The organism is Sorangium aterium (assembly GCF_028368935.1).
Taxonomy (GTDB): Bacteria; Myxococcota_A; Polyangia; order Polyangiales; family Polyangiaceae; genus Sorangium; species Sorangium atrum.
In genome coordinates this window covers 979,583-1,037,253 of sequence record NZ_JAQNDK010000005.1, presented here as the reverse complement: position 1 = coordinate 1,037,253, position 57,671 = coordinate 979,583, and the positions used below count along the sequence as shown (strand labels likewise).

Annotated in this window: 34 protein-coding genes (2 of these 34 running past the window's edge); 17 read left to right on the top strand and 17 right to left on the bottom strand. The window is 70.8% G+C overall.

Annotation, left to right across the window (positions count from 1 at the left end):
• Both POL72_RS42195 and POL72_RS42190 read left to right on the top strand, forming a co-directional pair.
• On the top strand, positions 1-39 hold the 3' portion of the coding sequence (locus tag POL72_RS42195; RefSeq protein ID WP_272102535.1) for an RlpA-like double-psi beta-barrel domain-containing protein. It extends 429 nt beyond the left edge of the window; 39 of the gene's 468 nt are visible here — the last part of the coding sequence; the start codon falls outside the window, past its left edge; it ends in the stop codon at positions 37-39.
• A gap of 64 nt (positions 40-103) precedes the next feature.
• Positions 104-517 (top strand): expansin EXLX1 family cellulose-binding protein, encoded by a 414-nt coding sequence (locus tag POL72_RS42190; RefSeq protein WP_272102534.1) that lies wholly within the window; start codon positions 104-106, stop codon positions 515-517.
• Positions 518-713: 196 nt separating this feature from the next.
• Here the strand turns inward: POL72_RS42190 and POL72_RS42185 are convergent, their stop codons facing one another.
• Positions 714-1,049, bottom strand: a complete 336-nt coding sequence (locus POL72_RS42185) for a cupin domain-containing protein (RefSeq protein ID WP_272102533.1) — start codon at positions 1,047-1,049, stop codon at positions 714-716.
• Positions 1,050-1,383: 334 nt separating this feature from the next.
• Between POL72_RS42185 and POL72_RS42180 the strand changes: the two genes are divergently transcribed.
• From POL72_RS42180 to POL72_RS42165, 4 genes are all read left to right on the top strand, one after another.
• Complete coding sequence (locus tag POL72_RS42180) at positions 1,384-1,920, top strand: hypothetical protein (protein ID WP_272102532.1); 537 nt, start codon at positions 1,384-1,386, stop codon at positions 1,918-1,920.
• Positions 1,921-1,993: 73 nt separating this feature from the next.
• The gene (locus POL72_RS42175) at positions 1,994-2,605 is read left to right on the top strand and encodes a GyrI-like domain-containing protein (RefSeq protein WP_272102531.1); all 612 of its coding nucleotides are present in this window, start codon (positions 1,994-1,996) and stop codon (positions 2,603-2,605) included.
• A 102-nt stretch (positions 2,606-2,707) separates the two neighbouring features.
• Complete coding sequence (locus tag POL72_RS42170) at positions 2,708-3,094, top strand: VOC family protein (protein WP_272102530.1); 387 nt, start codon at positions 2,708-2,710, stop codon at positions 3,092-3,094.
• A 222-nt stretch (positions 3,095-3,316) separates the two neighbouring features.
• Positions 3,317-3,712, top strand: a complete 396-nt coding sequence (locus POL72_RS42165; protein WP_272102529.1) for a hypothetical protein — start codon at positions 3,317-3,319, stop codon at positions 3,710-3,712.
• 270 nt (positions 3,713-3,982) lie between these two features.
• Here POL72_RS42165 and POL72_RS42160 read toward each other — a convergent pair whose 3' ends face one another.
• Positions 3,983-4,690 (bottom strand): TetR/AcrR family transcriptional regulator, encoded by a 708-nt coding sequence (locus tag POL72_RS42160; RefSeq protein ID WP_272102528.1) that lies wholly within the window; start codon positions 4,688-4,690, stop codon positions 3,983-3,985.
• A 63-nt stretch (positions 4,691-4,753) separates the two neighbouring features.
• Between POL72_RS42160 and POL72_RS42155 the strand changes: the two genes are divergently transcribed.
• From POL72_RS42155 to POL72_RS42145, 3 genes are all read left to right on the top strand, one after another.
• On the top strand, positions 4,754-6,460 hold the full coding sequence (locus tag POL72_RS42155; RefSeq protein WP_272102527.1) for an FAD-dependent monooxygenase: 1,707 nt from the start codon (positions 4,754-4,756) through the stop codon (positions 6,458-6,460).
• 513 nt (positions 6,461-6,973) lie between these two features.
• A complete protein-coding gene (locus POL72_RS51450; protein WP_272102526.1) occupies positions 6,974-8,884 on the top strand; it encodes an aldo/keto reductase in 1,911 nt (636 codons plus the stop codon).
• 177 nt (positions 8,885-9,061) lie between these two features.
• A complete protein-coding gene (locus tag POL72_RS42145; protein WP_307730683.1) occupies positions 9,062-10,648 on the top strand; it encodes an FAD-dependent monooxygenase in 1,587 nt (528 codons plus the stop codon).
• A gap of 457 nt (positions 10,649-11,105) precedes the next feature.
• Here POL72_RS42145 and POL72_RS42140 read toward each other — a convergent pair whose 3' ends face one another.
• On the bottom strand, positions 11,106-11,630 hold the full coding sequence (locus POL72_RS42140; RefSeq protein ID WP_272102524.1) for an SRPBCC family protein: 525 nt from the start codon (positions 11,628-11,630) through the stop codon (positions 11,106-11,108).
• A complete protein-coding gene (locus POL72_RS42135) occupies positions 11,617-11,973 on the bottom strand; it encodes an ArsR/SmtB family transcription factor (RefSeq protein ID WP_272102523.1) in 357 nt (118 codons plus the stop codon). The genes POL72_RS42140 and POL72_RS42135 overlap by 14 nt, the downstream gene beginning before the upstream one ends.
• Before the next feature lie 113 nt (positions 11,974-12,086).
• Here POL72_RS42135 and POL72_RS42130 point away from each other — a divergent pair, with 113 nt between their 5' ends.
• Positions 12,087-12,359, top strand: a complete 273-nt coding sequence (locus POL72_RS42130; RefSeq protein WP_272102521.1) for a hypothetical protein — start codon at positions 12,087-12,089, stop codon at positions 12,357-12,359.
• Between the two features lie 524 nt (positions 12,360-12,883).
• Here the strand turns inward: POL72_RS42130 and POL72_RS42125 are convergent.
• Complete coding sequence (locus POL72_RS42125; protein WP_373372298.1) at positions 12,884-18,466, bottom strand: AAA family ATPase; 5,583 nt, start codon at positions 18,464-18,466, stop codon at positions 12,884-12,886.
• A gap of 373 nt (positions 18,467-18,839) precedes the next feature.
• Here POL72_RS42125 and POL72_RS51055 point away from each other — a divergent pair, with 373 nt between their 5' ends.
• Entirely contained in the window at positions 18,840-19,043 is a 204-nt protein-coding gene (locus POL72_RS51055) for a hypothetical protein (protein ID WP_307730682.1), read from the top strand.
• A 582-nt stretch (positions 19,044-19,625) separates the two neighbouring features.
• Here POL72_RS51055 and POL72_RS42115 read toward each other — a convergent pair.
• Positions 19,626-25,112: a hypothetical protein gene (locus POL72_RS42115; protein ID WP_272102519.1), complete on the bottom strand. Its 5,487-nt coding sequence runs from the start codon at positions 25,110-25,112 to the stop codon at positions 19,626-19,628.
• Between the two features lie 458 nt (positions 25,113-25,570).
• On the opposite strand from POL72_RS42115, the gene POL72_RS42110 reads away from it, so the two are divergent.
• The 3 genes from POL72_RS42110 to POL72_RS42100 all read left to right on the top strand — a co-directional run bounded on the left by POL72_RS42110 (position 25,571) and on the right by POL72_RS42100 (position 29,114).
• A complete protein-coding gene (locus tag POL72_RS42110) occupies positions 25,571-27,160 on the top strand; it encodes an IS1182 family transposase (RefSeq protein WP_272102518.1) in 1,590 nt (529 codons plus the stop codon).
• Positions 27,161-27,220: 60 nt separating this feature from the next.
• Entirely contained in the window at positions 27,221-28,462 is a 1,242-nt protein-coding gene (locus POL72_RS42105) for an AAA family ATPase (RefSeq protein ID WP_272102517.1), read from the top strand.
• Positions 28,463-28,613: 151 nt separating this feature from the next.
• Positions 28,614-29,114, top strand: a complete 501-nt coding sequence (locus POL72_RS42100) for an HNH endonuclease (RefSeq protein WP_272102516.1) — start codon at positions 28,614-28,616, stop codon at positions 29,112-29,114.
• Positions 29,115-29,222: 108 nt separating this feature from the next.
• Here POL72_RS42100 and POL72_RS42095 read toward each other — a convergent pair whose 3' ends face one another.
• The 7 genes from POL72_RS42095 to POL72_RS42065 all read right to left on the bottom strand — a co-directional run bounded on the left by POL72_RS42095 (position 29,223) and on the right by POL72_RS42065 (position 40,585).
• Positions 29,223-30,047 carry a formylglycine-generating enzyme family protein gene (locus POL72_RS42095; RefSeq protein ID WP_272102515.1) on the bottom strand — a complete coding sequence of 275 codons (825 nt, stop codon included), beginning with the start codon at positions 30,045-30,047 and terminating at the stop codon, positions 29,223-29,225.
• Positions 30,048-30,097: 50 nt separating this feature from the next.
• Positions 30,098-31,186, bottom strand: a complete 1,089-nt coding sequence (locus tag POL72_RS42090) for a PEGA domain-containing protein (protein WP_272102514.1) — start codon at positions 31,184-31,186, stop codon at positions 30,098-30,100.
• Positions 31,187-31,779: 593 nt separating this feature from the next.
• Positions 31,780-32,070 (bottom strand): PIN domain-containing protein, encoded by a 291-nt coding sequence (locus POL72_RS42085; RefSeq protein WP_272102513.1) that lies wholly within the window; start codon positions 32,068-32,070, stop codon positions 31,780-31,782.
• 102 nt (positions 32,071-32,172) lie between these two features.
• On the bottom strand, positions 32,173-32,484 hold the full coding sequence (locus POL72_RS42080) for a hypothetical protein (RefSeq protein WP_272102512.1): 312 nt from the start codon (positions 32,482-32,484) through the stop codon (positions 32,173-32,175).
• A 103-nt stretch (positions 32,485-32,587) separates the two neighbouring features.
• Positions 32,588-35,335, bottom strand: coding sequence for a hypothetical protein (locus POL72_RS42075; protein WP_272102511.1), 2,748 nt, complete (start codon positions 35,333-35,335; stop codon positions 32,588-32,590).
• Complete coding sequence (locus tag POL72_RS42070; protein WP_272102510.1) at positions 35,332-38,787, bottom strand: poly-gamma-glutamate biosynthesis protein PgsC/CapC; 3,456 nt, start codon at positions 38,785-38,787, stop codon at positions 35,332-35,334. The genes POL72_RS42075 and POL72_RS42070 overlap by 4 nt, the downstream gene beginning before the upstream one ends.
• A 70-nt stretch (positions 38,788-38,857) precedes the next feature.
• Complete coding sequence (locus POL72_RS42065; RefSeq protein WP_272102509.1) at positions 38,858-40,585, bottom strand: S53 family peptidase; 1,728 nt, start codon at positions 40,583-40,585, stop codon at positions 38,858-38,860.
• A gap of 479 nt (positions 40,586-41,064) precedes the next feature.
• On the opposite strand from POL72_RS42065, the gene POL72_RS42060 reads away from it, so the two are divergent.
• Entirely contained in the window at positions 41,065-43,587 is a 2,523-nt protein-coding gene (locus POL72_RS42060; protein WP_272102508.1) for an MATE family efflux transporter, read from the top strand.
• 156 nt (positions 43,588-43,743) lie between these two features.
• On the opposite strand, the gene POL72_RS42055 is transcribed toward POL72_RS42060, so the two are convergent.
• Positions 43,744-45,285, bottom strand: a complete 1,542-nt coding sequence (locus POL72_RS42055; RefSeq protein WP_272102507.1) for a hypothetical protein — start codon at positions 45,283-45,285, stop codon at positions 43,744-43,746.
• 979 nt (positions 45,286-46,264) lie between these two features.
• On the opposite strand from POL72_RS42055, the gene POL72_RS42050 reads away from it, so the two are divergent.
• Both POL72_RS42050 and POL72_RS42045 read left to right on the top strand, forming a co-directional pair.
• Entirely contained in the window at positions 46,265-52,543 is a 6,279-nt protein-coding gene (locus POL72_RS42050) for an AAA family ATPase (protein WP_272102506.1), read from the top strand.
• The gene (locus POL72_RS42045) at positions 52,540-54,561 is read left to right on the top strand and encodes an ATP-binding protein (protein WP_272102505.1); all 2,022 of its coding nucleotides are present in this window, start codon (positions 52,540-52,542) and stop codon (positions 54,559-54,561) included. Before POL72_RS42050 ends, POL72_RS42045 begins: the two co-directional genes overlap by 4 nt.
• A gap of 64 nt (positions 54,562-54,625) precedes the next feature.
• Here POL72_RS42045 and POL72_RS42040 read toward each other — a convergent pair whose 3' ends face one another.
• The 3 genes from POL72_RS42040 to POL72_RS42030 form a co-directional block, all read right to left on the bottom strand.
• Positions 54,626-55,339, bottom strand: coding sequence for a hypothetical protein (locus tag POL72_RS42040; protein WP_272102504.1), 714 nt, complete (start codon positions 55,337-55,339; stop codon positions 54,626-54,628).
• Between the two features lie 294 nt (positions 55,340-55,633).
• Positions 55,634-56,365 carry a PspA/IM30 family protein gene (locus POL72_RS42035; RefSeq protein WP_272102502.1) on the bottom strand — a complete coding sequence of 244 codons (732 nt, stop codon included), beginning with the start codon at positions 56,363-56,365 and terminating at the stop codon, positions 55,634-55,636.
• Between the two features lie 87 nt (positions 56,366-56,452).
• Positions 56,453-57,671: the 3' portion of a hypothetical protein gene (locus POL72_RS42030; RefSeq protein ID WP_272102501.1), read on the bottom strand. The gene runs 326 nt beyond the window's last position; the window shows 1,219 of its 1,545 coding nt (coding positions 327-1,545); its start codon lies beyond the right edge, outside the window; its stop codon occupies positions 56,453-56,455.

Genomic DNA, 57,671 nt, shown 5'->3' with positions numbered 1-57,671 from the left:
CCGTTCTTCGACAAGAACAGCGGCCGCTGCAACAGGTAGGCCCGTACGATCGGGGCGCGGCCGTCAGATTGACCCAGGGCGACCCGAGCTTCAGGTAGCCCTCATGTCAAAGCGAACATCGCTCACCTCGCGTCGTCCATCCAGGCGGCTGCGCTTCCTCCCGGCGATCCTGGCTTCGTCCGCGATCGCCGCTCCGGCGCTGGCACAGTCCTTCTCGGGCGACGGTACGTTCTACGATCCGAGCGTCGGAGTCGGCGCCTGCGGCTTCGAGGTGCCGGGCGCCGACGCCTATGTCGCCGCCCTGAATCCAGACCAGTTCGCGGAGGGGGCGGCCTGCGGTAGGTGCATCGAGGTCCACGGGCCGGATGGGTCGGTGGTGGTCCGCGTCATCGATCTCTGCCCCTCGTGCGCGAGCGGCAGCGTCGATCTAGGGCAGGGCCCGTTCCGGGAGATCGCCGATCCAGACCAGGGTCGCGTCCCCATCACCTGGGATTTCGTCGACTGCGCCGGGCGCTGAAGCCCGTGGACGGCGGCCGCTCGCTGCGAGGCCAGCCCCCGGGGAGCCTCGCGGTCGGGCCGTAGCGCATCGGCAATGCATACCCGCTGCAGCATGCGGGGGTCAGCGCGTTCATCGCGACCTTGGGCAGCGCCTCCGAACCAAAGGGGACGAACGTGAGCGACATGCCGTCACGCCCGCGACAGCGCGCGGTCCACTACTTATTGACGGAGAGCGGAATTCCCGGTGAGCCGGCGTAAACGACCACGAACACCGCCGGCTCGTCACCGTCGTTCCGCCCGGTATGCCAGGCGTCGACGAGCTCGATAATCGCGTCCCCCGCGCGCAGCTGGCGCTCTCGGCCCGACTCCGCCACGATCGTGACGGCGCCGGAGACCAGATAGGCCGCGTTGATGATCGGGTGCTTGTGGACTGGGAGCGCGCCGCGCGGAGGGATCGTGATACGTGCGACGGTGATTTCCGGTGTCGTCGTCGGGTAGGCCGGCAGCGCCGCGCCGTCCCACGACGCCTCGCCTTTCGCGATGATCTCCACGGCGGGTCCGCGCGCGTCGTGCCCCGCGCTCCGCGGCGTCCTTTGCGTGCAGGCGCTCGCGAGCAGACAGTGTGTAACGAGGAAAAAAGAGGCCGTTCGCATCGTCCGTCGTTATTACCGATCCCGTGGGCGCAGCAAGCCCTTCCAATCTCGTCTTTTTACGTCCGGCGCGTCCCGATAGGTGGATGTTGGCGACCAGTCGGCGCGACACGTGGGGCGGCAGTCAATCCGACAGGCGAGCCTCCTCGCGTTGGTCCTCGCCGAGCGCGCTTGCAGGAACTGTACGGCGGCGGTAGTGCACAGGAGGGCATGGCTGTGTTGTCCTCGGGGCCCCATGGCGCTTGCCGCGGACGAGCTTGCGCTCGCCGCCGAAGCGCCGGTATCTTCGGCGAGCGGAGGCGGTAGGGGCGCGATGCGGTCGGTCGTCGTTTTCCTGAGGGACACTACAGAGTCTGCGGTCACGGCGCACCTCGACGCCGCCTACCCGGAGCAGCGGGAGCCGTGGGTCGTGTTCGTGGCGGGTGACGCCTGCCTGTACATCAACCTGTACCGGCACGGCCCTCTTGAGCACGAGCCGGAGGACTGGGCCGACATCGTGCAGCGGCTCGGCGGCGAGCCGGCGGCCTGCGTGATCGCCGACGTGTCCGGGCGGCACCCCGGCGACGAGCAGGTGGCCGGGTTCGTGGCCGGGCTGCTGTCCCGGTTCAGCGGGGCGGCGATGGACGACTACACCCGCACCTGTGGTCGCTGGACGAGCTACGGGGCGGGCACCGGGTTCGTGGGCACCCGTTCTTCGACTACAAGGGCTGGTTCGCGGAGAAGAGCTGACAGGGCCGAACCATGCGCTGCACCTCACCTGGCGGGCCTGTAGGCTCTTCCAGATTCGTGGCTCCCCCGCCCGCCGGGCAGGTGGGCTTGTGCGTTCGCAATCCTCAGGTGCATTCGTGTCGAAAGTTGATCTCAAGAGGGAGCTCAAACATCTCTACCAGGCATCCGCGAAGGAGGTGGTTCACGTCGAAGTGCCGACATTTCAGTTCCTCATGATCGACGGAGAGGGCGACCCCAACACTTCACAGCAGTATGCCGAGGCAGTGGCGGCGCTGTTCTCCGTTGCCTACACGACGAAGTTCATGATGAAGAAGGGGGCGCAAGGAATCGACTATGCGGTCATGCCTCTCGAAGGCCTCTGGTGGTCGGACGACATGTCCGTCTTCACCTCCAACGACAGGTCGAGGTGGAAATGGACGATGATGATCATGCAGCCTCATTTCGTGGAGGAGGCGATGATCCACGCGGCCGTGGCGGAAGTGAGGCGAAAGAAGGCGCTCCCCGCGGTGGACGCGCTCAGGCTGGAGAGCTTCACCGAAGGATCATGCGCTCAGATACTTCACATTGGCCCCTTCACTGAAGAAGGGCCGACCATTCAGCGAGTCCATGATTTCATTGGTGCGCGATCGGCGCTTGCAGGAAAGCACCACGAGGTGTATCTGAGCGACATACGTCGCGCCGATCCGGCCAAGTGGAAGACCATCATCCGCCAACCCATGGTGCGATAGCCAACAGATCGTTCGAGCCGACACCGCTTCGCGGCGCGGCTCGACTCAGGCGTCAGGTCGCAGAAACACAGTCTCCCTCCACCACCCGTCCTCGGAGGTTCTATGAAGCGAGTCACTGGAATTGGCGGCATCTTCTTCAAGGCCAAAGACGCTCCGGCGCTGCAGGCTTGGTACAAGCGGCACCTCGGGATCGATGTCCAAGAATGGGGTGGCACGGCCTTTACCTGGACCGACGGTGAAGGCAAGCCGGTCGCTGGAACGACCGTCTGGTCCATTGCTCCGGCGCAAAGCGACCAGTTTGCGCCCGGCGCTGCGACGTTCATGGTCAATTACCGGGTCGAGGATCTCCACGCCCTCGTCAAGGTCTTGCGCGAAGAAGGCTGCAACGTCCTCGAGAAGATTGACGATTCCGAGTACGGGAAGTTTGCCTGGGTCATCGATCCAGAAGGAAACAAGGTGGAGCTCTGGCAGCCGCCTGCCGGCCAATGACCCGGGGCAATCGGCCTCAGCAGCCGTCTCGCGCCGCAGCGCTCGCCTTCTGAAGGAGGTCTCAGCACGTGCCGCGCAAAGTGACGGCCCTGCGCGACTACCTCGTGAACGTCATCGCCCAGCGGCCCCTCGCGCTCGCAGAGGGATGAGCGCCATCGATGCCGCTCAGCGGACCACGCGCGGCTCCTGGACGCGGCATGGACACCTGTATACGCTCGTCGAATGAACGACTTGTTCGGCACCGACTCGAACGATCTGTTCCCGCCCGCCGACCGGGCGAAGATCGAGGCGCTGACAGAGGATCCGGACGCGAGGGTGGGCTACGAGCTGACCAAGGGGATGCTGGTCTGGTCGGATGAGAAGCCGCGCGACGTCGAGCTGTCCACGTTTGACAAGATGATGATGCTCCTGTCCTATCGATCCATGATGTACCGGCCGGAAGGGTTCCGAGATAGCCAGGACGAGTTCGTTCGTGACTGGTTCGCGGCATGCCGCGCGACATGGGAGAGGGCGAGGGCCAGCGGCCTCCGGTGGATCGGCTTCGCGCCGTCCCGCACCGATCCCGCGAACCTCGCGCTGCTCCTCGAGCTCGAAAAGATCGAATTCTCGGACATGTAGCCCAGCGGGTGATCCCGCGGGCCTTCTGCTCGACGGCCTTCAAGACCTTTCCCACGTCCCCTCGTGGGGCCCACCTTGCATCTTCGATGGCCGACATGGCCATTCGCTCACGCTGCCGTGAGACAGAAGGGGGTCCAGTGCGCCGGGTATCGTGGGCCGCTGGCGTGGCGGGTAGAGCGTCAGGAAGAACTACTGTCGCTTGACAGGGCCTGGGGGGCTCACGGCTCTTCACCGGCGTGCGGCGGGCCTGCGCGCGCCGGCTCACGCTTGCTACGCGCCAAAGGAGCCCACGCCGTCGCGGAGCAGGGCGAAGCCGCGCTTGGCCATGCGGCCGAGCGCGGCGCGGATCTTCTTGTCGGGCTCGCCGCGGAGCAGCCGCGCGCGGTGCTCTCGGATGATCGTCCACTCGAGCGCCGTGATGAGCGCCGCGATGATCCGGGGAGCGGGGTCGTCGCCGGGCGCGCCCACCGCCTCGCGCAGCGCGTCCGCGAGGAGCTCCTCGCTGCGGTCGAAGAGCGCGCGCTCGCGCGCCTTGAGCGCAGGGCTCGCCTCGATGGTGGCGAGGAACGGCAGGACCCTCGCGCCCTCGTAGGCCGACGTCGCCCCCTTCTCGCGCAGGCCCCGCTCGAGCGCCGCGAGCACGGGCTCGCCCGGGCGGCGCGCTCGGACCATGCGCGCGGGCTCTCCTCCGACCTCCTCGCCGCGATCGAAGAAGAGATCCTCCTTCGTCGCGAAGTAGTTGAAGATCGTGTTCACCGAGACGCCCGCGGCCTCCGCCACCTCGGCGACGGTCACGCGATCGAAGCCGCGCTCGATGAAGAGGCGCGTGGCGACGTCCGAGATCGCGAGCCGCGTCGCCTGCTTCTTCCGCTCGCGCAGGCCGGCCGGCGGCGGGGGCGCCTCCGGCTCGGCGCGCGTCTGCGCCGGGGCGCGCTTGGTCGCCGGGATCTTGCGGTCTCTTGAAGATTGCTGTGACATAAAATTTGCACTCACTACAAATTTGGATCTACTCTCAGTATGTACCAGCCGGAGGCGAGGCTCATGACGCAAATGACGCAAATCGACGGTGACGAGGTGGAGCGGGTGAAGGTGCTCATCGTGGGCGGCGGCGTCGTGGGCCTGTCCGCGTCGCTCTTCCTCGCGCAGCACGGCGTGCCTTCCCTGCTCGTCGAGCGCCACGCCGGGACGAGCATCCACCCCCGCGCGCGCGGCGTGAGCGGGCGGACGATGGAGCTCCTCCGCGGGCTCGGGCTCGAGGCCGCGGCGCGAGAGGCCGGAGAGGCGATCGCGCCGAGCATGGGCGTCTACAAGGGGCGGTCGCTCTCCGAGGTGATGGCGTCGCGCCGCTCGAACGGGCTCGTCATCCGCTGGCTCCGCGAGCGGATGATGCGCGGCGAAGGATCGCCCAAGAGCCCGACCTCGCCCTGCCGGGTCACGCAGGACCACCTGGAGCCCGTGCTCCTCGATGCGGCCAGGGCGCGCGGCGTCGACGCGCGCTTCTCGACCGAGCTCGTCGAGCTCGCGCAGGACGCCGAGGGCGTGACGGCGACCCTCCTGGATCGAGGGAGCGGGGCGCGGCGGCGAGCTCGCGCCGACTACGTGATCGCGGCCGACGGCGCGCGGAGCCCGGTGCGGACCTCCCTCGGCGTCGGCCAGAGCGGCCGCGGCGTCCTCACCCACCAGCTCAACCTCTATTTTCGCGCTGATCTCACCGAGCTCGTACGCGGGCGAGAGTTCAGCATGTGCCTCGTCGAGGACGGCGATCTCCGTGGGCTCTTCGCGTCGGTCAACAACACCGATCTCTGGGTCCTCCACGTCCCGTTCGATCCCGAGAAGGGCGAGCGCGCCGAAGACTTCGGGCGCGAGCGCTGCGAGGAGATCATCCGCCGCGCCACGGGCATCCCGGATCTCGCGGTGGAGCTCAAGGGCGTGATGCCCTGGCAGTCCGCCGTGCGCGTCGCCGACGGGTTCCGCCACGGGCGCGTCTTCCTCGCGGGCGACGCGGCCCACGTGATGCCGCCGTGGGGCGGCTTCGGCGCGAACACGGGCATCCAGGACGCGCACAACCTCGCGTGGAAGCTCGCGGCCGTGCTCGCGGGGCGCGCGGGCGAAGGGCTGCTCGACACGTACGACGTCGAGCGGCGGCCCGTCGCGCGCGCCGTCGCCGACATCGCGGGGGACATGAACGACGAGCGCGGGCTCATGACCGGCAGGTCCGGGCTCGCGATGCTCTGGACCATGCGGCGCGCCTTCCCGTACTTCGTGGTCGGGTACGGCTACGCCTCGGAGGCTGTGATCCTCGAGCCGGGCGCGCCTCCCGGCCCGGGCGCGACAGATCTCCGGGGGCGCCCGGGCACGCGCGCGCCGCACGTGTGGCTCTCGCGGCAGGGCGCGCGCATCTCGACGCTCGATCTCTTCGGGCGCGGCTTCGTGCTGCTGGCGGCCGAGGGCGGCGACGCGTGGTGCGAGGCGGCGCGCACGCTCGCGCGCCGGACGGGGATCCCGCTCTCCTCGCACCGCGTCGGCGGCGACGTGGAGGATCCGAGCGGCGCGCTCGGCGGCGCATACGGGATAGGGCGCGACGGCGCCGTCCTCGTTCGGCCTGACGGCTTCATCGCCTTCCGCGCGCGGACGGCGAGGGCGGCGCCGGAGGACGTCCTCGCCGACGCGCTCGCGCGGATCCTCGTCGCACCTGCTCTACGGGCCGCAGGCCGTGGCGTGAGCGCGGGCCCCTGGATGCATGGATGAGCTGCTACGATTCCGCGGGGGCGAACCGTCGCGATCCGCCGCTTACCCCGGAGTTTCAGGGCGACATGACGATCCGGAGGCGAGAAGCTCCGGAATGCCGAGCGCGCGATCCCAAAGGCGGGATGACCTGGCGACGTCCTCGTCCGAGGGGCAGCCACCGTCGTCCGACGCAGGAAAACAGGCCCTATCGAACATCGACGAGAGATCCCCGCCCTGGCCATCTCTGAGGAGGAGCGATTCCACGAGATCATCGGCGCAGATGATTACGACCCTTCACCCCGCGCGCCTCGGTCCGCGCGTAAAAGCGCCGCTCACACGCGCCAGCGGAGACGTCTGCCACGCAGGCGCTGCGAGCTTACAGGCGAGCACGAGCGCCACGATATCGGCCATCGCGGCGCGCAGCGCGGGCCCGTCGAGGGCTGCTCGCTGCGCACGCCGCCGAGCCCCTGCAACCTCACAACATCAGCGCTAGCGCTTGCATCGAGCCGCTGACCTGGCTACGTCATCATCTCCGTGACTCCCGCCCCCTCGCCCTACGGTGTCCTAGGCCCCCTCGACGTTCCTCTCGGCCTCGGCCTGCTCCGGCTGGCCACGGAGGGGCGCCCCTCCGAAGAGGACGCGACCGCCGTCATCCACGTTGCCCTCGATCAAGGCATACGCCTCCTCGACACCGCCGATTCTTACTGCCTCACCGACCGCGAGGCCCACTATGGAGAGCGCCTCGTCCGCAAGGCGCTCGACGCGTGGTCCGGCCCGCGCGACGACGTGCGCGTCATCACCAAGGCCGGCCTCACCCGACCCAAAGGGCGATGGGTCCCGAACGGCAGCCGGGACCACCTGCGCCGCACGGTCGAGGGCAGCCTGAAGGCGCTCGGCGTCTCGCGGATTTTCATGCTCCTCCTCCACGTGACCGACCCCAAGACGCCCCTCGAAGACAGCCTCGCCGCTCTGGCCGAGCTCCAGAAAGAGGGCCTCATCGAGCACCTCGGCCTCAGCAACACATCCATCGCAGAGGTCCACCAGGCCCTGCGGCACTTTCCGGTGCGGGCCATCCAGGAGGAGCTGAGCGTTCTCGATCGTGGCAGCGCAGCCCGAGGCCTCCTCGAGCTCGCCAAGCAAATGGGCATCCCGTTCCTCGCCCACCGGCCGCTCGGCGGTCACGCCAAGGTCGATAGCCTCCTCAAGAACCGCGCGATCAAGCCCATCGCCGCGCGGCACACCATCACGTCCCAGGAGGCGGCCCTCGCGGCCCTGCTCGATCTCGGCCCCCCAGTCCTTCCCCTGTTCGGGGCGACCAAGCGGGAGAGCGTCCAGTCCTGCTTGCGCGCGCTCCGGGTCCCCTTTGGCGCGCGCGATCGAGCCGACCTCTCGAAGACCAGCTTTGCGCCCACGGCCGATGTGCTGGCCTCGGTCGCGCCCCCCGTGATCCCCGCCGGCCTGCGCAAGCTCGAGCCCGGAGAAGGCCCCGGCGATGCGCCCGAGGTGGTCGTGGTCATGGGAATTCAAGGGGCAGGCAAATCGTCGGAGGTCGCCCGCTACACGGCCAGAGGGTACGCGCGCCTGAACCGCGATGAGCTCGGCGGCACGCTCGACGGCGTGGTCAAGAAGCTCGGAGAGCTGCTCTCCTCGGGGCAAACGCGGGTGGTCCTCGACAATACGTACGGCACGCGCGCGTCGCGCTATGCGGTGATCCGGATGGCGCACGCGCACCGCGTGCCGGTCCGGTGCCGGTACCTGGCCACGCCCATCAACGAGGCCTACGCGAACGTCGTCCTCCGCGTCCTCGATCGCTACGGCAAGCTGCTCGGGCCGGAGGACATGAAAGCGCTCGGCAAAGAGGATCCCAACCTGCCGCCACCGCAGGCGCTCTCGCGGTGGGCTGCGAATTTCGAGGCGCCGCACGTGGATGAGGGCTTCTCGGTGGTCGAGGAGATCCCGTTTGCCCGACGCGTTGATCCGCTCTTCACGGGCAAGGGCCTGCTCCTCGACGTAGACGGTACGCTGCGAACGACAAAGAGCGGCGAAATCTACCCGCGCGACCCCGACGACGTCGAGCTCCTGCCCGGTCGGCGCGCGGCCCTGGAGCGCTGGGTCAACGACGGATACACGCTCTTCTTCGTGTCAAACCAGAGCGGCATCTCGAAAGGATCGGTGACCGAAGAGGCTGTCCTGGCCGCGTTCTCACGGACGATCGAGCTCCTCGGCCTGCCCGTGGCCGAGGTCGTGTACTGTCCGCACCCGGCGTTTCCGGTCGGCTGCTTCTGTCGCAAGCCCCTGCCGGGGCTCGGGATATCGCTGATCCAGCGCCACAAGCTCGCGCGCGAGCACCTGGTTATGGTCGGTGATATGGAAAGCGACCGGGAGTTCGCGCAAGCGCTCGGGGCGAAGTACATGACCGCCGAGGAGCTCTTCCCTGGCGAGTGAGCGCCGGCGATGAAGAGCGTGGGCCCCCGCGTGGACGCGCCGCGCGCCGTCCTGGCCCGGACAACGAGCCGCCCTCGGCGGCTTCGGCTGACCAATCGACGGATAGCTGGGCAGACTCACATATTCTCAGTGCCTTCTGTGTCCCGATAGCTGATCGATGTTTGTACGTAGTACTCGATGGATTCATGGCCGATGGACGAGCAAGTCGATGTCGTGGTTGTAGGCGCCGGGCCGGTCGGGCTCCTGCTCGCGATCGAGCTCAAGCTGGGCGGCGCCGGTGTGATGGTGCTCGAGCGGCTCACTGCGCCGAGCGTCGCCCTGAAGGGGACTGCAGTCGGACCGCTCGGCGTGGAGGCGCTCCAGCGCCGGAGCATGGGCCCAGCGCTCGCCGGGGCGGAGGATCGCCACTTCGCGGCCATGGGACCGGTGGGCGTAGAGAGGCGGGCGCAGGCACACAGGTCCAGGGGGCATTTCGCCCTTCTCCCTCTCCGATCAGAAGCAGTGGGCGAGCCCGAACGGCGCATGCTCTGGGTGAACCAGCAGGGCGTGGAGGCGATCCTGGGCGCGCGGGCGGCCGCGCTCGACATCGAGGTACGGCGCGGGTGCGAGGTCACGGGCTTGGACCAGCATGACGATGGCGTCGCGCTCCACTGGGCTTCCCCGGACGGGCCGGAGCATGCGCGCTGCGCCTGGCTTGTCGGATGTGACGGAGGGCGCAGTTCGATCCGCAAGTTGGCCGGTTTTGCCTTCCCCGGTACGCCGCCGAGCCAATTCATGTACCAGGCCGTGCTCGACCTCGACCACCCCGAGCGCCTGCCGCGCGGGTCGACCCGCACGCCGGAGGGCGTCGTCATGAACGGACCTCGGCCTCGCTGGCTTGCGATGCACGACTTCAGCGGTCCGCTGGCTGATCGCAATGCGCCCGTCACGCGCGAGGAGATCGAAGGCGTGCTGCGCCGAATCAGCGGCGCGGATGTCCGCGTGACGGCGATGGAGCAGGCGAATCGCTTCACGGACAGCGCACGTCTGGTCGACACGTACCGCCGGGATCGCGTCCTGCTCGCGGGTGATGCGGCGCACATCCATTCGCCTTTGGGCGGCCAGGGGCTGAGCCTTGGGCTGGTCGACGCGGCCAACCTCGGCTGGAAGCTCGCCGCCGTCGTTCGCGGCGACAAGCCGGACAGCCTGCTCGACAGCTACACGTCCGAGCGGCGGCCCGTGGCCGAGGCCGTGCTGGCCAACACGCTCGCCCAGGTCGCGCTCACGCGGTCCGACCCGCAGTCGAGCGCAATGCGGCAGATCTTCGCGAAGCTGATGGAGATCGACGCCGTGAATGGCCATCTCGACGGACTGACGAGCGGTCTGGCCACGCGCTACGACCTCGGCGCGGAGCGAGACCTGGTCGGACGCCTCACCGGCGATCGGCCGGTCGGCCGCGCCGACGCTCGAACATCGCTGTTCGCGGAGATGGCGGAAGGCGAAGGCATAGTGCTCGACGCGTCTCCTGACGGGCAAGCGGCCGGTCTCGCCGCCGGGTTCACGCGGGTGCGCTGCTTACCGGCCGACGCAGGTCCGTCGATGCTGATCCGGCCCGACGGGTGCATTGCTTGGGCCGGCGACGTGGGAGACGTCGAGGGGTTGGTGGACGCGCTCGAGCGCTGGTTCGCGTCCGCCGCTCCCCGGCCAGGCGGCTTCCAGGAACAATCATGCTCGGCGAGCAGGTCGTCGAGGTACTCCACGTTGGCGACCTCGGCGAAGGCGTAGGTGAGGCCGGGCTGGAGCGGGTCGATGGCTTGCCGGTAAGTCAGGTATCGGCTGGCGTAGCTCGCGAGCGCGGCGGCCCGCTTCTCGTCGTCGGTGCCCGTCGCCGCGCCGAGGTAGGGCCAGTTGCCGTTGCGCGACTTGTTGTCCGGCTCGTTCCCCGCCGAGACGTACCGCAGGTCGTAGCCGAGATCGTCGACGATCTGCGCGACGTACGCCTTCTCCCGGTCGACGTCGTCCACGGTGATGTCCACCTCGGGTCGAGATGGAGGGAGAGTCGTTCGGTTCCGAGCAGGTTTGCTGAGGGACTGAAGGACCAAAGACCAAGCCCCCTCTCAGAACTTGCCATCAAATCCGAGAGGGCTCGCTCCGGGTGTGGAAGACCGGAGAAGACGCACTGCGCAGCGCCGAGGAGGACCGCGCTCGTCGCGCTCCCCGGCGCCCCTCCCGCGCGATGGCTTCAGGACGATCGCGCCGTCGTACCAAGCGTGACGAGAAGCTCATCGAGCTGCTCGAACGTCTCGCCCATCCCGCTGTACGCGCCCGAGGCCAGGGCGGCGTCGCGCGCTTGCTTCGATCGATAGAGCTCGTGCAGCACCTGCAGCGTCTTGCCGCCTTTTTCCTCGAGGGTCACGGTCGTGACGGCGCCATCGTCGCCCGCTTCGTCGTTCGTCCACACGATGCGCGAATGCGGTGTCACTTCGAGGTACGTGCCGAAGAACGCCATCGGCTGCGCGGCATCGTGACCAAAGACCAGGCGGTAGCTGCCGCCGGCGCGAATATCCGCTTCGTAGGAAAGTAGAGGCACGGGCATCGACTTCGGTATCCACCACCGCCTGAACAGCTCCGGCGTGGTCCACGCCTGGAACACGATGCGCGCCGGGGCATCGAAGGTCCGTGTGACGACGATCTCGCGATCGGACTTCGGTTCCACCGTCGTGCGATTGCTCGTCAATTGGGGCTCACTCTCTTTACTTGCGTCCATCGACGTTCTCCTTTCGTTTCAGCTCCTCGATGACCTTGTCCAGCTCGTCGAAGCGTGCGGCCCAGAGCTGGCGGTACCTCTCGATCCACGCCGTCTCTTCGTCGAGCTGGCGCGGGCCGAGCTTGCAGGTACGCACGCGGCCGACCTTCTCGGTGGTGACGAGCCCGGCCCGCTCGAGGACGCCGACGTGCTTCTTCATGCCCGTGAGGGTCATGTGAAACTTCTCGGCGAGGTCCGTGATCGAAGCGTCGGCTCGTCCGAGCTGCTCCAGAACGCCGCGCCGGGTCGCGTCGGAAAGCGCGGCGAAGGAAGCATCGAGGCGGACACTCGAATACTGAACCATGTGGTTCAGTATCTAACGCGCGAGTCGGCGTCGTGCAAGAGGAGATCGAGCGCGTGCTCCGTCGCGAGCCGACTTTGATTCAGAAATTTGCGACCATATGCAGTGACAGCGGAATGTGGCTCGGCGCCGCCACCCCGCCTTGCCGGGCCAACGCGCCCCCCGCTGCGGGGTACGGGGCGACCGGCAAGGCGGCGCCGTTCGTCGTGGCCGAGCTGACGACCGACGTCACGCTCGTCGGCGGCACGCTGCCCGACCCGGGCGCGGGCGGGGCGGGCGGCTCACCCCAAGGCGGGGGGCGGGGCGGCGCCGGCGGCCGGCGCGAGGGCGCGGGCCCCGCCAACCCGGCCGGCCCGGCCACGAGCCTCGAGGGCGGCGGCACGGCTTAGGGCGCCGGCGAGCGACGCAACCACGGTGGCTCGGTCTGCTGCCAGCACCGGGGAGGTGAGCAAGCGCATGCCGATGATCGAGCCGGCCGCTGGCCTGGATTCGCGGCCGAAGCTTTCAGCGCGCCGGCGCCCGCAGGCCTCTCCGGCGACGGGGTGTGAGCTCGGCATCCGCCCTCGGCAGTGGCGCAGGTGCGGTGGTCAAGGAGCACGGCTGCCGTGTCTAGGGGCCACGAGGAGCTGGGCGAGCGCGGCGGTTGCCGGGTGTCCTAAGGACATATGCAGGTCTGTACGCGGGGCCGGAGCGGGCTCCTCTGCGCCGGCCTCAGAGGAGGCGCGCGAGCTCGGTCGCGGCAGCGTCGAGGTCTCGAGCGCGAGCTCGATAGCATTTCCGGCCACGGCGGCCGTGCATCGTCGAGGCGCTGCGCAAGCTGCGTTTCCGCCAGACCGGCGCGAAGATGGCGAAGCTCAGCTTCCAGATCCCCTCAGGTAGAGCGCCCAGAGTGGTGCATCTTGGTGGACGGCCTTCACTGTCTGTCAAGCGTGATCGCGGGCGGTCCCGCGCAGGGCAGCTCGACTGTGAACCTCGATCCCGCGCCCAGCGTGCTGTCGACGCGAACCGCGCCGCCGAGCGCCTCCACGATCCTTCGAACGATGTAGAGGCCGAGCCCGAATCCTCCGTAGTTGCGCGTCGACACTGCGCGCTCGAAGCGCTCGAACACGCGGGCGAGCCGCGCGGGCGGGATCCCGATGCCACGGTCCTCCACCGTGAGCTGTGCCATGCCGTCCCTCCGTGCAACTGTGATGGAGATGGGCTCGCAGGCGCCGAACTTGAGGGCATTGTCGAGCAGATTCGTTATCACCTGCTCCAGCCTGAGTCGATCCCACGTCCCGACGACGGGCGCCTCGGCATGCACGTGGAGCGACGAGCCGGACTGCTCTATGCGCTCGCGGCACTGCTCGACGGCCTCGCGCACGACCGCGGCGAGGTCGACCTGCTCGAGGTGGAGAGGGATCCGGCCGGCATGGATCCGGGAGACGTCGAGCAGCTCGTCGATGAGGCGCAGGAGCCGCGCGATCTGCCTCTCGAGGGTCCGCAAGCCTCGCGTGATCTGCTCCTCGGGCGCGGGCTCGCGCTTCCGGCGCAGGAGCCCCTGAATGGCGAGCCTCATCGTGGTGATCGGGGTTCTCAGCTCGTGGGAGGCGATGGTGATGAACTCCTCGCGGACGCGCACCCCCTCCTGGGCGTCGCGATAGAGACGGGCGTTGTCGACTGCCATCGCGGCTCGACGCGCCAGCTCCTCGGCAACGGCCAGATCCGAAGGCCCGTACGAGCGTGTCGGGGCCGCGGTGCCCATGGTGATGGCCCCCAACGTCTTTCCCCGAGCGATCAGCGGCACGGCCATGGCGCTGTGCGCCCCGATCTCGCGGAAAAGCCGGGCGTGCTCGTCGTCTCGGGAATGGGATCGCACGTCGGCGTCCGTGAGCTCCGGCAGCACGACCGGCGCGCCGGATGCAAGCACGCCGGTCGATATCTGGGGTGAGGTCCAGTCGGGCGGATACCGCTCCTGCAGCGCGCGGAGCGCCATTTCCTTCGCGGGGTCGGCGTGCTTCGCGGCCACGCGTCGGATCTGTCCGTCCTCCTCGACCACGTCGATGATGCACCACGCGGCGAGCGTGGGAACGACGAGCGACGCGAGGCTCCGCAGGGTCGTCGGGTAGTCGAGCGACGCAGCGAGCACCTCGCTCGCGCTGGCCAGGAAGCGCAAGGCCTGCTCCGCGCGCGTCCGCTCGTCGACCTCCACCTTGAGCTTCTCGAAGAGGAGGCTGTTCTCGATCGCAATCGCGATCTGGGTCGACAAGACCTCCAGCACCCGTACGCGCTCGTTCGTGAAGGCGTGGGTCGTCAGGTCGTTTTCGAAGAGGAAGGTGCCGAGCAGCGACTCCTTCCGCTGGATGGGGAGCACGAGGAGCGACTTCATGCTTCCATCCGCCAGGTAGGGGTCCGACGCGAGCGTTCCGTCCATGGATGCGTCGTCCAGCACGACGACCTTCCGGGTCCTGCGCACGTGCTCGATGATCGCCCGCGGAACCTGCCGCGCGCCTTCGAGCGGCGTCCGCTCGATGGATACCGGCTCGGCCGCTCGGCCGCTCGCCCGGACGAAGGGCGCGCCCTCTTCCTCGAAGACGAGCACGCCCCGCTCGGCGCCCGCGGTCTGGATGCATGTCTCCATCAGCTTTCCGAGCAGACGCTCGAGCGCGATCTCGCTCGTGATGGCCTCTGCCGCCTTGAGCAGGCTGAGCGCGTCGAGCATCTCCCCGCGGGAGGGCTCGACGGCAACGCTGGATACCGCGATCCCCCCGTCGAGGACGCACTCGTGCTCGAGCGCGCGCGCCTTTTTCAGAGCTCCCCACCGCGCCCAGCCCTGCACAGCCGGGCGCAGATACATGGCGTCCGCGACGCGGCCCCGGCCAAACGCGCGAAGCAGGCGCCCACCGAGCTCGCTCGCCAGCGCCGCATATTGCAGAAATCCCGCCCTTGCCGCCTCCTCGATGGCCCGATCGTAGAGCTGGGCGGAATCGAGGAAACGCCCCTCCACGCGGGCGATCTCCGCGTCCACGATGAGGCGTTTGTGGCGGAAGTTCTCGACGCAGCCCTCTTCCCACCGCCGCATCTGATCCTGCAAGCCGGCCGCGCGGGTCAAGAGCTCGATCCGCTCCGGAGCCGTGGCCCTGTCATGGAGCGAGAGCAGGGTAAGCGCGGTGAACAGCACATACTCGGCCACGGGGCCAAAACCGCCCAGAAGGTCGAGGTGGATGAGCGCCGCATCGGACCACCGCCGAGCCTCCCCGAGCGCGCCGAACAGGTACGAGGTCTCGAGGCGGAGGATGCTGTACAGGCACGACACCGTCGGCTCGTTCGAGGCAGACGCGAGGAACGTCGCCTCGTTGAACTCGTCGTCGTCGAAGAGGTTGCATCCGTGCGTCATGCCCCTCAGGCAGCGAATCGCCTGCCGATACGCGAGATGGCAGAGCGCGATCCCCTGATTGCCGGCCCTCCGGCAGAACGACAGACCGTCGTCCAGCTCGGCCAGCACTCGGTCGAGCTCCACCCCCGCTGCAAACGAATAGACGGCCATCGCCCTGCCGGCATAGGCGGCCATGCGGAACTGGCCCGATTGCCGCCCCAGCGTGAAGTCGTGGTAGCACGCGGTCACGCAGGAGGCGAAAGGCTGCAGCCAAGGACGGACGAACGCGTTGTGGCAGTGGGAGGCCTCGACCTGCCGCGCGGCGTCCCCTGATCTCTCGGCCAACTCCAGGGCGACGCGGCTGAACGCCTCGGCCTCCGCAAATTCCCCGACGGCGGCCAGGAACATGGCATAGCAGGCGTACGCCGTGGAATAGGCGGCCTGGCCGCGCTCGAGCGCGTAGCGGACCCCCCTGGCCGCGACCAGCACGAAGAGATCGCGATCAGCGAACCAGGCGGCCTGCAGCATGGCCGACATGAGCCGCACGGGGGCGTCTTCCTCGGCGCTCTTCACGTGCGGAGCGCCGAGGAGCACCGCCGGGGAGCGATCCCCGAGCAGGGCCCGGATGGCCTCCCGCTCCGATTCCACGGCGCGGCCGAGATCCTCCCGCGGCAGCTCGAGGCCCAGCGCTTGCAGAGCCGCCCGCCCCCACTCGAGCGCTGTCTTGTATTCGCCCGTGGTCGTCGCGCTCGCGATGCGGATCTCCTGGAGGCCCACCTCGTCGAGCAGGGAGGCGGCATGGCCCAGCCCCTCCTCGACGAGCGCCCTGCACAGCGCATGGTCGCCCGTCAGCGAGGCGCATTCGGCCGCGGCGCGGTGGAGGGAGAAGCAAAGCTCGTAGTGCGAGTGCCACGCGCCGTCCGACAGCAATCCGAGCCCGGTCCGAAAGTACGCGAGCGCGGGCCCAAAGGCCGCAGCGCGCCGCGCCTTGATCCCGGCGCGGTGGTTCAAGCTCGCGAGCTCGATCCGCTCGACGCCCGCGAGCAGGTCTCGGCCCAGGTCGAGCTGGTCGGCGACGTCGAACAGCCTCTCTTCGAGCTCGTCGCCCCGAAAGAGCTCCAAGAAGCTGCGTCCGATCCGCAAGTGGAGCTTCTTCTGCCGCCCCTCGGACAGAAGCGCGTAGGCGGCTTGCTGGACGCGATCGTGGACGAACCGGGCGCGGAGCCCCGCAGCTTTCGACCCGTGCTCGTCCTCGGGGACGAGCAGCCCCTCGCGCAGCGCCTCGTCCAGCGAGGCGCTCGTCTCGTCGATTGACTTGCCCCAGAGGGTCGCGAGGGTTCGCAGGTCCACCTGCTTGCCGACACACGCCGCGAGCTGGAGGAGCTGTTGCGCCTCTTCGGACAACCTGCGGATGGCCGTCGTCGTCAGCTCGATCACGTTCTCGGTAATTCCGACCCGCTCGATCCGGCGCACGTTCCAGGTCCACGTCCCTCGCGCGCTGTCGACGGCAAGCAGGCCGTCGCGGTGCAGCGAGCGAAGCAGCGCTCTGACGAAGAACGGATTGCCCCCGGTCTTCGCGAGGACCAGCGCTGCGAGCGGCCTCGCGCGATCGGGCTCGCAGCGGAGGAGGTCGGCGAGGAGCGCGACGAGCGCGTCGATGCCGAGCGGGCCGAGGTCCAGACGCGTGATGACAGCGCCTACCCTCCGGATCTCGTCCAGCGCGCGCGCGAGGGGGTGATCGGGGCCGACGTCCCGCGGGCGGAACGCGCCGAGCAGGAGCACGCGTCTGCTCTCGGCGTCCATGACGAGGGCGCGCAGGACCCGGAGCGAGGCCGCGTCCGTCCATTGCAGGTCGTCGAGGAAGAGCACGAGGGGCCGGCGCGCGGCTACGGCGCGCACGAAGGCCTGTAGTGAGAGGTGGAAGCGGTTCTCCGTCTCCATGGGATCGAGCCCGGGCACCTCAGGCAGATCACCGATGGCGTCCCGGAGCTCCGGGACGAGATCTGCGAGCACGCGTCCGTTTGCTCCGACGACCTCCCGGAGGCGCCGGAGCTCCTGCGCCCGAGACGCATCGGGCTCGGACTCGGAGAGGACCGCGCGCGTGAGGGCGCGGAGCGCCTCCGATACCGATGCATAGGGCACGTTCGCCGCGCGCAGGTCGAATTTCCCCGAGGCGAACCAGCCGCCTCGCGCGAGCACCGCGTCGCGCACCGCCTCGACGAGGGCGGTCTTGCCGATGCCAGCATCTCCCGCTACCAGCATGAGCTCGGTCCCGTCGGTCGAGACGCGGGCGACGGCGTCTCGCAGCACGGCGAGCTCGCGCTCGCGGCCATACAGGCGCTTCGGCAGCGGCAGTTCCTTGCCCAGGTCGAGCCGGCCCAGCTCGAACGGCTCGATCGTGCGGGACGCGAGCCATTGCCGCCGCGCCTGCTGGAGGTCGGCGGAGAGAGCTTCGGCGCTCTGGTATCGCTGCTCCGGCATCTTGGCGAGGAGCTTCTGCACGAGATCGGCGAGCAGCGGCGGGACGTGCGGATTCACGATCGACGCGGGCACCGGCATTCGCGCGATGTGCGCATGCGCGAGCTCCAGCGGATCCGAGGAGCGGAAGGGGGGGGCGCCGGTGAGCGCCGCATAGAACGTCGCTCCAAGAGAGTAGAGGTCCGAGCGCCAGTCGACAAATCGGTTCATTCGTCCCGTCTGCTCCGGCGAGATCCACGAGAGCTTGCGGGTCTGATCGAGATCGAACGCCCCGGCGAGGCTCGTGCGCGCCGACGTCTCGACGAAGTGGATCAGCGTGACCCTCCCGCCCGGGCCGAGCACCACGCGAGACGGCGCGATCGCTCGGTGGACGACGTTCCTGGCGTGAAGACGGGCACAGATGTCCGCGAGCTCGGAAGCGATATCGAGAAAGGCGTCGACGCGCAGGGGGCCCGCGTCGAGCCGCTGCTTGAGGTCCTCAGGGCCCGCATCCTCCAACACGAGCGCCGGCGTCTCCTCCTGGTCCTCCCATCGGAGCGGACGCACGACCCCGGGAACGTCGAGGGCCAGAAGGACGCCGTATTCGCCGCGCAGCAGCTCGGTTGCGCGCAGCGAAAACGGGCCTGGAAGGACGCTCTTCCGCACGACCGTCCTGCCGTTCATCGCGTGCCTGGAGATCACAAATTGCCGGCAGCGGTGAATCTCGGAAGATGTCCCGGAACTCCAGTCCATCACGCTGGCCCCATGGTAGCTTAGGGCGCCATGCGAGCGATGGCGAGCGCCGGTTCGGCGAGCGAGCTCCCTGAGGCGCGGCCACGACATCGAACGGCGCGCGCTCCTGCGCGGCGGTCTTTGACACAGCGGACACTCGGGCTCCTCGTTCCATCACCCTCAAGAAATCAGGAGTCATTCAGCAGCGCCATCAGGAGACTGACTGATTCCCTCGGACGTGGGCCTGCTCTCTTCCGCCTATTGATCGCCTGCCCGCTACCTTTTCGACAATCTCTCGCCAGCACTCATCCGAAACCTGCGGATCGTGGTGGCCGCCTACACCCGCATCGCCCGCGCCGCAGGCGCCGGACATGACGCTCGACGAGACCTCGCAGAGCTCCGGCCGGAGCACCACGAGATCCTGCTCGCGATCGACAGCCCGGAGTCGCTCGTGCAGTACGCGAAGCGGCGCGGGACGAACCCGCACAGCGCGGCGTCGCGGCTCAGGCTCGCCCGGGAGGCGCCCTGAAGCTCCGGAGGTGGCGCCGATGAAGGCCCGCGCCATGAAGCTAGATGTGGGAGCAGCCGAGGTGACGGGACAAGCGCGCCGCGCCGATCCACATCCGGCCCCGCATGGTGCCAGGACTGCGGCTGAGCTCCCCTTCGACTACCGGACCACGAAGGTCGTGCAGAAGAACGGTCCGAGGTCGTCTCCGCGAAGAACCTATCCCAGTAGGGAACCACTGGGATCTCGGGAGACTATGATCGGAAACATGCGGATGTGCTGGCGGGATTCCTGACAGGCGGAACCAGCGCTGGGAGCCCGTTGACCTTGCGAGCTGGGTCGATGCGGAGTCGTGTTCCGATCAAGAGTCCGAGTCCGATGGGAACACCGGCGCGGCGCACGCGTCGTCCGGCGAGAGGGCGCGCGCCCCGGGCGACGGAAACGGCATCGGCGGTATCCTCCAGACAGACATCGGCTTGTGGTGAGGGCGGCGTCCCAGGCGCGCCTTGCGCTGGTGCCCGTGCGGACACGCCCAGGCTCTCGCGCTCGGCGCTTGCTGGCTCGGCTCCTCCGCGGCGCGCGCCGGAGCCAACCGGGCAGCCAACTTCACGGCTCTTCCCAGGAGGGCTCGACGGCCGGCCGCGCCCGCTCGATGCGCCCGCTCCCCTCCTCCTGCCGCTCGCGGAACGGCGTCGACGCCGTCGGGAAGTCGCGGAGACCGCGGCGGGCTGTGTAGTCGTAGCGGAGGAAGGCCAACCCCGAGACGCGCGGCGAGGTCTCGGCTGGGCTCGGGACGTCGAACAGGAACGTCCCTTCCGCGCCGAGCGAGACGCGGTGCCCGCGCGCGAGCCAGCTCCAGAACGTGAGCCCCGCGGTGAACGCGTCGCGCAGGAAGGCCTCGTCGCGCGCCTCGTTCACCGGCCGGTAGCTCGCGAGCCAGCCGAGCTGGATCCACGGCCACAGCCCCCGGCCGGGGAGCAGGTCGAGGTCGAGCGTCGCGTCGATGCGGTCGAGCGCCGACGGCACCGGGCTCAGGCGCAGCGACGTGCCCGCCGTGACGAGCGCGTCGACGAACGGCCGGTACCGCAGGCGCGCCCCGAGCGAGGCCTGCGTGTCGTGCTTGGCGCCGTAGGACGTGTAGACGTCCTTGTCGGCGCCGGTGAAGCCCCGCAGCGACTCGTCGACCGCGAGCCACGTGAAGCCCGCCCACGGCGAGAGCGTGAGCTCGCCGAGCGGGATGGACCAGAACGCGGTCGCGCTCGCCCTGGCGCCCATGGCGTCGCTGGCGTCCGGCTGGAACACCACGCGGCCGCTCAGCGAACCGCCGGGAACCCAGCCGCTCGAGCTCAGGTCGAAGCGCGCCTCCGCGCCGAAGCTCTCCGGCCCGTCGCGCAGGCGGCCGAACCCCGCGGCCGCGATCCAGGCGCGCCGCTCGATCAGCTCGCGGTGCACGTCGAGGCCGAGCTCGAGGAAGCGGACCGGAAGACGGAAGTCCTCCTCGGTGAGCTCACTGTCGACGAGGCGCGCGTAGCCGCCGACGGAGAGCGGCCCCGGGTCCGGGTCCTCCCCCACCGGGGGCGCCGGACGGAGCAGCTCGTCCGCGGGCGCGAGCGGCGCGGGCGCGGGCGGCGGAGCGGGCGGCGGCACGCGGGGGCGGGGCGCGCCGCGCGCGACGGCGAGCTCGACGCGGAGCAGCGCCCTGCCGCCGGGCGAGGCGACGCGCAGCACGTGCGGGCCCTCGGGGAGGACGGCGACGCGCGACTCGACCTCGCCGCCGAGCCAGAAGAACGGCTCGCGCGTGACGCCCAAGCGGCGCGCGGCGCGGTCCTCGGAGGCGTCGAGCGCGAGGGAGCCCTCCTCCACCGCGCCGCCGTCGGCCTCGCCGCCGGCACCGTCGAGCGGCGCCACCGAGAAGCGCAGCTGGCCGGAGGGCGTGGCCGCGGCGACCTCGGGATGGCAGGCCGGATCCCCGCCGTCCGTGGGCGCGGCGCGCGCGCGGGGCGACGCGCACTCGTAGGCGGCGCGGGCGCGGATGCGCACAACGGTCGGGCCGACGAACGCGAGCTCCAGCGGGCGCGCGGGGTCGATGTCGTTCCATGTCGACAGGACGCGGCCCGAGAAGGGCTGCGCCGCGCCGGCCGCGGTCGCGCGGATCCAGCCGAGGACGCTCCGGTCCGCCGGAGGCCGCGCCTCGATGCGGTGGCTGCCCCGCGGCACCTGCACGACGCAGCGGTCCGCCGTCGGCGCGGGCGCCGCGGAGCACGCGACAGGCTCGCCGTCGAGCGCGATCGAGAACACGCAGGGGGTCTCCTCGCGATCGAGCGCCCGGCAGACGCCGTCGAGAACGATCGCGCCCGGCGCGGCGCGGTCGAGCCGGAACTCGGCGCGCGCGCCGTCGGTGATGAGGAGCGACGCCTCCGGCGCGTCGACGAGCGCGCGCCGCACCCGCACGCGGAGCGGCAGATCGCGATCGGCCCTGGCCCGGATCTCGAGCGTCGCCGTGCCGGCCGTGGCGTCGGCGCGCGGCGGCACGGCCCAGCCGGTCACCGGGGCCAGCCGCGCGAGGGCGGCCGGCGGGAGCTGGACAGGCGGCGACGACGCGCCCGGCGTGGTGCCGGCGGGAGGAGCGAAGGCCAGGCCCTGCGCGGCGTTCCCCGAGGCCGCAGGCGCGGCGCTCTGCTGACCTGCGGAGGCCTCGCGGGCGGCCTCCTGCACGGCGAGCTCGGCGAGCACGAGGGCGCGCAGCGTGAGCCGTCGATCGGGCGTCGGGGCGGCGGAAGCCACGTCGGTCGCCAGGTTCGCGGCCCGGGAGAGCGCCGCGGCGGACCGGTGGGCGAGCCCGATCCGGGTGAAGGCGTCGGCGGCCAGCTGCACCTCGCTGGAGCGCTCGGCGAGGAGGCCGAGCAGCAGCGCGTCCGCGCCCGAGCTGTCGCCTGCCGGGCCCGCGAGCAGCGCGACGCCGCGCCGCGGGTCGCCATTGGCGCTCGCGCCGCGCGCGGCCGCGAGGGGCGCCCGGTCGTCGGGCAGCGGGAGCGGCGGCACGCGCGCGGGCAGGCCGAGCGGGACCGCCACCGGGCTGCCCGGCGGCAGGGAGAAGACCGTGCTCGGCGGCGCGCCCGCGGTCGACGCGCCGGGCAGGTGCGCGGCGCCCCAGGGATCCTCCTCGGCGGGGCGGTCGAGCGCGGCGAGCGCCGGGAAGCCGAGGGCGTCGAGCGCCGCGGCCCGCTGCGCGTGGAGCGCCGCGTGGGCAGGCGAGGGCGCGGCGCGGAGGGCGCGCGTGGCGCCCCGGATCTGCTCGAGCGTGCCGTCGACGGGCGCGCCGTCCGGCGGGCGCACCGGCGTGACGGCGCGCGGCGCGCCGGGCCCGGCGGGGTGCAGGCGCACCGAGGCGCGGAGGAGCGCCGGCGCGTCGGTCTCGACGCGCAGCTCGCGCGCGCCGGCGGGGACCGGGACCTCGATCGAGCCCGTGGCGCCGGCGCGCACCCAGGCCTCGTGGACGGCGGCGCCTGCGCGCACGCGGAGCACGCGCGCGGGGCCGTCCGCCGGGGGCGATGGGCCTTGCGCTCCAGGCGCCATCGCTGCGGCGCCATGCGCTCCGGGCACCGACGCAGCGGCTCCAGGCGCCGGTGCTGCGGCGCCCTGCGCTCCGGGCGCCGACGCAGCGGCGCCATGCGCTCCGGACGCCAGCGCCGCCTCGCCCATCACGGCGGGCGGCGCGATGACGACGCGGGCCACCGTGGCGCGCTCCGGGTCGGGGAGCGCGAAGGTCGCTGCGCCGTCGACCCAGGCCCACTGCACGATCTCGCGCAGCGACGCGCACGGAGCGCGCCCGCTGCGCGGGATGCGCGCGAGCGCCGGCGGAGCGCCCGCGGGCCGCTGGAAGGTGCGCGCCCCGGGCGCCACGGCGACGACCGACGTGAGCCCGGCGCCGCCATGCACCGCGGCCGGCGTGCCGTCGATGAGCACCGACGACTCGGGGACCACCTGGTTCGAGGCGCTCCGCAGGAGCACCCGCGCATGGGCCCCCGGCGGCGCCTCGACGTCGATCTGCGCCCGCTCGGCGTCGAGGACCGTCCAGCGAAGCCCGGACTGCGCGTCCACCTCGCAGAAGCCGTCCGCGGCGGCGCGTGCCGACGTGCCGCCTCCCGCGGGCGGCAGCGCGTCTCGCGGCTGCGCGATCGAGCTCCACGCGGCCACGCCATCGGGGATGTCGAGCGCGTCCCACGGGGCCTCGCGCGCCCACGCGGTGCGCGCGAGCGGCGCCGCGCTCTCGACGTCGCCATGGCCGAGCGCATAGCGCTCCGCGAGCGGCGCCCCCGCTGGCCGGCGGCCGTCGCGCGGCGGCGACATCGCCGCGCCCAGCGCGGACACGGCCGCGATGTCGTCCGGGTGCGCGCGGCCTCCGCCGCGATCGCGCGGCGCCCCTACCCCGGGCCCAGCGGGCCCGGACCAGGGCGCATCCGCGGCGCCCGGTTCCGCGTGCGCCGCGGCGAGCCGCGCGAGGATGGCGCGCTGAAGCGACGTGGCGCCCGCCGCCGCGCGGCCCTGCGCCGCCGCATCGCCTTGCGCCCCGGCAGAGGCCTGCGCGGCCGTGTAGGCTTGCGCCGCGCGCGCGAACGCCGCGCCGGAGGAGGGCGCCCACCGCACCGACTCCGCGAGGACGAGCGCCCGGAGCGGCGGCGGCACGGCCGGCCGCGCGGCGAGGTCGAGCGCGGCCTTCGCGGCGGCCGGCGCGAAGGCCCGGTCTGCGGCGGCGAGGAGCCGCGGCGCCTCGGCGTGGACCGGCGCGCGATCGCCGCCGCCGGCCAGATCGCGCCGCGCCGCGCGATCGAGCAGGGCGGCGCGCTCGCGCTGCGGCGCGAGGAGCTCGGCTACGCCGGCGCGTTGCTGGTAGCCGCTGGCGGCGACGGCGACCTCCCCCTCGACGACGTCGACGGTCACCGCGCGCGCATCGACCGGCAGCGGCACCCGGATCCAGCGCGGCTCGCTCCAGCGCACGGCGTCCGCGAGGCGCGACCCGGTGCGAACGACGAGCTCCCGGACGACGGCGCCGCCGGCGCGCACCACGACGCGCGTGGTCCCGTAGGCGCGCGCCCGGAGGGCGATACGCAGCACGTCCGCGCCGGGCGCGCGGAGCTCCAGCCGCGCCCCGGCGCTGAGCGAGCGCCATGGCGTGGCGCGCTCGACGGCCGGGAGATCGGGGCTTTCGCGGCCTCCGCGCGGCTCGACGTCGCGCGCCGCGAAGTACGGCTCGACGAGCGGCCGGAGCAGAAGCGACTCCTCGAGATAGCGCGCGGTGAGCCATGCGGCCGCGGCAGGGTCGAGGCGCGCGGCGGCCGCATCGACGCGCACGGCGGCCGCATCGACGCGCACGGCGGCCGCATCGACGCGCACGGCGGCCGGGTCGAGGCGCGCGGAGGGCGCGCCCGCCGCGGCCGGGGCGGCGAGCGCCGCGCGTGCGGCGTCGACCCAGCGGAGCAGCGCGCCCGCCTCGCCCGGCGCGGTGGCCGGCGCGGGCGCGCGGCCGCCGAGCCATGCGGCGACGTCCTCGTCGAGGCGGTACCAGGCCAGCGGCGCGCTCTCCCGTGCGGCGACCCGGACCGCGACCGGCGTGCTCCCGGCGCCGCGCGCGGCGGCCGCGCGCACGACGACGAAGCGCGCGCTCGACCACGTCGGCACCGCGACGTCGCGCGCGCCGGCCCTGAGGGGAGGCAGCGGCATCCAGGTGATCACGTCGGGCGCGCTCCCGACGCCGGAGCCGAGGCCGATCCCTGCGACGTCGCCGCGCAGCTCCAGCCGGTCGCCGGGCTCCACGGGCACGAGGAGCAGCTGCCCCGCGGCGAGCGCGACGGGCTCGGTGGGGTCGGCTGCGACGGGCGTGGCTCGCGCCTCGTCCGGAGCGAGGGTGCCCTGCTGCGGGCCGGTGCTCCACGGCACGACCCGCGCGCTGTTGGGGGCCACCCAGGCGAGCGGCTCTGCGGCGGCGGCTTCGCGTGCGCCCGGGACGCCGTGGACGACTCCGAGGGCGAGCACGAGCGCCGCGGCGAGCAGCGGGCGGCGGGCGGCGGCCCCGGGGAAGGCGTCGAGATCCACGGCGATTACCCTTGCACCATGCCCACTTACACCCCGCGCCGTGAGCTACCGGGCTACCCGATTTCCGGGTTCGAGCGCAAGCGCGCGATCGGCGAGGGGGCGCCCCCAGCCCTCGCCGGGGCGGTGTGCGCCGAGGCTGCCGCTGGCGGGCGGCGCTCCGAAGCCTATGGCAGGGAGCAGCGCCGCTCGCGCCTCTGCCCTCTAGCCTCCAGCAGGGCGGCGAGCCCTGCCCATCGAGTTACCGCTCGGTACCCCTGCCTGCCAGGCCGTCGAGCGGCCTCGGTGCACTGAGCTCTTCGGCGTCGTACTCGGCGACGCGGACCGCTAGAGCTGTCCGATGCGCCGGGAGGAGTGCTAGAGGACCGATCAGGTTGATTTTGTGATAATTCCGGTCGTTTCGATGCAAGGCTCGACGGTCTCGTCGGGCCATGATCTCGTCCGCGTCCGGAGGTGCACGGATGGAACGATGGTTGCCGCCGGTGGAGCTGTCGCGGCAAGAGCAGGCGCTGATGAAGCGGCTGACGCGCGTGAGAGCACTGTTCGGCTTTCTCAGGCAGCACCGGCACGAGCTGTTCGATGAGACGTTCCAGGAGCAGCTGGAGGGCATGTACCGGACGACGGGGGCCGGTGAGGCGCCGCATCCACCGGCGCTGATGTGCATGGTCACGCTGCTCCAAGGCTACGTCGGCGCATCGGATGCCGAGGCGGTGGAGTTGTCCGTCGTCGACCTGCGCTGGCAGATGGTGCTCGGCTGCCTGGGTGCGGCGACGCCGCCGTTTTCGCAGGGCGCGCTGCAGGCGTTCCGAGAGCGGATGGTCGCGCACGAGATGGACCGGATGCTGCTGGAGCGGACCGTGGCGCTTGTTCGGTCCGGCGCGATAACGGAGGGCGAGAGGCGTGCGGTGTCCAAAGCGCTGCGCGTGGCCATCGATAGCCGCCCTTTAGCGGGGGCCGGGCGGGTTGAGGACACGATCAACCTGCTCGGCCACGCTGCCCGCAGCATCGTCCGCGTCGTGTCGAAGATCACCGAGCGTCCGCCCGAGGAGATCTGCCGCAAGGCGGGCATCCCGCTGCTGCTGGCTCCCAGCATCAAGGCCGGGCTCGACCTGGACTGGAGCGACCCGAAACAGAAGGCGGCGGCGATTCAGATCCTGGAGCGGCAGGTCTCGTCGCTGCAGCAGTGGGTCGACCGCCACATGGACGTCGTCGTCGAGCAGCCGCTTCGCACCTATCTGGAGGCGGTCACACAGGTTCGAGACCAGGACCTGGAAACGGCCGACGATGGGACCGTTCGCATCCGGCAAGGCGTTGCGCCTGACCGCCGTGTATCCATTGAAGACGCCGAGATGCGCCACGGCCGCAAGAGCCGCTCGAAGCGCTTCGACGGCTATAAGGAGCACATCGCACGCGACCTTGACCTTCCCGTGATTGTCGCCTGCGCGGTTACGCCAGCGAATCGGCCTGAAGAAGAGGGGGCCGCTCCGATCGCCGAGGACGTCCAGCATCAGCGGCTGCGCCTCGTCGAGCTGCACATCGATCGCGCCTACGTCCACAGTTCCGTCGTTGACGACGTGATCCGCGCTGGCGGCCAGGTGTTCTCGAAGCCTTGGGGGCAGCGGGCTCGCAGCCCCGAGTTATTCAGCAAGCGCGACTTCAAGATCAACCTGCGCGCCAAGACAATCACGTGTCCAGCGGGACAGATCGAGGTGTTCGAACCGGGCGATACGGTCGAGTTTGACCCTGAGGAGTGTGGCGCGTGCCCCCTCCGAGCCAAGTGCACGCAAGCTGCCTCGGGGCGAGGGCGGACCGTGTCCATCGCCGAGGATGAAGCTCTGCAGGGCAAGTTCCGGAAGTTGCAGCAGACCGGGCCAGGACGCGCCGTGCTCCGGCAGCGGACAGCTGTGGAGCATGCGCTCGCCCATATCGCGGCGCGGAAAGGACACAGCGCACGCTACATCGGCGCCAGGAGAAATCTGTTCGACCTCCGGCGCGCCGCAACCATCCAGAATCTTGAGGCGGCCCAGCGGCTGATCCAGGAGGCTGCATAACCTATCGGAATTAGACGATTTTCAACATGTTCGGCGTTCTAGGGTGCACATGGGTCTCCCATGCGACTGCTCGATCTGTCCATCCAGAACATCGGTCCGTTCGATGAGGCACGTCTAGAGTTCCTGTCGGCGCACGACGACCCGGTACCAGTGGCGATCATCACCGGCGAGAACGGGACCGGGAAAACGATTTTGCTTGATGCGATCCGGGGATTGTTCGGCTCGCACTACGGACGCCTTGAGCGCGCACTCTGGCGAAACGGGACACCGTTCCAGATAGAAGCAACCCTGTTCATCGATGGACTCCAGGAAAGATTTCTATCGAACCAAAAACAAAATCCACGAGGAGCATTCGACTTCCTCCCGCACAACACGAAGGTTGTGCGCCTTCCCATCACCGTAGAAGCGGGGCAGCCGTGCCCCGATTGGGTGGTGGATTTCTGGCGCTCTTCACTTCCTGCCGATGCTTACACGATCAGCCAGCTCACGCGTCAGGAACCCAAGCTGTTCCTGAAAGATGCTCTCAAAGGCATCCAGCGCAACGCCGCTGTAACCGAGCTCATTTGCACTTTCGATTACCTTCGCGGCAGCGACGATCCTCGCGATCGCCGGGACGGTGAGGTCCTCTACGAAACGATACGCCGGATCGTCGAGCTCAGCGTGCTCGACGGAGAGTTGAGCCACGTGGACCGTCGCGCCTTCATGCCGATGGTGCGGCAGAGCGGCCAGCTCGTGCCGCTCTCCAACCTGAGCAGCGGGAACGCGTACCTCATCCAGCACATGATCGGATTGCTCGGCAAGATGTACGCCGTGCACGTCCTGCGCGAGACGGAAGCCTCCGAGCTCTGCAAAACGCCTGGACTGCTGCTCATCGACGAGGCCGAGAACCACCTGCATCCTCGCTGGCAGAAGCGCTTCCTGGGCGACGTGCTCAGCATCTTCCCGAATCTTCAGATCATCGCCACGACGCACTCCCCCTTCATTGTCGGCTCGGTCCCAGGCGCCCGGGTGTTCGTCTGTCGCTACGACCGGGAGCGGAAGACCTGCGTGGTCGATGACGCCACAGACCTCTACGCGAACAAGCCGGTGGAGGAGATCCTGCTCTCCCCCGCGTTCGACGGCACGCACCCGTTTGGAGAGGAGATCTCGCGCCTGCTCGAGGAAAGGAAGGCCGCCTTCGAGGCCGGGGGCTCCGTCCGACGGAGCGAGATCGAGAAGCAGCTCAAGGACAAGAACCCCGAGTACTTCTCGTACATCGATATCGAAGAGCGGCTGCAGACGCTGCACGGAGAGGGGAAATGATCCCGATCAAGCGACTGCCAGCACCTGATGTACTCGCGCGGAATGAAGAGCGCTGGCGGACCGCATTCCTGGAGCAACGTGCAAAGGACCCACAGAAACGCCCAGCTCCAAGCAGTATGCACATCCGGACATCGTCTCCACCTTGGAGGCAATGAGCCATCACAAATGCTTCTACTGCGAACAGAGCACGAAACAGACGCAACGCGAGGTCGACCACTACATCGACGTTGCTGAAGATCCGACGCGCGCGTTCAGTTGGGAGAACCTTTACCTGTCCTGCTGGGAGTGCAATCATCAAAAGCAGCCTCACAGAGCCATTTCGGCGACCTGCTGCGTGGACCCTTGCGCTCCGGATGCTCAGCCTTCCGCTCACCTGATGTTCGAGAAGGAGCTCATTCGAGCTCGAGAAGGCTCCGCCCAAGGACTCGCGACCATCAAGAAGTACAAGCTCGACCGGAAGGATCTGGACCACAAACGGCTGAAGCAGCTTCAACTTTTCAACGAAGCGCTCGTCCGCATCAAGGATGCCCAGATCGCCGACGGCCGGAAGGACATGAACGAAAACGAGAAGGCGGTGCTGCGAGGCTTCTGCCAGCCCGATTTTCCATTTTCCCTCATGTTCAAGGTGCACCTCGAGCAGCACCGCCTATGACACCATCGAGGTGTCCTCCGCTGCCGCTCGTGCGCACCGCACGGCGCGAGGCAATCCGACTGGCTGATATGTCGAGGAGCACGGTTGCGCTGGGACGCGGTCGGCCCGCTACTCACCGCGCGCGCAGCGGAACCCGTAGAAAGACAGCGTCCTCTCCGGCAGCTCGCCAATACGGTATGTCGGGCTGAGCGTCTCCTCGGTGTGGGAGAACGCCCCTCCGCGGGAGCCCCTCCCGTAGCCTCCGTCGGTCAGCGCCGCGCAGTTGTTGCACGTCTCCGTCAGATCGGCATGGTAGTCGAGGACCCACTCGAACAAGCTCCCCGCCAGATCGGCTTGCCCCCATTTCCCGTCGCCCGCCGGGGATTTCGACCCGACAGACGGGATCGGGCACACAGTCGTCGTGGTATCGCAGCCGTACACCGCCAGCTCCTGGCTCGGGGCCTCGTCTCCCCACGGATAGGCGCGCTGCTCGTTCCCCCCGACCGCTGCGTAGTTCCACTCCGCCTCTGTGGGCAGCCGGCCCTCGTCCCAGGCGCAGAAGGCGAACGCGAGATACCAGCTCGCGCAGTTGATCGGCGCTGCCTCGTTGCCGGCGGGCTCGTCGGTCCACGTCCGAAAATTGGGGTCGCATTCCAGCGAGGCCCGCAGCTCGTCCTGCCCCGCGGGCAAGCTCGCATCCCACGCCGGATCCCAGCCGCTGCCCTGGATGAGCGGATGGGCGCCCGCTCCCGCCTTCGGCCTGGTCGCCGGGTAGCCCGCGACGAACTGCCGGAACCGGCCCACCGTCACCTCGAAGCGATCGAGCTGGAAGTCGGCGACCGTGGCCGGATAACGCGCGTCGTTCAGGCGGTTGAACTGGCCGCCCACCACCACGCCCGCCGTGGGCTCCACGTCAGGGATGCACGCGCCCGCCGCGACCAGCGGGATCGCCATCGCAGAGAGAGCTCTGAAGAACACCACGCGTCTTGCCTCGCCCGTTCGCATCAGAAGCTCCCGGAGATGCTGGCGCCAGCGCCGGACGGCGCGATCCACGGGAGCGCGACGGCCGCCGGCGCCTCTTCGCCGCCCGACCGGACGATCCCATAGGCGGCCACCCCCATCGCCACGAGCCCCGCGGCGCCCAGGCCGACGAAGAGGCCGAAATCGCGGTTCTTGCGCGCGTTGTCGGACGCGAAATCATAGCCGGGATCGCAGTACGTCCCGCCGGCGACATCGCGGCAGCTCTCGCGCAATGCGCTGATCGCGGAGAGGTCGTCGATCAGGAACCCGACCGACGCGCCGGCAAGGGCGATCCCGGCGGCTCCGGAGATCCAGGCCCAGGTCGGGGCGCCCCCGCCTCGCGCCTCGCTCGCCTTGGTGGGCGGCTTCGCGGCGCTGGTCGCGGCCGTGGCCGCGGGTCGCAGCGTGAGCTCGACCGTCGTCGTCTCGCCCTCCGCGAGCGTTATCGAACGGGTCTCTACCTGGTGCCCGGGGGCGCTCGCGCGGATCTCGTGCGGGCCGGGATCGACCGGCAGGGGCTCTCCGAGCGCGGCCGCCGGGAGCGCCGTACCGTCGCGCAGCACCTCCATGCCGGCGGGCGCGCCCTTGACCACGATCACGAGCTTCGGCACGCGAGGCTCGAGGGCCGCGATCCCCTTGTTCGCGACCTCCTCCAGGCTTCGTCGCCGCTGCTCCCCGGCCGTCTCGCGGTTCAGGACGAGGGCCCGGTGGTAATCGTGCCACGCCGTCGCGAGCTTGCCCTCGCGCTCGCGGCAACGCGCGATGTTGATCTGGGTGCTCGCCGAGGGGTTGAGCGCGAGGCTCGCCTCGAACTTCGGGCACCCCGCCGCGTCGTCCCCCTTGTCGACGAGCGCGCGCCCGGCCTTGAAGAGCGCCTCCGCGGCCACCGGGTCGCGCCCGGGCTCCTGCGCGTGCGCCGCCGCGCCGCCGAGCGCGACCGCGACAGCGGACGCGAGGCCGGCGAAGGCGCGCGCGCCTCGCGCGCGGCCAGCACCACGACGGGTGTCGGCGAGGCGAAGGATGGGCACCGCAACAAGGCATTTCCCGAGCGGGCTCGTCGTCGTTTCCGCCATGTGTGCTCGTTCCGCTGCAGCGCACCGGGTGGGCGCGCGGGGAGACCCTACAACAAAAAGGGCGACACGACCAACCCGTCAATGAGCGCGCGCATGGTTCGGCTTGACGAGGAGAGCCCCTCCCGATGCCATCCGCACCGCTCGACGTAGCTCCCACGCAGCTGTGCGGCGCGCGGTGCGTGTGCACCGGGACGCGACGGACCGCGGCAGCTGCGGCCATGGCGACAACGCAGGCGCGTGCGAAGAGGCACCGTGCCAGTTCGTTGTCGCCGGCGATAAACGCTTTCAGGTGGCCCATTTGGCTGCACACCGGCAAGGATTACGGGGCCGGAGGGCCTCCCGCGGCGTTGTCAGGCGAGCTCTCTCGATGACAATCCAGCGTATGCAGGGCGGTACGCGCTGCGGCAGCCACCAGTCGTCCGGCGCGCATCGCGTGGGACATGTTCGAAAGGTCAGCGCTCCCTTGTGAGCTGAAGCGGACCATCGTTGTCCAGCAATGCCCCGACCCCCCGCCAAGCACCGCCCCACCCAAACGCGCCTCCGCTCCGCGGGACGACATGGCCAGGCTCGTCCGCTCGACGACATGGTGACGATCAGGATTGATCTGCGAAAATGCTGGTAATGGCCAAACTAGGCACACGGAATAGCGGGCTGGTTCTGCGCTCGGTTGTGACCATCTCTTCCGCGCCCAGCGTGAGCGCTGCCGCGACGTGCAACGCATCCATCCCGGCCAGACCGTGCCGCGAGGCCAGAGCGAACGCCTGCTCCGAGAGCGCGGCGGAGAGCGGCGCCCAGGCGCAGACCGCGGAGAAGAATGTCTCGTAGAATTCGACCTCTTCCTTACGGCGGAAGTAGAGAGGCTTCGGTAGCACCTCCAGCTTCAATAGGGACTGGAGACGAATTCCCTCCCTGCATCATCGAGGACCGAGAGGGCACGCTCCGCGTGCTCGCCAGCACCACGAGCCGCAACGATCAAGACGCCCGCATCAACGAAGGTGCGCATCGTCCTCATCGCCTTCCAGGTCCAGCGCCGCGGCGCCGCCCCGGCGCTCGGCCAGCTCCTGGCGCACGCCGACCTCATCGAGCAGCGGCTCGCCCGAGCGCTCGATCCGCGCTCGGATGGCGCGCAGCCTGCCACCGAGCGTACCGAGCGCCTCGCCTCCCGCGCTCACACCGGCTGCGCGGCTACTCCCCTGCGCCTCTGCCGCCGCCTGAGCCACGATGCGCTCGGCCAGCCGAAGCCGGTCGGCAAGCGGCAGCCCGCGCACATGCTGTTCGTAGACGTCGTCGACGGTCATACCGGCCCCTCGCTCGCGTTGCCCTCGGCTCCTCGCTTCGGGCTACTCAAAGCCTACCAGACCAGGCGCATCCCGCGCGCGGACGCCCCCCCCCCGCTCCTCCTCACGGATCGTCCTCCACCCACAGCCTCGGCCCGTCGTCCCGCCCCGGCGCCTTCTGCCCGACCAGCACCGCCCCCACCCAGACCGCCTTCGCCGGCTCCCCCGTATCGCCCTGCTGCGGCCCCAGCAGCGACAGCCTCACCACCCGCTTGCCCGGCGCCAGGTCGTCCCCCAGCCGGATCACCCCGCGCCCCACCCCGTCCGTGCCGCGCTTCTCCGTCGCCGCCTCCCACAGCGTCGCGCGCGTCAGGTCGCCGCCGCGGCCCGCCAGCACGCCGTCCGGGATCGTCACGCGCCGGAAGAACGCCGCCTCCCGCGACGCCGGCTTCGCCCCCTCGAGACGGTACCGGATCCGGTAGTCCGCGTTCTCCCCGGGCGTCACCACGAACAGCACCAGGTGCAGCGTCTCGCCCGCCTCCTGCTTGAACTCGTACGTCATCGGCCGGGCGCGCGTCAGCTCGAACACGTCGCGCCGGCGCACGATCGCCCCGCCGTTCGCCGGCGGCGCGTCCGTGTACGCCACCCCCGCCTCGCCCAGCCCCTCGACCTCGACCCGGCGCGCGCCCGCCGGCGCCGCCACCCGCAGCGACCCGGACAGCGCCACGATCGGCTCCTTCAGCGCCACCTCGCCGTCCACGCGCACCGCCACCTCCTTGCCGAGCGACGCGCGCGCGGCCCGGTAGATCACCGACAGCCGCCCGGCCCGCGCCCCCGCCCCATCCACCCGCACGTCCTTCGCCACGAGCAGCGGCGTCCACGCGTCGCCCGGCGACGGCTCCCCCGCCGACTGCCACGCCGGCATCAGCAGCCGCCGGCGCACCGGCGCGTGCTCCGGGACGAGCACCCGCTCCGGCCGATCCGCGTCCGACCTCGCGCCCTCCCCCGCCCGCTCGATCCGCACCTGCTCGCGCAGATCCGAGAAGCGCTCCTTCCGCTCCAGATCGTCGAGGTTGAGCGCACGGACGTCGGTCCACGTGCTCACGTCGAACGGCGCGTACCGCCACGTCTCGTCCTCGGCCAGCGTGACCCGGTACGGCAGCCGGTACAGCGTCTCGTTCACGCCCGGCTCGATCGCGCGCAGCCGCAGGCGCGTCCTCGCGTCGCCCGTGATCTCGATCCGCTCCACCCCCGCCGGCGGCCGGAGGATCGCGAGCCGCGGCTCGGACGCGTCGAACCCCTCGTTCCACCACTCGAACCGCGATCGCGGGAGCGTCACCTTGAGCTCGGCCCGCTCGGACGGCCCAGGGCCCCACCGCGCCACCACGGTCGCTTCGCCCTGGTTCGCGCCCCCGCTCGCGTCGATCTGCGTCCGGAACAGCAGCCCGAGGAGCTCTTGCCCGGGCGCCATCCGCGCGATCACCGGGTCGCTCGGATCCAGCGCCAGGTAACGCACGATCCGCACGTCCGGCGGCGTCTGCAGCCGCGTAGGAGCCGCTGCCGGCGCCGCCGCGGACGCGGACGGAGCGGGCGGCTCCTCGGCGGCCCCCGGCGGGAGCGCCCCCGGCGCAGCGCCGGGGCCCCCCTCGCCCGCGGGCAAGGGCATCGCCGGGTGGACGATCTCGCCGATCTGCTGCATCGCCTGCGCCTCCGACGCGCTGAACCGCACGCCGAAATCCGGGCCGACGCCGTCGATCACCACCGTCCGGATGTCCTCCCGCAGGAGCCGCACCGTGGCCCGCCCGAGCGGGCCGAGCGCGACGCTCGTGGACCCGCTCGCGCCGTCGCCGACCCGCACCGTGCGGCCCGGCGGGCCCTCGATGTCGAGCGACAGCGGGCCGCGGAAGTTCAGCGCGGCCGCGCGGCGCTCGCCGATCACGAACTCGGACGCGCCGCGCCCCTCGGCGCGCGGGTACGGCATCCGGAACCGCCGCAAGAGCAGTCGCGACATCTCGTAGTCGATCCCCTCGCGGCCCCCCGCCTCGAGCCGCCGCGCCCAGCCCCGGAGCAGCGCCTTCCGCGCCGGCTCCGGCAGATCGGCGAAGCCGAGCGCCGACGCCCGGAGCCCGAGCTGCCGCCGCTCCTCCGCGTCGAGGCTCTGCTCGTAGACCGCGCGCGACGCCTCGCTGCGCTGGTAGCGCCCCTCCAGCCGCGACAGGATCGTCAGCTCGCTCGGTACGAGCGCGCCGTCGCTCCCCACCGCGGGCTTCGCCCGGAGCCGCACCTGCCCGCCCTGCGGGAGCACGTCGTGCGTGATGAGCAGCGTCGAGCGCGGATCGGTCACCGCGCCCCCGCCGCTCGCGAGCCGCGCCGCGTACTCGCCCTCGCCGAGCGGCCGATCCGGATCGCAGCTGACCCGGCTCTCCAGATCGATCGCGTGCCGCGCGACCTCCTCTCCCCGCTCGTTCACGAACGCCGCGATGAACCCGTACGGGTAGCGCCGCGCCGAGTCGCAGGCGTCGGCCCTCACGCTCCCCCAGGTCGTCACCTCCACCGCGTCGATCTCGGCCGGGACCTTGATCACGAGGTCCCGCTCCGGCTCGATGTGGTAGGCGAGGATCTCGTCCTCGGCCGGCAGCGAGCTGCCCAGCGGCGGCGCGCTCGACAGCTGCGAGAGCGCGAACGCCGTCACCCCGAGCAGCGCCATCGCGATGAGCCACCGCGGGTTCAGCGCCTTGCGCGGCGCGCCGTCGCGGGCGCGGAACCCCGCCGTCGCCATGCGCGCCCGGGACGCCGGCCGCGTCGCGTGGGAGCGCGACGGCGCAGGTGCCCCGTGGCCCGCCGGCTCGCGGCGCTTCGCCGGGGTGGTCACGGGGCCACCCGCTGCGGCGCCGCTCCGGGCCCGGCCGCCTCGACCCGGAGCGCGCTCGTGCCGACGGTGACCGCGCGCCGCAGCCGCGAACCGCCGGGCACGGCCGCGCCCGGCACCGCGACGAGCGCGCCGTCGATCGGCAGCAGCTGCGCCTCCCCCGGCCGCGCCGCGATCACCCACGGGCGCCCCGTGATCACGTCGCGCCCGATCTCCACATGGCATTGCGCCTCGCCCCGCGGCGCGGCCGGCGCGCTCCCGCGCAGCGCGGCCGCCGCCGCGGCGCGCGCCGCGGCCGCCACCCCTGCCCGAGGCGCCACCGCCACCGCTGCCCGCGACGCGTCCGCCCCTGCCCGCGACGCGTCCGCCACGCCCGCCCGCGGCGCGTCCGCCGGCGCCGGAGCGCCCCCCGGCCCGGCCGTCTGCGTCGAGAAGTGCGCCCTCAGGTAGTACGGGTTCCGCTCGGTCGTGTAGCGCCGGAAGGGCTCTATCGCAGCGGAGAGATCGCACTCTGCGGTCACGCCCCGGGTCGGGCAGAGCTCGTCCCCGCTCGCGCCTGCGCCGGCGGTCCCCGCGCACGACGCGAGCGCCTGGGCGCGCGCTGCCACGTCGGCCGGCTCGGGCGTCACGCCGAGCCGCGCGAGCCGCGCCTCGAGGCGCGTCTCCCCCTGCCCCGGCTCCACGAAGCGCCGGAGCTCGAAGAAGCGCCGGATCGCGCTGCCCAGGTACACGATCGCGAACCGCCCCTCGGCGAAGCGCTTCGCGTAGGCCATCGCCATGTCCGTCGCGCCGCTGAACGGCACCTGCTCGCGCGTGCCGTCGAAGATCCCCACGCGCAGCTCGAGATCGCGCAGCGTCTCCAGCAGCGGCCCCGCGAACGTCGGCACGTGCCCCGGCCGCACGACCTCGTACCCGAACGAGATCACCGCGTCCCGCTCGTAGGTCCGATCCGCCTCGATCGCCTGCACCGACAGCGCATTGCCGCCGTCTCCGACCCAGACCTCGTGCGCCCGCTGGAAGTAGCTGCGCAGCCCCTCGGCGCGCCGCACGTCGGCGGCCCCGCTCGGCTCCGCCGTGGGCACCGCCCCGGCGAGCAGCAGCGACTGCGCCGAGAGCGCGTCGGCGAGCGCGAGCCCCGCGCCGAACGCCCCGATCTGCCACCGCGGCGCGGGCACCTCGACGAGCATCGCGCCCGTCAGCGGCGACCTGACCGCCTCCGTCGAGGGCGCCGTGGGCAAGATGTCGCCGCTCGACGCAGCACGCGGCAGCGTGGACTGATGTGTCAGCACGAGCCACGCCGGGTTCCCGCGCCGCTCCGGGCCCCCCTCGTCCGGCCCCGGCTCCGCGATGCCCCACGCCGCCGGCGCCTCGGCCGTGCCGCCGATGCGCACCTCGCGGAAGCCGAGGCGCCCGAGGATCGCCCGCTCCCACGCGGTCGGCGGCGCCGCGCCGGACGCGCCGCCGGGGCGCGTCGCCGCCGCGATCAACCGCGGCGCCACAACGGCGTCGAACAGCCTGAGCTCCTCGAGCGACGGCGGACGGAAGCGGCCCGGCTGGACCTCGGTCAAGGACACCATCCGCTTCGCGAGCTCGTCCTCCAGCGTCCCGGTCCAGCGCACGGCCTCCGGCGCGCCGAGCGAGCGCGCGCCGACCGCCTCGGCGACCTCGCGCGGCACGTGCAGGCGCGGCGCGTCGCCGAGGGGCGTCGACGGCTCCGCCGCCTGGCGGAACGTCATCGCCGTCTCGGCGCCGAGCCCCAGGCCGATCGACACAACGGGCAGCCCCGCCGGCGAGCCGACGACGCTGAGCTCCGGCCCATCGCCGCCGCCCGGCTCGACGATGAGCACCTGGGGGTCCTCCATGGCGTCGATCATCGCGGCCACGAACGCCTCGTCGTGGCGCCGGATCGCCCCGTGGCGCGACAGGAGCACGACCCCCGCCGCGTCGAGCAGCCCCGCGACCCGGAGGGCCACCGCCGGCAGCGCCGAGCCGAGCTCGGTGGGCGCCGCCAGCACCAGCCACTCGGGCGCGGACGTCGGGCTCCGGCCGACGCGCTTGCGGATCGCCGCCCGCGGCACGCCCGGCGCGTCGTCCGGATCGTCGAACCGCGGGCCCAGCACGTACCACGGCCGCTCGCCGTCGCCCTCCCGCGCCACCGACACCCGCGCGCGCTCCGCCGCGCCGAGCAGCTCGTCCGCCGGCCGCCCGTCGCGCAGCACGCTGCGCGCGAGCCGGTGGGCGATCCGCCGCGACTCGATGTCGGCGGCGATCGCGGCCGCCCTCGGGCGCGGGCCGGGCCGGGGCGCCGTGTCCGCCAGCACGAGCGACAGCGCGGCGCTCTCGATGCGCGGCACCGGCCTCGCCGCGGTCGCGGGCGGCGGCGGCGCGCCGCCCCAGCCGAGCGCCACGAGCGCATAACCGACGCCGTTGCCGACGAGGAACGCGGTGAACGACACCTGGATCGTCGGCATGATCACGATGCCGACGTGCTCCTTGTTCCACATCTTCACGGCGAGCAGGCTCGGGAGCAGGTAACCGAAGCCGAAGTAGTCGACCATCTGCAGCCCCGGCGCGTACCGCACCATGGCGAAGCCGATCGCCATCTTCACGAGGAAGCCGAGCACGTACACGAAGATCATCCGCCGCGGCCCCACGAGCAGCATCCGGGAGAACGGGCGGACCGAGGTGATCCAGCGCGAGAGGTAGAAGACGGCCAGCGCCTCGATCGTCGTCGTGAGCAGCTTCGTCGGCTCGTACCACGCCACGGCGAGCAGGCCGGGCACGAGGATGCCGTTGTAGTCCCACCCGTAACGGACGTTGTTGCGCGCGCCCATCAGCGCGCCGATGACGAGGATGATGTGGGCCTTCGGCAGCTCGAGGAACTCGAGCGACAGGCTCTCGTTGAGCACCTGGAAGCGCGAGACCGAGAGGTTCGTCGTCCGGAGCAGCACGCCGAGCACGAGCGCCGTCAGCGCCGTCACGACCGCGAGCCGCGGCGCCGCGCGCAGGAAGCCGCTGTTCCAGAAGGCGTTCGCGATGAGCGGCACCAGCACGAGCCCGATGCTGTAGAGCTCCCGCGAGTGCACGAAGTCGTAGCGCGCCGAGACCTCGGGCACGACGAAGCCCTCGACGAAGAGCCGCACGATCACCGCGCCGACGATGAACAGGTAGAACCGCTCGCGCCCGAACGCCGTGGACCACGCGCCGGTCCGGGTGATCCAGCGGCCGATCAGCGCGACGAACAGGTACGTCACGATCGACTCCGCGACGATGAACACCGCGGTGACCGGGGCCGCGAAGAACACCGTCGCGAGGTAGCCGGGCACGACGAGCCCCGCGTACGTCCAGCCGAGCGTCTCGGTGAAGAACGTCCCGAAGACGAGGCCGATCAGGACCGCGGTGTGGAGGCTCCGATCGAGCCCGTTCGGTGGAAAGAGCGGCAGGTTCTCGAGCATGCGGCGGGGCGGCGGCGGCGGGGCGGGTCGGCGCGCGCCGCCGCCCGGCGCGGTTGCCAGCGCGGGCGCGCTACGGCAGCGTGGTGGCCAGGCCGATCGCGCTCGGCGCGCCCCATCCCGTCGGGTAGTCCCAGCCGGGCCCCGCGGCAAAGAACTCCGTCTCGCCGCGCACGACGTCGCGGAACGTCGCCTGCACCGCGGGGGTCGTGTAGAGGATCGAGTTGAGGAACCCGGCGCGCGGCAGGCCCTGCTCGGCGCGGTAGCTGTTCACCACGGCGATGAGCCCCGCGAAGCAGGGCGAGGCGAACGACGTCCCGCCGTACCGCCGCCACTCGCCGAGGTAGTAGACCCAGTACGGGATCGGCGAGTTCCCGGCGTGCATGGCGACGTCCGCGACCGCCCGCTTGCCGCCGGACCCCTCGACGACCCCGACCTGCCAGGAGGGGATCGGGAACGAGAGCGTCGGGCCGGAGCCCGAGCCGAACCACGCGAGCTCGTCCTCGACCTCGCCGTCCGCGTCGAGCGAGAGCGACGTCCCGCCGACCCCGGTCACGTACGGGCTCGCCGAGGGCGTGTCGGTCTGCGCCGAGTCGCCGGTCGCCGCGACCACGGTGATCCCGAGCGCCGCGGCCATCTGCGCCGAGCGGTGGTACTGGAGGCGCACGGCCGGCGGCTCGGAGTCCTCGCGGTGGGCGAACGAGTCCGTGATGACCGAGACCTCGCCGCGGCCGACGGCCTCGTTGAACGTGTAGACCATCGACGTGTTGCGCGCGTCGGGGCCCTGGTACACCACGAGGTCCGCGCCCGGCGCGAGGCCGCCCGACCACGCCACGTCGAGCGTCGACTCCACGTAGCGCGTCGAGGCCGGCTCCATGGTCTGGACGACCTCCGGGTTCGCCCGCTCCACGCCGAGCGCCCGCCAGAACGACTGCAGGTCCTTGTACTTGAAGGCCGCGCCGATCGTGACCCCGAGCTTCACGCCCTCGCCGGTGAACCCGAGCTCGTAGAGGTCGTCGACGTCGTACGCGCCCGCGATCTGCGCGGGGGTCAGCCCCCTCTCGACGCCGGCCGGCGGATCCGGCGCGATCTCCCCGCCCTCGCCCGGGAGCGGCCTGGTGCTCGCCGCGAGATCCGCGGTGAGGATGCCGGTCGTGCGTTCCGACACCCACGTCGGCACGGTGAGCTGGCCGAGGGAGCCGTAGACGTCGAAGGGCGGATTCCCCGCCTGAGGGTTCTCGCGCTCGAAGACCCGGAGCTCCGTGTCGAAGGTCTCGTTGAACTGGCTCACCGTGCCGGTGAACTGGATCAGCAGCCGGTTCGTGGCCGTGAAGTTCACCTGCATCCCCTGCTCCTCGAGCCAGAGCTTCACGAGGTGCACGTCGAGCTCCCGCGGCGCGTACGCCGCGATCCACTCGTCCCGGGTGAGGTACTGGCGGAACCGCGGGCCCGTCGGGTCGTAGATCTCCGCGATCCTCTGCTCGAGCAGCCCCGAGTTGCGGATGGGGAAGCCCATCAGCGCGCGGACCACCTCGTCGCCCCCGGCCACGCCCTTGTCTGTGTACACGCCCGGCAGCGGGCTCGGGATGCCGTCCGTGGCCTCGGTGGGCTCACGCTCCTCCTCGGTGAAGTCGGGCAGCTCGTCCGGCAGCGCCTCCCCACCGGCGCCGCCAGCCCCGCCGCCGCCGACCTCGGCCGCGCCACCGCCGCCGCTCCCGGCCGCGCCGCCGCCGCTCCCGGTCGCGCCGCCGGCGCCCCCGCCGCCCGCGCCCCCGCTGCCCGAAGAATCTGCGATCTGCACATCCGACTCGCAGCCACAGCTCGAGGCCGAGAAGGCCACGCTGCTGACCAAGCTGAGCAGGCCGAGGATGGGCGCGGCACGAAGCACAGGTGAAGCACGGCGCATACGCAGCAACGATTCAAACGCCTTCCGACAGGCCGATCCAGCCGAATCGTCACAGGGCGCTGACGTCGCATCACACGTGCGCCGCCCGCAACACAACGCGCCTCGGCGGAGCGTTGGGAGCACCACGTCGCACCCTGGCGCGACCCGATTTGCCGCGGCGCCGCGGCCCGGTCGGAGATCGCGGCGCGCCGGAGGACGATAGAGGCGGGCGCGACGGCTGCGCCTGCGGCCCTGGGGAGCGACCTTCTCGTCGCACAGCCGATGTTTTTGGCGCGGCGGACCCGGGTGGACAATTGTATTGATTCGACCACGATGCGACGCTCAGGCTGCCCGGGGCGTCCCGCGCCCCCTCGAGGCCGCGGCCTTCAGCGATTATGGCGAAGACTTACCGTCCGCGGATCCCCAAGCCCTTTCGCATCCCGCGCCCGATGGGCGCGCAGTCGGATGCGGCGCGCTTCGGGTGGCTCAGGCCCGAGGTGCTCTCGATCGTCGCGGGGGCGCTGATCGCCGCCGTGGCGCCGCTCGATCGGCTCGACTACGTGGCGCGCGGCCTCACCGCGTCCGCGCTCGCCGACACCGCGCCGTCCGCGCAGGTGCTGCTCGTCACGGCCTCGCCCGAGTCGCTGCGCGAAGGGCTCTGCGAGCGCTCGCTCCCCGGGCTGCTCGAGCGCGGGCGCGCGCGCGGCGCGCTGCTGATCCCCCCGGCAGACGCGTTCTGCGGCGGCGACGCCGCGAGCGCCGCGAACACCACGCGCGCCGCGAACGCCACGAGCGCCGCAAACGCCACGCGCGCCGCGGGCGCCGCGCCGGTCGTCCGGATGCCGCCCGAGCTGCTCCGCCTGAGCGCCGGCGATGTCGTCGGCTTCTTCCCGCTGGCGCCGGGGGAGCGCGCGCCGGAGCTCGGCGCGCTCGGCGTCTCGGCGGCGCCCTGGGTGCTCAAGAAGGCGCCGCAGAGCGTCCCGGCGGTCAGCCTGCGCGATCTCGCGGACGGCCAGGTCCCCGCGAGCGCGCTCGAGGGCCGCGTCGCCGTGGTCGCGGTGGGCGCCGGCGGCGTTGCCCCCCAGGCGGTCGCGACGTCGGCCCTGCCGCCGGCGAGGGGCATCGCCGCGGTGCTCGGCGGGCTGCTCGACGGCGGCCGGCGCGCCGCGGCGCCGGCGTGGGTGCCGGCGCTGTTCGTGCTGCTCGCGGGCGGGATCGTGTGGATCGCGCGCCGCCGCTACGGGAGCCTTGTCGCCACGGTCGCGCTGTTCCTCGCCGTCTTCGCGCTCGCGGCGGGGCAGGGCGTGCTCGCCGCGCGGGCCGAGGCGAGCCTCATCGCGCTGCCGAGCGCGCTGTTCGGCCTCGCTGTCGCGTTCACGGGGGTCATGATCGTGCGCGGGCTCGCCGTCCAGCGCTCCGTCGATCGCGCCGCGGAGCTCATCCAGCGCGCCGCGCTGTTCCGCATGCAGGGGGTCCACACGCTGCCGGACGAGGAGTTCTGGCCGCGCGTGGCGCGCCTCGCGGAGCAGGCGCACCCGGCCGATCTCGTGCTCGTCGCGGAGCTGCCCGCGGGGAGCTGGCACCTCCGGTTCTGGAACGACAGGCAGGGCGGCGGCGAGAGCCTCGTCGCCGAGCTCCGCCGCGACGTCCGCCGCCCGCCGTACAGCAGCGAGCAGGGCGTGCCGGCGATCCGCCTCTCGCGCCGGTTCCTGGCCAAGCAGGACATGCCGGCGGTCGTGGTCCCGCTCATCGCGTTCGGCGAGATCGAGGGGTACGTGTTCTTCTGCGGCCCGGTCGCCGAGCAGACGTTCTCGCGCGAGCCGGAGCGCGCCGAGCACGTCGGCCGCGAGCTCGCGCTGCTCCTGCGCAGAAAGCGCCTCGCGCGCACGGCGCAGGCCGGCGCGGGCGAGGCGCGCGGCGGCGGCTCGCCGGAGGACGATCTGGTCGAGGGCGCGCGCGTCGCGCTCGACGACCTCCAGCTCTTCGGCTCGATGCTGCGCAGCGCGCCGGTCGGGCTGCTGTACGCGGACGCCTTCGGCGACGTCCGCTTCGTCGCGCCGGAGTTCGCGAAGTGGCTGCGGGCGCGCGACGTCACGGTGCCCGTGGAGAGCGCGAGCGCGGCGCTCCCGCCGGGCTCGCTCACGCTGGGCGACGTCCTCGGCGCCACGTCCGCGAGCGACGCCGCCGTGTCGCTCTCCAGCGTGATGGCGAGCGACGACGGCATCGAGCTGAGCGTCAGCGCGCCCGAGCCGGCCGTGCTCTCGGTGCGCCCGCTGCGGCGCGAGTCCGACGGCTCCTCGTGGATCGCGGGCTACGTCGCCGCGCTCATCCCCGTCCAGCAGGCCGCCCCGGTGTCCGACAACGTGCGACCGCTCGCGGTGCGCGACGCCGCCGATCCGCTCTGCGCCTTCCAGCTCGGCGACGTCGTGGCCGATGCCGTCGCGAGCGCCGCCCGCGCGACGGGCCGGGCCGTGCGGCTCGAGCCCATCCGCGGCGCGACGCACGCCCTCGGGCACCGCGGCGAGCTCGAGCAGGTGCTCGAGGCGTTCCTCACCGACGTCGCGGGCCGCGGGCTCCCTGGCCATGGCCCGGTCGTGTCGGTGCGCGAGGCGCCCCAGGGCGTGCAGCTGTCGATCCTGGACGTCGGCTTCGGCCTGGGGCTGCCCGAGTCGGCGCTCCAGCGCGTGCTCACCGCGCCTGGCTCCGCCCCGGCCGGTCTGGAGCCGCTCGGCCGGCTGATCGTGGCCGTCGAGGACAGCCACGGTCACGCGGAGCTCAAGACGAACGACGGCTGGGGCATCACGCTCACCGTGACGCTCCTCAGGGCGCACCCGCGCGCGTTCGTGTCCGCGAACGAGGGCGGCAAGCCGGCGGCGCAGCAGAACGTCATCGCGATCGGCAGGGCGGGACCGAAGTAGGGGCAGGCGCCGGATGCGAGCGCACCGGGGCGGCTCGGGTGCACGCTGCCGGAGGCGGCGGAGCCGAGCCGACGCGATCGCTTGTCGCCTGGGACAACGCCGCTGTAGCGCCGGTCCGGCCGCGAGGAGAGGGCGTGAGGGCCCGGCGTGGCGTGCTCAGGTCGCCGGCACGACGGTGATCTCGCCGGTGGCGTAGAGCGCCGAGGTGTCCCAGGCGAGGCCTGAGGCGAGCGGCACGGCGATGTTCACGGCGGCGAACGTCCCCTCGAGGTCACCGCCCCAGCCCAGCAGGGCGACGGTGTCCCCGACCTGAAACGACACGGAGCTGTCGGCCGGCACGACCTCCAGCCCCCCATCGACGAGGAGGTCCCCGTCGACCTGGAGGAGCGGCGAGGGGCTCGATCCCCCGACGACGATCCTCAGGGTGGCCCCCGGCCCCTGGCTGTAGCTGCCGACGATGTCCGTCGCCGGGTGAGCCTCTCCGACCGAGAGCTCGCCGGACTGCACGTTGGCGAGATCTCCCACGAAGCTGCCGGTTTCGAAGCGCCCGCCGGCGAAGTCGAAGTCTCCCGCCTCGATCTCCATGGCGCCCGCGATGAGGTCGCCGTCCTCGATGCGCACGGAGGGCCCCAGGTAGGGATAGAGGCCGACGGCCTTCGGCGCGGTCCGGAGGAGGCCGTCGATGCTCACGAAGGCGTCCTTGCCGACCACCAGCGACGGAGACCGATTGCCGCTGGCAAAGACGGTGACGTCGCCGCTGTTGAGCCATGACGCGTAGACGTCATTCACCTTGATGAAGGCGTGGCCAAGCTCGGAATGGATCTCGGTATCTTCCGTCACGAGGGTCCCGTACGCCCCGATGGTGAGCTCGCCACTTCCTTCCACCGTCCCCACGCGAAAGAGCCCCTGGTTGGTCCACGTACCACCCCAACCGTGCACGCTGGCCTTGCTTATCAACAGGGTCTCCCTGCGACCGATCCTCGCATTGTTCGTGAAGACCTCGGCCCGGTCGATGTCCAGCGTGCCCTGGCTGTTCACGCCCAAGATGAATTCTCCCGTGCTCACCCACCTCGTCGCGGAGCCGGTCACGGTCACGTGGCCATTGCAGATCGAGCAGCCCGACGCGCCGCTGCCGCCGCCGATGTAGACATTGTTCGAGAAGAAGCTCCCCCCTTGCTTGATATCGACCCGACCGCGCGCGCTGAGGCCGATGTACGTATTCACCTGGCTCGTCAGGGTGGCGTCATACCCTTCGACGAGCACGTCGCCACCATAGCTCTCGGAGCTTCGATTACCCACCACAAGATCATCGGTGAGCACCTCGGCGCCGTTCTGGACGACGAGCAGCCCATGACAATTGTAGCCCTTGACGCAGAGCTGGATGGATCCGCTGTTGGTCCACTTCGAGCCGTACCCGATGACCTGAACCGTGCCGCTGCGATCATTTCCTACCAACGCGCCCGCGCTGAACAGCTGCCCGCCGCTCGCGACGATCACCTCCCCGCTATTGAAGGTGGGCTCCCAGGGGTTGCTCGCGCCGCCCACGCGGAGGACGCTCGACCCCAGATCCCACGGGTCGCTCGGGTTCCCGGGCGACACATCCCCCGTGATGGTCACGTAGGCATGCGCTGTTCCCGCCACGCCCAGCGACGTAGCCACGAGCAGGGTCGATAGAGCATATTGAATGTGCTTGTCCATGAATCGTACCCTCCGCCAATGGTTCAATGGTCATGAGAGCCCACCGTCGCCCTGATACCCCCGCGACGCGGGAGCGCCATGCGCGCGCAGTCCCCCACGATTGGATCTATAGATGAATCAGTCGACCACGACAACACAATTTAGTAAGTTAGCGCGACTTGGTCCGGCGCATTTTGGTCCGGACAAGATGGTCCAGGCCGCAGAGATCAGGCCGTGAGCCCTCCCGCGGTCCCCGTGGCCGGGCACCGCAGGATCAAGCGCGGTCGGACCGAGAGCGACTGGTCCAATGGTCATGAGAGTCCGCCGACGCCCTGATACCCCTGCGACGCTGGAGCGTCAGGGACGCGCGATCTCCCACGATCAACTCTCTACATGGGTCAGTCGACCATGGCAACACAATTTAGTAAATGAGTTGCATCTGGCGCATCTTGGTCCGGACGAGATGGTCCAGTCCGCAGAGATCAGGCCGTGAGCCTGCGCGGTCCCCTTGGCCGAGCACCGCAGGATCAAGCGCGGTCGGACTCCGAGCGACTGGTCCACTGGTCATGAGAGTCCGCCGTCGCGCTGATACCCCCGCGACGCGGGAGCGTCATGCACGCGCGGTCTCCCACGATTAACGATGTAGTTGGGTCAGTCGACTATGGCAACACAATTTAGTAAATTGCCGGATTTTAATCGGGACGGGATGGTCCAGGATCCTGGACGTCTGGACGTCGGGTTCGGCCTGGGGCTGCCCGAGCCGGCGCTCCAGCGCGTGCTCACCGCCCCTGGCTCCGCGCCGGCTGGTCCAGAGCCGCTCGGCCGGCTGATCGTGGCGGTCGAGGCGACCGCACCTGAACCTGGTTCGCTAGGATGTTGGCGGGCCGGGGGGCGTAGGCAGCGCCAACCCCCTGGCGGCACAGCTCGGTGCCAGACCTCCCCCTCGGAGATATAACTGGTTGAATGCACCACCTTCACCGGCAGGCGAGCAAGGTTATCGATGATCGTCGAAAGAGGGTACGCGCTCCTCGAGAAGATCGAGAAAAACGCTGATTTCAGCTTGATCCGCGCCTGCCGCGAGAGCGACGGTGTCCCCGTCTTGCTGAAAGTCCTGCGCGCGGAGAGAGCGACTCGCGCAGAGATCGCGCGCTTCAAGCACCAGTGCGAGCGCATCGCGCAGCTCGCCTCCCCCCGCCTCGTCGCCCTGCACGGCGTCGAGGAGCTCGCCGGCGCCCTGATTGTCGTCCTCGAGGACTTCCCGGGCCGCGATCTCGCGCGGCTCCTCGCCGCGCGCCCGCAGCGCGCAATGCCGCTCTGCGAGGCGCTCGATCTCGCGGCCGCCCTCGCCGAAGGCCTCGCCGCCGTTCACGCCGCGGGGCTCATCCACCGCGATCTGCGCCCGCACAATGTGCTCGTCGGCGCAGGCGGCGCGGTCAAGATCACCAGCTTCGGCGTCGACGCCGAGATCACCCGCGCCCACGAGCGGCTCTACGCGCCGGCGGTCATCGCCGACGTGCTGCCCTACGTCTCCCCCGAGCAGACAGGCCGCATGAACCGCGGCGTCGACCACCGGACGGACTTCTACGCGCTCGGCGTCATCCTTTACCAGACGCTCACCGGTCAGCGCCCCTTCGAGGCCCTCGACCCGATGGAGCTCATCCACGCCCACCTCGCCCTCGCCCCCGCGCCGCCGTCCCGCGTCGATCCGAGGATCCCCGACGCCATCTCCGGCGTCGTGCTCAAGCTGCTCGCGAAGAACGCCGAGGACCGCTATCAGAGCGCCGAGGGCCTGCTCGCCGACCTCGAGCGCTGCCGCGAGTCCCTGCGCGGCACGGGGACGATCGAGCCCTTCGTCGCCGGCCAGCACGATCGCCAGGACCTGTTCCGGATCCACCAGAAGCTCTACGGCCGCGCGCAGGACATCGAGGCGCTGACCGCCGCGTTCGAGCGCGCGCTCGAGGGCAGCCGCGAGAGCGTCCTCGTCTCCGGTTACTCGGGCATCGGCAAGACCTCGCTCGTGCAGGAGATCTTGAAGCCCCTCGCGCGGCAGAAGGGCTATTTCACGAGCGGCAAGCACGACCAGTACAACCGCGACGCGCCCTACAGCGCGGTGATCCAGGCCTTCGACGGCCTCGTGCGGCAGATCCTCACCGAGAGCGAGGTGCGCATCCAGCGCTGGCGCAGCGCGATCCTCGAGGCGCTCGGGCCGAACGCGCAGGTCGTCTGCGACGTCATCCCCTCGCTCGGCCATGTGGTCGGCGCGCAGCCGCCCGTGCCGGCGCTCGGCCCGCTCGAGGCGCAGAACCGCCTGAACCGGTGCTTTTTGCAGTTCGTCTCGGTGTTCGCGCGCAGCGCGCACCCGCTCGTCCTGTTCCTCGACGATCTCCAGTGGATCGACCCCGCGAGCCTGGGGCTGCTCCGCTCTCTCCTCGCCGACGGCTCGCTCGACGCGCTCTTCTTCTGCGGCGCCTACCGCGACAACGAGGTGTCGCCCGGGCACCCGTTCGTCCGGGCCATCGACGAGCTCAAGCACACAGGGCTCGTCGTGCGCGACATCGTCCTCGCCCCGCTCGCGCGCCCGCACCTGCTCCAGATGCTCTCGGACAGCCTCAGGCGCGACGACTGCGGGCCGCTCGTCGATGCGGTGCAGAAGAAGACCGGCGGCAACCCGTTCTTCGTCAAGGAGTTCGTCCGGTCGCTGCACGTTCACGGCGTGCTCACGTTCTCTGCCGGGTCAGGCTGGCGATGGGATCTCGCCAGGATCGATGCGCTCGCGTACACGGACAATGTCGTCGACCTCATGGTGCGCGCCATCGGGCGGCTCGCAGCGACGACCCAGGCGGCCCTGAAGCTCGCGGCGGCGATCGGCAACCGGTTCGAGCTCGACATGCTCGCCACGGTGAGCGAGTGCTCGCCGGAAGAGGCGTACGGCCGCCTCGATCCCGCCGTGAGCGAGGGGCTCGTGAGCGCCGTGCGCGACGGCTACCGCTTCGCCCATGACAAGGTCCAGGAGGGCGCCTACGCCATGATCCCGGAAGCGGACCGGCCCGCCTTCCACCTCCGGATCGGCCGGCTGCTCGCGGGCAAGCTCGACCTCTCCGAGAGCCAGAGCCTCTTCGATGTCGTCAGCCACCTGAACAGCGCGGGCGACCTCGTGTCGGACCCCGCGGAGCGCCTTTCCCTCGCCCGCATGAGCCTCGAGGCCGCCCGCCGCGCCGAGGACGCGTCCGCCTTCGGCGCGGCCTTGCGCTACCTGAAGCTCGGTTTTCTGCGCCTTCCGGAGGACGCCTGGACGTCGCAGTACCCGCTCCGCCTCGAGTACGGGATGAAGACGGGCCTCATGCTCTCGCTCTCGGGCCAGCACGACGACGCCCTCGAGGTCCTCTCCGACTGCCTGGAGCGGGCCGCGAGCCGGCTCGATCGCACCGAGGTGTTGCGGCTCAAGATGAGCGTGCAGGTGCTCAAGAATGATCTGCCCGCTGCGCTCGCGGAGGGGCTCGCGGCCCTGCGCCCGTTCGGGCTCGACCTGCCCCTGTCCCCCGACGAAGCCATGGTCGACGCCCAGATCCGGGCGACGATGGCGCTCGTCCGGGAAAAGACGCTGGAAGCGCTGCCAGACCTGCCGCAACTCGAGGACCCGGAGATCCGCGCCATGCAGGATGTGCTCGAGGCGCTCTTCCTCCCCTGCGGGTTCTTGAGCCCCAACAACCGCGGCATCACGGTCGCGAAGCTCGTCGAGAACACGCTCCGCCACGGGCTATCGAAGCACGCGATCTTCGGCTGCATCAACTTCGGGACGTTCCTCTGCGGCCGCGGCGACATCGAGCTCGGCTACCGCTTCGGCCGCGCCGCCATCGACCTTTCGGAGCGCTACCCGGACAGGCAGTCCGAAGCGATACTCCGCAACATGTGGGGCTCCTACGTGCAGCACTGGAGGGAGGGGTACCCCGCCTGCCAGGAGTCGCTGCTCGCGGGGATGCACGTAGGGCTCGAGACGGGCCAGTACATCTGGGCGTTCTACACCGCGGTCAACGCCGTGATGAACAGCCTCCTGCGCGGCATCCCGCTCGCCGACCTCCTCGCCGAGGCGCAGAGCTACCAGCCGATATGCAAGCTCGACAGGGGCAACGCCATCTCCTGGATGGTCGATGCGGTCGTACAGATCGCGCACCAGCTCTCGGTCGAGAGCGCGCACCCGGCCAAGCTCAAGGGCGCGTGGGTCGACATCGACGAGGTGCTCGAGGAGGCCCGCCGGATGGGCAACGTGGTCTCGCCTCCCTCCGCCCAGACGTACATGGTGATCCTCGGCGTCTTCCAGGGCGCGTTCGAGGAAGCGGCGCGCACCGCGCTCTCGATGGACGTCGAGATCCCGACCGTGGCGGGCTGGCTCGGCATCCCCGCGTGCCATTTCTACGCCGGCGTCGCGCTCACGCGAGCGGCGGACGTGGTCTCCCCGGAAGAGCGCGCGCTCTTCCTCGCCCGCGCGGAGGTCTTTGCTGAAAAACTCTCGCGCTGGGCGGACCTCTGCCCGGAGAACATGGCGCACCGCAGCGCCCTGCTCCGCGCCGAGCGCGCGCGCGTCCGCGGCGACGCGCGCGCGGCGTGGGAGCGCTACGACGAGGCGATCGCCCTCGCGCAGCGCGGCGGCTACCTCCACGACGAGGCGCTCGCCAACGAGCTCGCCGGCCTCTCCTTCCGCGCGCTCGGCAAGACCACCATCGCCCGCGCCTACCTCACCGAGGCGCACAGGGCCTACGGCCGATGGGGCGCGACCGAGGCGATGCGGCGCCTCGAGCGCGCGTACCCCGACCTCGTCCCCAGCGAGATCCTCCGCGGCGCGACGTGTCCAGAGGCCGCCGCGCCCGCCACCACCGCGCTCGACCTCGGCTCGGTGCTCAAGGCCTCCCAGGCCATCTCGGGCGAGATCGTCCTCGACCGCCTGCTCGACGCGCTCATGCGCATCCTGGTCAAGAACGCCGGCGCGAGGCGGGGCTGCCTGCTCCTCGCCCGCGGCGAGACCCTGTTCTTGACGGCCGAGGCGAGGGCGGAGGGCACCCGGATCGAGGTGCGTATCCCCCACGAGCCCGAGACCTCCCCTTCGGATCTTCCGGCCCCCCTCCTCAACTACGTGCGGCGCAGCCGGGAGAAGGTGATCCTGGACGACGGGACGGCACGAAATACCATCGTCGCCTGCGACGACCTTCACCAGCAATCCCCCAGATCCGTCCTTTGCCTGCCCATCCTGCGGCAGGCGGAGCTCGTGGGGCTGCTCTACATGGAAAACGACCTCATCGCCGGCGCGTTCACCCCGGAGCGGCTTTCGGTGCTGGAGATGCTCTCGGCCCAGGCCGCCATCTCGATCGCCAATGCCACGCTCTACGCCGACCTCCTCCAGGAGAACAGCGAACGCCGGCGAGCCGAGCAGGCCCTGCGCGACAGCAAAGAGCTGCTCCAGTCAATCGTCGACAACTCGACAGCCGTCATCTCCCTCAAGGATCTCGAGGGTCGCTACCTGATGATCAACCGGCGCTACGCCGAGCTCTTCCACGTCAGTGAGCAAGCGATCGTCGGCCGGACCGACTACGATGTCTTTCCCAGGGAGCGGGCCGATGCCTACCGGGCCGTCGACCAAGAGGTGATGGCCACCGGAGCGGCTCTGCAGGCCGAGGAGGAGGCCCTCCAGGACGATGGGCTGCACACCTACATCTCTCTCAAGTACCCCCTGTGCAACGCGGCGGGCCAGCCTTATGCCATCTGCGGCATCTCCACCGACATCACCGAGCGCAAGCAGGCCGAGGCGGAGCGCCAGGCCCGCAAGACGGCCGAAGCCGAGAGCCGAGCGAAGACCGAGTTCCTGGCGAACATGAGCCACGAGCTGCGCACGCCGCTCAACGCCATCCTCGGCTACGCCCAGATCCTCAAGCGCTCTCCAGATCTCGAGGACCGCCAGGCGACGGGGCTGGATACCATCCAGCAGAGCGGCCAGCACCTCTTGACCCTCATCAACGATCTTCTGGACCTGGCCAAGATCGAGGCGGGCAAGATCGAGCTCTACCCGGAGCCGATCCATCTCTTGACCTTCCTGACGGTCGTCGCGGACATCATCCGCGTCAGGGCGGAGCAGAAGAACCTTCACTTCGTCCACGAGGTCACGCCCCACCTGCCTCAGGCGGTGCTGGCCGACAAGAAGCGCCTGCGCCAGGTGCTGCTCAACCTCCTGGGCAACGCGGCGAAATTCACCGATCGAGGGCGGGTGCGCTTCGGGGTGCAGCTGCTGGCCCAGGACGAGGCCGGGGCGCGCCTGCGCTTCGAGGTGGAGGATACCGGCGTCGGAATGACGCCGGAGCAGCTGGGAAAGCTCTTCCAGCCTTTCGGACGGGTAGGGGATGTGCAGCGCCGCCCGGGCACCGGCCTCGGGCTGATGATCAGCCGCCAGCTGGTGCACCTCATGGGCAGCGAGATCCACGTGGAGAGCCGGCCCGATGAAGGCAGCCGGTTCTGGTTCGACGCGACCTTGCCGGTGGCCGAGATCGCAGCGCCCCTCCGGCCTTCCGAGCGGGTCGCCATCGACTACGAGGGGCCGCGCCGGAAGGTGCTGGTCGTCGACGACGTGGTGAGCAATCGGGCGATGCTCTTGGAGCTGCTGAGCAGCCGGGGCTTCGAGGCCTGCGAGGCGGCCAATGGCCAGGAGGCCATCGAGCAAGAGCTGGCGGCGTCGCCGGATCTGGTGCTGATGGATCTGGTCATGCCGGTGATGGGCGGCCTGGAAGCCATCCATTGCATTCGTCGCGATCGCCACGCTCGTGGGCTCGCGAGGCTACCGTTCATCGTCATCTCCGCGAGCGCCAACGAGGAAGACCAGGCGGAGAGCGTCGCCGCCGGCGCAGACGCCTTCCTCACCAAGCCGATCGACCAGGAAGGCCTGCTGCGGATCATCGGCGCCCAGCTCGGGCTCACCTGGGTCTATGCCAGACCGGCCGAGGAGCAGGCCAGGGACAGCGGCGCCGCGGCGCTCGTGGCCCCTCCCCGGGAGGAGATGGAAGTCCTGCATGCCCTGGCCCTGCAAGGCAACATGCGCGACATCCGGAATCGGGCGGCCTACCTGACCACCCTGGGCGAGTCCTACCGCCCCTTCGCAGACCGCCTGGATCGCCTGGCGCAGGACTACCAGTCCCAGGCGATCCTCACCCTCGTCGAGCAGCGCCTGCAGGGGGTCGAGCCGAACGCGATGGCGGGGCCGGCGCTGCCGCGGTGCATGGAGGGCGGTCAGCGACCATGAGCTGCGCCACCGCCCCCGGTCCGCGCACCCGCGTTATCCTGATCGTGGATGACGTGCCCGCCAATCTCGGCGTGCTGGTGAACAGCCTGGAATGCATAGGCCATCGCGTGCTCGTCGCTCAGGGCGGTGAAGAGGCGTTGATGCGGGCCAGCCTCATGAGACCCGACCTGATCCTGCTGGACGTGTTGATGCCTGGCATCGACGGCTTCGAGACGTGCCGGCGCCTGAAAGCGGCTGAGAGAACTCAAGACATCCCGGTGCTCTTCATGACCTGTCTGACCGACGCGTCCGACAAGCTCGTGGGGTTCAGGGCGGGGGGCGTCGATTACATCACCAGACCATTCGAGATTGGAGAGGTGATAGCACGGATCACGACGCACCTGAGCCTGCGCGAGGCGCAGAGGGAGCTCGAAGAAAAGAACGCCGAGCTGCAGCGTGTCCATCAAGAGCTGGAACAGCGGGTGCGCGAACGCACGACCGAGCTGGCCAGCTCGAACGCCGCTCTCCGCGAGAGCCAGCATCTGCTCCAGGCCATCGTCGACAACACGGCCGCCGTCGTCTTCGCGAAGGACATGGAGGGCCGCTACATGCTCGTCAACAGCGGGTTCGAAGAGCTCTTCCAGATGCGCCGCGAGCAGGTCATCGGCAAGACCGACCACGACCTCTTCCCACGCGAGCAGGCCGATGCGTATTGCGCCAACGACTTGCTCGTCCTGCAGCAGAACCGGGCCGTGGAGCTCGACGAGGTGGCCCCCGAGCGCGACGGCGTGCGCACGTACCTATCTCTCAAGTTCCCGCTCCGCGGCTCCGCCGGCGAACCAGATGGCGTCTGCGGTATCTCGACCGAGATCACGAGCCGCAAGAACGCCGAGGACGTGCTGCGCCATTCCTACTCACTCCTCGAGGCTACGCTCGAATCGACGGCGGACGGCATCCTGGTCGTCGACGGCGCGAGGCGCGTCGTGCGCCACAACGACAGGCTCGCGCAGATGTGGCGCATTCCCACCGATGTCCTCGCCGGCGGATCGGCCGATGTCCTCCTCGCGCTCGTCGGCGGCCAGCTCCGCGAGCCCGAGCTGTTCCTGCAGAGCGTCCGTGACCTCTATGCCGATCCCGAGGCGAGCGCCTTCGGTACGTTCCCGCTTCGGAACGAGCAGGTCTTCGAGTGGTATACGCAGCCCCAGCGCCTCGGAGGGCGCGTGGCCGGGCGGGTCTGGAGCTTCCGCGACATCACCGCGCGCGTACACGCCGAACAGCAGCGCGATCGGCTCCTCCTGGACGAGCGACGCGCGCGCGCGGCGGCGGAGGAGGCCACCCGCCTGCGCGACGAGTTCCTCCTCATCGCCTCGCACGAGCTCCGCACACCGGTCACCTCCCTGCAGCTCTCTATGCAATCGCTGGGGCAAAGGCTCTCGCTGGGCATGGACGCCGAGCGCGTGCGATCCGCGGTCGCCCTCTCCGGCCGCCAGATCAAACGCCTCTCCAACCTCGTCGACATGCTCCTCGATGTCTCCCGGATCCAGGCGGGGAGGCTCGAGCTCGACCGGGCGCCCGTCGATCTGCGCGAGCTGGTCGCCGAGATCGCCGCCCAGCTCGGCGACCAGCTCGCGCAGTCGGGCAGCACGCTCGCCGTGCGCGCGGAGCAGCCGATCACCGGCTGGTGGGACCGGTACCGCCTGGAACAGGTCGTGACCAACCTGCTGACCAACGCCATCAAGTTCGGGGAACGCGAGCCGATCGAGATCACCATCACCGCGGAAGAGGGGGTCGCGCGGCTCTCGGTGGCGGACCACGGGCTCGGGATCCCGGCCGAGGTGCGGACGCAGCTCTTCGAGCGATTTCGCCGCGGCGTCTCGTCGCGCAATTACGGGGGGCTCGGTCTCGGCCTCTTTATCACACGCACCATCGTCGAGGCGCACGGCGGGCGAATCCGCCTGTCGAGCGAGGTCGGCCAGGGCTCGACCTTCTGCGTCGAGCTGCCGCTCTCGACCGAGGGCGCAGGGAGCCGCTGTACCTAGCCGGAGCCGCTCTCTTCCTCGCCGGCGCCTCCTCGTCGCGGCTCCTTCTTCCCTGCGGCGGGCTCTATTGGATCGACAGGGTGACGGCGTCATCCGTCACGTCCGCCACATCGAGGGTCCCGGAGAAGATCGCATCGAACGTGAAGTTGCGGAGGACGAACGAATGGCGCCCCTCGCCGATAGCCGCCGTTGCATCCGAGAAGGAGTGCTCCAGGATGTCGATATGGATGTCCCCCTCGAACTCGCGCGACGCGATCCAATAGGGATCTCCCTCGACCAGCACGGGCACCAGGGCGCACGCGTCGTTGGTGGGCTCGCCGTCGATGAAGTCGGTCTCCCCGACGCCCCAGGCCCCGTCCACGAACGTCGCGCAGCCCGCCGTGGCGGCTTCGTCGGCAGCGATCGCGAGCTCCGTCGTATCGAGGCTGCTGCCGCCCGCGCCGCCGCCGCCCTCCGCGCTGCCGCCCGTGCCTGCGCCGCCGCCGCCCTCCGCACTGCCGCCCGTGCCTGCGCCGCCACCGCCTTCCGCACTGCCGCCCATGCCCGCGCCGCCGCCACCTTCGGCACTGCCGCCCGCGCCCGTGCCTGCGCCGCCGCCGCCTTCCGCATTGCCGCCCGCGCCCGCGCCGCCGCCGCCTTCGGCACTGCCGCTCGTGCCCGCGCCGCCGCCACCTGCGGCATGACCGCCCGCGCCCGCGCCGCCGCTGCCAAAGCTGACCTCGTCATCCCCGCAGGCAACCAGCGAGCACCCAAGAAAGACGATCGATATCCACTTCATTCGCACCTCGGCTCTCTGTGACGCGCGACAGCGTAACATGAGCTACAAAGGCGCCAAAAATATCGGCCCAGACGGCTGAACCCACAATCTCGCGACACACCCCCGGCGGTCGCGCCGATCTGCGGGATGTCGCCCGCGCCGCTTCATGGCGGCGCCTTCGTCACCTGTCGAAGGAAGGATGCTCGCCGAGGCAGAATGACGCTCGATGCATCGCCGGCGCCGCGGAGCGCGTCCGGCGAGGACGGCCGCCGCTCCCCCGCCCTCGTGCCGCGCTTCTTCTGGGTTCTCGGCCCCTCAGGACCCGATCCGGATCCGCTTCTTCAGCGCGGCGAGCTCGTCGTCGACCGCCGCCCCGCCCGGCTTGTCCGCGCTGCCGCCGCCGGCGCCCCCGCGGCCGTGCTCCAGCTGGGCGAACTTCGCCTCCAGCTCGGCCGCCGACAGCCCGCCGCCGGAGATCGCCTCCTCGATCTCGCGCGACGCCGCGACCTGCGCCACCTGCCCCTCGACCTGCTCCTCCATCCGCCGGAACTCGGAGAAGGCGCTCTGGCCGCCCCGCGCCCCGAGCCCCTCGGCGCCGCCGCCGGCGCGCTGCTGCTGGATCTGCGCCGCCAGCGTGCCCTTCCGCGCCTGGAACTCCTCCTGCTTGGCCTCCATGCGCTCGAGCTCGGTCTTCATCGAGAGCACCGCCGAGCGCTGCTCCGCGCGCATCGCCTCGGCGCGGTCGCGCTCGCCCACCACGCGCTTCTTCTGCACGAGCGCCTCGCGGGCGAGCTTCTCGTCGTTCGCCTTCAGCGCGAGCTCGGCGCGCTTCTCCCACTTCTCCGCCTCGGCGTCGAGCTCGTCGACCTTCTTGCGCAGCACCTTCTCGGCCGCCACCGCGTCGACCAGCTCCTTCCGCGCCGCGCGGACCTGGTCCTTCATCTCCTCGACGATGAGATCCAGCGACTTTTTCGGATCTTCCGCCTTGTCGAGGAGCGCGTTGACGTTGCTCGAGATGACCTTTCCCATCCGGTCGAAGATGCCCATGCCGCTAGCGTGCACCGCCCCGCCGCGCCTGTAAAGCGCCCGCGCGCGGGGCCGCAGGCGCCCCCGCGGCCCCGGGGAGACCGGCGATCAGGGCGGCGGCGGGTACGCCGGACCGAAGCTCGACTCCACGGACGACCGCGTCGTCAGCAGCGGCGTCTTCAGCGTCTCGTCCTCGTAGAGCGGCCTCACCACGCAGGTGTCCTCCCCGCACTCCCCCCCATCGACGAACGCGACGTCGGCGACCAGCCAGTACCGGGTGCTCCCGTCGGCCGGCGCGAACGTGACGGGCGCCTCCGGGTCGTAGAACCCGGTCGGGCCGAGATCCGCCCCGAGGGAGCCATTGCAGAAGATCTTGATCCGCGGATGGACCGCGTAATTCCGGCCATGAGCCGAGTAGTAATGGACGCCGATCCGCGTCCACTGGCCGAACGGCGGAAAATCCACGTTGATGTTCTCGGGCGCGCAAAAATCATCGCTGTCCGGGTTCGTGACGTCGGGGTCGCACGTGATGTTGTCGATGTCGAGCCGCGGGTTATAGCAACCCTGATCGAGATCGCGCCACGCCTGCCCGGCGCCGCGAGGGGCGAAATAACACGTGTTCTTGGCCGCCTCCGGGTCCGCATACCAGCTCACCGGCTCCGGCGGCGACGCGCCGTCGCTGAACCACCGGAGCTCCGGATCCGACCCCAGCGTGTCCACGGTGCAGTTGTTGTAGCCGCAGTCGTTCGGCGAGCCGGAGACCGCCCACGGCTGCGTGTCGCCCGGCTTGTGCAGGTGCAGATCGAGATCCACCCCTTGGCCGCCGAGGTCGTGCTCCCACTCGAGCTCGACCCGCAGGCCGGGCGCGCCGACGTAAAGGGCATACTCGCAAGAGTCGGTCGCGCCGTCCGCGAGGCGCTTCGTGTAGATGACCTTGTACTCCCCCGACTGGAGCGGCTTGTAGTCATCCGCCGGGCTCGCTCCGGACACCGCCGGACAGGGATCGATGCCCGCGGGGCAAACGACGCTCCATGTCTCCGAGCCAGGCTCGGCGTCCACGCTGAACGTGCCTGTCCCCTCCTTCAGATCCACGTTCGCGAACGGAGGCACCCTCAGCGCGTGGCACCCCGCGGGGTTCTCGCTGAAGCAGGCCTCCGTCGCGTGGCTGCCGCCGACGCACGGCCCCCAGACCCCCACCTCGTTGCAAAGCTCGGTGCCAGGAAAACACCCCTCCGCCGCGCGGTACGAAGGATCGCCCATGAAGCACGCGTGCGCCTGCCCCGCGACGCAGGAGCACGTCTCGTCGACCTGACCGTCGCAGTCGTCG

What these genes read in the sequence shown, in the direction of transcription:
- POL72_RS42190 (WP_272102534.1), top strand. Translation starts at nt 104, where the DNA reads ATGTCAAAGCGAACATCGCTCACCTCGCGTCGTCCATCCAGGCGGCTG.
- POL72_RS42180 (WP_272102532.1), top strand. Translation starts at nt 1,384, where the DNA reads ATGGCGCTTGCCGCGGACGAGCTTGCGCTCGCCGCCGAAGCGCCGGTA.
- POL72_RS42170 (WP_272102530.1), top strand. Translation starts at nt 2,708, where the DNA reads ATGAAGCGAGTCACTGGAATTGGCGGCATCTTCTTCAAGGCCAAAGAC.
- POL72_RS42165 (WP_272102529.1), top strand. Translation starts at nt 3,317, where the DNA reads ATGAACGACTTGTTCGGCACCGACTCGAACGATCTGTTCCCGCCCGCC.
- POL72_RS42160 (WP_272102528.1), bottom strand. Translation starts at nt 4,690, where the DNA reads ATGTCACAGCAATCTTCAAGAGACCGCAAGATCCCGGCGACCAAGCGC.
- POL72_RS42155 (WP_272102527.1), top strand. Translation starts at nt 4,754, where the DNA reads ATGACGCAAATGACGCAAATCGACGGTGACGAGGTGGAGCGGGTGAAG.
- POL72_RS42145 (WP_307730683.1), top strand. Translation starts at nt 9,062, where the DNA reads ATGGATTCATGGCCGATGGACGAGCAAGTCGATGTCGTGGTTGTAGGC.
- POL72_RS42140 (WP_272102524.1), bottom strand. Translation starts at nt 11,630, where the DNA reads ATGGACGCAAGTAAAGAGAGTGAGCCCCAATTGACGAGCAATCGCACG.
- POL72_RS42135 (WP_272102523.1), bottom strand. Translation starts at nt 11,973, where the DNA reads ATGGTTCAGTATTCGAGTGTCCGCCTCGATGCTTCCTTCGCCGCGCTT.
- POL72_RS42130 (WP_272102521.1), top strand. Translation starts at nt 12,087, where the DNA reads ATGTGGCTCGGCGCCGCCACCCCGCCTTGCCGGGCCAACGCGCCCCCC.
- POL72_RS42125 (WP_373372298.1), bottom strand. Translation starts at nt 18,466, where the DNA reads ATGAACGGCAGGACGGTCGTGCGGAAGAGCGTCCTTCCAGGCCCGTTT.
- POL72_RS42110 (WP_272102518.1), top strand. Translation starts at nt 25,571, where the DNA reads ATGGAACGATGGTTGCCGCCGGTGGAGCTGTCGCGGCAAGAGCAGGCG.
- POL72_RS42105 (WP_272102517.1), top strand. Translation starts at nt 27,221, where the DNA reads ATGCGACTGCTCGATCTGTCCATCCAGAACATCGGTCCGTTCGATGAG.
- POL72_RS42100 (WP_272102516.1), top strand. Translation starts at nt 28,614, where the DNA reads ATGAGCCATCACAAATGCTTCTACTGCGAACAGAGCACGAAACAGACG.
- POL72_RS42095 (WP_272102515.1), bottom strand. Translation starts at nt 30,047, where the DNA reads ATGGCGATCCCGCTGGTCGCGGCGGGCGCGTGCATCCCTGACGTGGAG.
- POL72_RS42090 (WP_272102514.1), bottom strand. Translation starts at nt 31,186, where the DNA reads ATGGCGGAAACGACGACGAGCCCGCTCGGGAAATGCCTTGTTGCGGTG.
- POL72_RS42080 (WP_272102512.1), bottom strand. Translation starts at nt 32,484, where the DNA reads ATGACCGTCGACGACGTCTACGAACAGCATGTGCGCGGGCTGCCGCTT.
- POL72_RS42070 (WP_272102510.1), bottom strand. Translation starts at nt 38,787, where the DNA reads ATGCTCGAGAACCTGCCGCTCTTTCCACCGAACGGGCTCGATCGGAGC.
- POL72_RS42060 (WP_272102508.1), top strand. Translation starts at nt 41,065, where the DNA reads ATGGCGAAGACTTACCGTCCGCGGATCCCCAAGCCCTTTCGCATCCCG.
- POL72_RS42055 (WP_272102507.1), bottom strand. Translation starts at nt 45,285, where the DNA reads ATGGACAAGCACATTCAATATGCTCTATCGACCCTGCTCGTGGCTACG.
- POL72_RS42050 (WP_272102506.1), top strand. Translation starts at nt 46,265, where the DNA reads ATGATCGTCGAAAGAGGGTACGCGCTCCTCGAGAAGATCGAGAAAAAC.
- POL72_RS42045 (WP_272102505.1), top strand. Translation starts at nt 52,540, where the DNA reads ATGAGCTGCGCCACCGCCCCCGGTCCGCGCACCCGCGTTATCCTGATC.
- POL72_RS42040 (WP_272102504.1), bottom strand. Translation starts at nt 55,339, where the DNA reads ATGAAGTGGATATCGATCGTCTTTCTTGGGTGCTCGCTGGTTGCCTGC.
- POL72_RS42035 (WP_272102502.1), bottom strand. Translation starts at nt 56,365, where the DNA reads ATGGGCATCTTCGACCGGATGGGAAAGGTCATCTCGAGCAACGTCAAC.